Origin of the sequence: Sphingomonas sanguinis NBRC 13937, assembly GCF_001591005.1 — a bacterium.
GTDB lineage: Bacteria > Pseudomonadota > Alphaproteobacteria > Sphingomonadales > Sphingomonadaceae > Sphingomonas > Sphingomonas sanguinis.
In genome coordinates, this window is sequence record NZ_BCTY01000007.1 from 1 (window position 1) to 57,671 (window position 57,671).

The window sequence follows — 57,671 nt, forward strand, 5'->3', positions numbered from 1 at the left end:
CCCCCCCCCCGAGGAACAAGGATCAGAAGTGGACGCGCACCGTCCCGAACACCTGCCGGGGCGCCGCGGTCTGCAAGGTCGTGTAGGTGCCATTCGGGTCGGAAGTCACGAACCCGGCCGTGCCGGTCGAAGCGATATAATGCTTGTCGAACAGGTTCATCACGTTGAGTTGAACCTCGAACATCGGACTGAGCCGATAGCCGGCCGACAGGTTGACGTTGACCGCGCCGGGAATGACCGCATCGTTGAGATAGCTGTAATAGCGTTTGCTGCGATAATGCGCATTCACACCGCCCCACAGCGTACCGTCGTCATAGTTCAGCTCGGCCGTGGCGACCTGTTTGGGCGAGGCGACGACCTGCTTACCCTTGGTCGGAACGACGGCGCCGCCCAGCGGCTGGACGTTGTCGTCATAAGTCGCGTCGTTGTACGCCCAACTGCCATAAGCCGACCAATGGGGTGCGAAGCCCCATGTTGCGGCGGCCTCGACACCACGTGACGATACGCTGCCGACATTCTGCAACACGTTCTGGTTGCCGACGATGGTCGCGCTGATCGACGAGGCGAGCAAGCGGTTGGTGAACTTCACATAATAGCCGGTCAGCGACAGCTGCACGTCGCGGTCGTGGAAGCGGTAACCCGCCTCGAACGTGTTGGTCATCTCCGGCTTCAGGTCGCCCCGAATATAGTTGAACCCGGCCTGCGAACTGCTGGAAAAGGGGCCTGCCGAGGTCGAGGCGACGAACGCGGCCATGTTGCGCGTATAGTCGCCGAACAGCTCGCTATGCGGATCGAGCGTGTAGAGAACGCCGATGGTCGGCAGGAACCAGTTTTTCGCCTGGATCGAACCGTCGATCGGCTTGCGGCTGACGATGCTGTGCGCGTTGTTGGTGGAGACCACGCCCTTCACCCCGGCATTGAGGCGCAGTGCTTCCGTTACCTGCCAGGTATCGCTGAGGTCGAGCTGTACCGTGTCGGTCCGATATTCGTTCTGATAATTGGTGAAGAAGGGGTTGGTGTAGAATTGCTGGAATTCCGCCGGCGCCTTGCCCGCCTGAAGACCGTAGAGGTAATTGGCCTGGTCGAAGGCGTTATGCTCGTACCAGATACCGCCCTCAATCTTGTGGCGACCAGCCTGGAAGGTCAGGCGGGAAATGACGCCCTTGCGGTCGATATTGTAGCGATTGGCCGACACCGAGATGGGCGAGCCGCCAAAGGCGGCAGGGGTCGGGTCGTAGGGATCGGCCCAGGTGCCGATGCCCTTGTCCAGATGGAGGTAGCCGGTGGTGAAACCCGAAAGCCGCGACCCCAGGCGATAGGCCAGCTTTTCATAGGCCAGCAGGTCGCGGCGCACGCCCCCACCCTGATACACCGCGTCATCGGCGTTGACATAAGGGGCGGGCGGGGTGCCGCCGTTCTGGACGATCGTCGCCAGCTGCTCGGCGAGCGCGAAGGTCGGGATATTGTCGAACCGCCACCCATAGGTCTTCAGACGACTGAGCGAGGTATCGTTATAGTCGTCCTCGCGCCGATCGATCAGGTCGAGAAAGGTGGTCGAGGTGACGTCGTCGCCCAAGGGCTGAATATATTTGGCGTTGATCTGATCCTGGACCTGCTGGCCCCAGCCGCGCCATTTGCCCTGCCGGTCATGTGCATAGGAGATGGCCAGCCGACCACCCCAGGGCAGATCGCCGGTGTTGATCCGGCCGAAGCTGCGCCAGGACTGGGCACTGCCATAGCTCTGCTCCAGGTCGACGCCGAACATGTGGGTCGGATCTATCGAGGTGAAGTCGACCGTGCCGCCGATGTTGCTGGTGGACGCGGTGCCCAGCGCGCCGCTCCCCTGCGACAGCGTCGCGGCGCCGTTATTCTCGGTCAGCAGCGCGCGGTTGATCGAGAGGCCGTTGTTGTTGCGATACTGCATGTTGCCAAGCGGCACGCCATCAAGCGTATAGCCCATCTGGTCCGTCAGGAAGCCGCGGATCGACAGCTGCGTTGCCGCCTCATAGGTGCCATGCGCGTCGGAGGAGTCGAAATTCACGCCGGGCAGCCGCCCCAGCGACCGAAGGGGCGAAGTGCCGGGCGTGGTCTTCTCCATCGCCTTGGCGGACACGGTCTGCACCTGCCGCGATTGGCCCCGGCCCAGGACAACAATATCCTGGTTCGCGCTGGCCTCTGCCGCGACGGCGGTGGCCGTCGACGTATCGACCAAGGCCTTTAGCGAGATCATCGACGGCGTCTCGCTCGCGATGGCCAGCCCCTGACCCGCGATCAACCGACGCAGCGCCTCGCTGCGCGTCAGCCGCCCGCGCAGGGCGGTCACATGCCGGTTCGCCACCGCATCATAGGGAAATATGACGTGGATGCCCGCCTGCCGCGCGAACTGGTTGAGCGCAGTGGCGGTGTCGCTGGCTGGTATGTCGAAGCGGATCGGCGTGCTGTCCCGCATCTGTGCGACAGCCGGCATCGCGACCGCCAGCATGGCGGTCGTTGTCATGAACTTGAACATGGTTGATCCCTGTTTGGATGCGATGGTCGGTGCAGGGATGGATGGCGGCGGAAAAACCGCTACTCGCCCGAAAATTTTTTTAGGTGCGGGACAGGACGATACCGCCATTGGCACCCGAAATTGCCTGCACGCCGAAGGAACTGTGGAGCGCTTGCAGAAATTCCTGCGGGTTGGTCGTCGCAAATGTACCGCCGATGCGCAGGCGCGACAGCGCCGGGTCGCCGATGACGATCTTGTTGGTAAGATAGCGGTTCATTTCCGCCAGTGCATAATCCAGGCTCTCGCCGTTGAGGACCAGCGTGCCGCGCTGCCACGCAGTCACCCGGGCCATATCGCTGCCGTCGCGCGAATGGACGGTCCATTGGCCTGCGGTCGCCACCGCGACCTCGCCCCGTTCCAGCTGTCTTTGCGCGCCGTCGAAAATCTGACCTTGAAGGACCGCCAGTTCGCATCCGGTCGGCCGCAGTCGCGCATTATACAGGCCCGGTACCAGCTCGAACCGGCCATCGGGTGCGATCAGCTCCAGCCGATGCGGCGAGCCGAGCTGGATCGCGACCTCGCCTCGTTCGAGCCAGAGGCGATCCGGCGTGCCATCCTTCCAATAGACGCAACTGTCGGTGTTGAGTTTCAGCGAAAGGCCGGGCCCTGCCGCTACCGTCGCCCGTTCGCCGACTTGGGTCACGGCCTTGTCGCGGGCATTGGCGCGATAGGCCCAGCCGCCGCCCACAACCATGACGGCGGCGACCGACGCGGCCGCGCGCAGCATGTGCCGCCGGTCAGACCGGTCGGGTCCGGCCGGCATCACCGTCTCGAGCTGGTGCTGCACATCTCCACGCGTCACCCGCAGGCGATCGAGGTCACGCCAGGCGCTGGCGACCTCGGCAAAGGCGACGGCGTGGCGCACGTCCGTATCGCGCCACGCCTCGAATGCCGCAAGGTCCGCCGAGCCCGCATCGAGCGCAGCGAGCCATGCCGCAGCTTCGTCGGTCAGGTCAGCGTCGCGCGGCTGGTCTGGGCAATGGCTGGACAAAATTCCTCCGCCAGGGACTCGCTTTCGCGACGCGCCTTCGTGATGAGGGCAAGACCCTTAGCGATATGCTTTTCAACGGTCGAGACGGATAAGGAAAGCGACTGGGCGATCGCGGTGGGGGATAGGCCTTGAACCTTGCGCATATGGACGACGCGCGCACATTGCGGGGGCAGGGCATCGATCCAGCCGGCCAGACGCTGCAATTCGGATCGTCCGGCGGCGACCGCAAAGGCATCCGGCGCGGGATCGGCGATGTCGGGCATCTCCAGCGACGCCAGCACGTCGATGCGGACCACATTGGCCCGCCGTATCCGCTCCAACGCCAGATGATGGACGATGGTCAGGACAAAGGCCCGTGGTGAGGATATCGAGCGATGATCCGCGGTGTTCAGGACACGGGCATAGGCTTCCTGCACCAAGTCGTCCGCTTCGTCCCGCCCGCAGAAATAGGCCGCCCTGGCCCGATAGGCGGCTGCGTGGGGCAGCACCTCGGCCATGAACCAACGGTCTATTTCGCGCAGCCAGCTCAACACATGCTCCGGTGATCGGAGCGGCGTGTAGGTCTGCTTCTTTACAGGAACGCGACACCGGGCATGGTTCGGCCGTCGATCAGGAAGCGGCGGTCTCAACGCAAGCGTCGTACGCGGCCGTCACTCGTTGAGGCGGTGGGCGGTCACATGCGGACGCGCTGGCAATGCGCAACGTATCAGAGGATGCGCCTTGGCGCGCTTTTCCCAAGCGTCATGCGTTTGGTAAGCGCGTTTTAGCGCAAACCCATGAGGAGCAAGCAGGATGACCTACGCCGTTTTCACCTTCGCCACTCTCCTGTTGCCCCTGACCCTTGGGGCAACCGAGGTACGAGCCCAAGCGCAGCCCGATTCCGGAAAGAAGGCCTGCGTCGCCGAGGCGCGGCGCCTATGCCCGATGGAGATGAAATCGATGAGCCGCAAGAAGGTGGAGGCTTGCATGATCCAAAAGATCGATCAGACCTCGCCGACCTGTCATGCCGCGATGTTGCGGATCAAGGCTGAGCGGGAGGCGGCGACGCCCCGCCGCTGATCCCCAGCGCGCGATTCTCCGCGCCGATACGGACGTACAGCATCGCCGCGTTCAGGACCGTGAACAGCGCGGCGATGCCGACCAATCCGAAGGTCAGGGGCAGCACGGCAATCTCCGCAGTGACCACGGCGTAATTGGGATGGCGCAGGAAGCGAAACGGCCCCTTGGCGACGAGCGATGCGCCGGGCAGGACGATGATCCGCGTCGTCCAACGCGGCCCCAAAGTCGCCAGCACCCAGACCCGCATCCCCTGCAACATGGCGAAGATCAGCAGCAGCGGCCAGGACACCGCGCGGTCGCCGACGCTGAACCACAGCGCGAGCAGCCATGCGGTGTGCATCGTCACCATCACGGGATAGTGGTTCGCACCATATTCCCGCGCACCCGCCGCCATCAGCCGGGCGGTGTTGCGTTTGGCGATGACCAACTCGCTGAGCCGCTGGAGCGTCACGAATGCCATAATGGCATAGGGCAGGTTCATCGGTCGCACTCCAGGACCAGCGAGGACGCAGTGAAGCCCGGTCCCAGCGCACTGAGCAGGGCGCGGGGCGGCAGGCCTTCTCGACGATATCGGTCCAGTACGAACAATACGGTTGGCGCGGACATATTGCCATGATCGCGTAGCACGGCGCGTTCCTGTGCCATCGCGCCGCGCTCCAGGCCAAGGGCGCTTTCCAGCGCATCCAGCACGCGGGCCCCGCCCGGGTGGCAGATGAAGCGGTCGATGTCGGACAGGGCCAAACCCTGCGTGGCGAGCATCTCGGTGACCGCCTGCCGCATCTCGCGTTCGACAAAGCTGGGGATCGCGCGATTGAGAACCACCGCGAGGCCCGTCTGCTCGGTCCGCCAGCCCATGATGTCGAGCGTGTCGCTCCACGTCTTTTCCGCGCTGCCGACAATGCGCGCGAAGCCAGATTGACCCGTGCGCAACAGGCACGCCGCCGCGCCGTCGCCGAAAAGGGCAGTAGAGATCAAGTCGGCCTTGTCCGCGCCGCTGGTCCGAAGCGCCAGGCTGCACAGCTCGACGGTCACGAACAGCACGGTCGAACCCGGTCGTGCCCGCGCCAGATCGGCGGCCAGTGCCAGGCCCGTGGCCCCACCCGCACAGCCCAGGCCGAAGACCGGCACCCGCCGTACGTCATTGCGAAACGCGAGTTGGGCCATCGCCCGCGCCTCCAGACTCGGCGTCGCGATTCCGGTCGAGGAAACGGTCACGATGGCGTCGACATCCCCAGCCTCCAGGCCTGCTTCCTTCAGCGCATCGCTGGCTGCCGCGACGAACAAGTCGAGCGCGACGTCGAGATAGGCGGCGCTGCGCTCCTCGAACGAGCGGGGGGTGCGATACCAGTCGAGTGGCATGGCCAGTTGACGCTCGGCGATACCCGCATGGTCGAAAACCGGGGCGAGCCGGTCGAAATCGGCGAAGCGGTCACCGATCAGCTCACGCGCGGTGGCGAGGGCTTGATCCTGGGACAGTCGATGGTGGGGCGTGCGCGTTGCAAGCGACAGAAGGGCAACCGAGGAAGACATGCACCGTCCGAGTAGCCGGCGAACCGGCGGAAATGATTCTGAGGCGCAACGATCGGCGTTGCGGCTGGTTCAACCTGTCGCGAAATAGAGAGCCGGGCAGAGCGATATCATGCAAAGCGACGATATGACACCAGCGAATGCGTCCCCCGGCCTTGTGACGCAGACGGCGGGTTTCGCCGCCTGGGCGGGGTTCACCTTCATGTGTCTGGGCATGTTTATGGCGATCCTGGACGTCCAGATCGTCGCGACCTCGCTGCCCACCATACAGGCGGCGCTGCGCATCGCGCCCGATCGGATGGTGTGGATACAGACCGCGTATCTGACCGCCGAGATCGTCGCGATCCCGCTGACAGGGTATCTGACCGATGTGCTGGGCATGCGGCGGCTGTTCGTCGGTGCGGTAGGACTGTTCACCCTGGCCTCCATCGGTTGCGCGATGAGCGGCAGTTTCGAAAGTCTGATCCTGTGGCGGATCGTGCAGGGATTTTCGGGCGGAACGCTGATCCCCATCGTTTTTTCCGCCGTCTTCCTGTTGTTCCCTTTGCGGGTTCAGGGGCTGGCGACCACGATCGCCGGGGTTGCGGCCGTGCTGGCGCCGACCATCGGACCGATTGTCGGCGGCTGGGTGACGCAATCCTTTTCCTGGCACTGGCTGTTCCGCATCAACATCGTGCCGGGTATCGTTGCCGCCCTGGGTGTCGGCTGGCTGTTACGCGGCGAGCCAGCGGTTGAGCGGTCAGGCGTTGCCCGTGCCATCGATCTGGTGGCTTTGGTTCTGCTCGCCGTCGCGCTCGTGGCGCTGCAGATCGGTTTGAAGGATGCGCCGACGCGCGGCTGGGGTGATGCTTGGGTGCTCGGTCTGCTGGCGCTGTTTGTCGCGTGCGGGATCGGCTTTGCCGTGCGGACGTGGCGTGCGGCAGTGCCACTGGTCGAGCTTCATTGTTTTGTCGACCGCAATTTCGCCATTGGATGCCTGTTCAGTTTTGTACTGGGGTTCGGCCTCTTCGGCTCGACCTATCTGATGCCCTTCTTCCTGGGGCTGGTGCGCGGGCACGGGGCGTTGCGCATCGGTGAGATCATGTTGGTCACCGGCATTGCCCAGCTGGTCACCGCGCCTATCGCAGTCTGGGCCGAGCGGCGCGTCGATCCGCGCTGGCTGACGGCCTTCGGCTTCGGGCTGTTCGCCATCGGCCTGCTGATGAGCATCGGACAGACCGCGCAGACCGATTTCCATGCGATGATCCTGCCCCAGATCGTGCGCGGGGCGGCGATCATGTTCTGCCTGTTGCCGCCGACCCGCATGGCGCTCGGTCGATTGCCCCGCCATTTGGTTGCGGATGGCAGCGGGCTGTTCAACCTGATGCGCAATCTGGGCGGGGCGGTCGGCCTGGCGCTGGTCGACACGACAATCTTCAGCCGCGCCGCGACCGAGGGGCGCCGCATCGCCAGCCGTCTGCAGGCGGGTGACCTCGACACGGCGCTGCGCATCGGCATTCCCCGGGATGCCTTTCTCGAACAACGTGGCAAGCCGCTCGACGATTTTGCGGTGGAGATGGTGCGGCCGCTGGTGGAAAAAGCCGCGCTCGTTCCTGCCGTCAACGCTGCCTGGGCGATATGCGGTGTGCTGACAGCCATCATCGTGATCGCCGTGCTCTGGGTACGGCGTACCCCATATGACGCCGGGAGTGGCGGACCAGGTCTTTAGGCCCGGCATATCGTGAATCGGGTCGATGTCGTGGCGGGGCTGGACCGGATACGCGCGTCGCAGGTCGCCGTCGCCTACAGGATCGCGCGGGGATCGGTCGCGGCTATTACCCCGGGGCGAACCATCTGATCGTGCTGGACGACCATGATGCGGAGAGCGGCGGCCCATCCTGGAAGTCGGTCCCGGTCGCCATGCGTAACGCCCGTCCCCGACGACGGCGAGCGAGAGTCCGCCGTCGTCCATCAGGTGGCAGACGCTATAGCCGGTATCCCAGCGACAGCATCACATTGCGCGGCGCCGATACGAAACAGTCGCCACGTGCCAGACAGGCGGCATAGGCGCGGTTGTCGAGCAGGTTGGTGGCGTTGAGGCGCAGGCGCCAGCGGTCGCGCTCCAGCTCGACCAGCGCATCGACCATGGTGCGCGCCGGGGTGACGATGGTCCAGGCGGCGTTGCCCGACACCTGAGGACCGAGATAGCGCACGCCCGCGCCCAGCCGCAGCGTCGCCCAGCTGCCCTCGAACGTCTTCGTCCCCCAGGCGGAGGCGGTATGGCGCGACAGATAGCCGACCTCGCCCGTATCGCCATCGACGTCGTTGAAACCATAGGCGAGCGACAGGTCGTAATGGCCGGGCAGGGTGCGCGTCGCCTCCAGCTCGAAGCCCTTGGTGGTCAGCTCTCCCGCCTGGATCTGGCCAAGCGGATTGCGGGGGTCGGGGATCGGGCGGTTGCGTTCCTTGATGTGGAAGCCGGTCAGCGTGACGAGCGTCGCGCGATCGGGTTGCCACTTCACGCCGCCCTCGAACTGCTTGCCGGTCTGCGGGCGCAGGGGCGTGCCGGACGTGGTCTGGCCGGCCAGTGGCTGGAAGCTTTCGGTATAGCTGAAGAACGGCGACAGGCCCGCCCCGACCTCGCCGATGATACCGGCGCGGAAGGTGGTCGCCGTGTCGGAGGTGCGGCTGGTCAGGCCGCTCGCCAGATCCAGACTGGTGCCGTGCACCCTGTCCCGGCGTGCGCCCAGCACCACCGAAATGCGGTCCCGAATGCGGATCTGGTCCTGCACATAGAGGCCGAGTTGCTTCTGCGTGTCGCGGGTGAAGGGGGCGGTGAGCGGCGGCTCGACGACCGAGGCATAGTCGATGTTGTACAGGTCGATGACCTGATAACCGTAATTGTTGCTCTTGCGGACCTGGTTCCAGCTATAGTCTATACCCGCGAGCAGCGTGTGCTCCATGGTCGCGCTGTCGCCGATACGCCATTGCACGTTGTTGTCGGTGGAAAAGACCTGGAGCTTCGCCACTGAAGAACCCGCGTACAGGCCGATGCGCCGCCCGTTGCTGCCCGGTATATAGGGGTCGGTCGGATTGCTGTAGCTGTCGGGATAATGGGTGAAATAATCGACGTTGCTGTCGATGTAACGCGCCTTCAGGCTGAGCTTCAGATCGTCGCTAAAGCGGTGGGTGACAAGCCCCGACCCCTGCAGCAGCCGTCCGTCGTAACGGTCGTATCCCGGCTTGCCGACGAACAGGTAACGCGGCAGGCGCGGGTTGCCCGGATTGTCGCGAAGCGTGCCGATGATCGGCAGGAAGTTCGCGGTCGATCCGGTGTGATCGTCCTGATATAGGCCGAGCAAGTTCACATCGGTGCGGGCATCCGGCCGCCAGGTAACGGACGGCGCGATCATCACCCGATCGTCGGGAACATGGTCGACATAGGTATCGGCATCGCGCACCCGCGCGACGATCCGTGCCGCCAGCGTGTCATGGACCACCCCGTTGACGTCGGCCATCGCTTCCTTGCGGTCATAGCTGCCATAAACGAGGTTCATATCGGCACTGTTAGTGAACAGTGGCGTCTTGGACACGAGGTTGATGATGCCGCCGATCGAACCCTGGCCGAACAGCACCGAAGCGGGTCCGCGCACCACCTCGACCCGCGAGAAATTATAGGGGTCGGAGGCGATGCTGGCATAATAGCTGAAGATGTCCCGCATCCCGTCGCGGAACTGCAGCGCATTGACGCCGCGGATGGTGAAGCTGTCGACGCGGGTGTCGCGGCCATAGGCATCGGAATTGACACCGGCGGCATAGCGGACCGTGTCGGAAATGTTGATCGCGCCCTGCGCCAGGTAGACATCGTCGGTGATGACGGAGATCGGCTGCGGCACCTCGATCAGCGGCGTATCGGTCTTGGTTCCCGCAAACACTTGGTCGCGACGCCCCTCCACCAGGATATCGCCATGCTGGTCCGTCGAGGCCTCCGCAGAAGGGCGGCGGTCGCTATCCTCCGGGGTGGCCGCGAGGGCGGGCGTTCCGGTCAGTGCGACGAGCGCGACGCCAGCCAGGATCGACGATTTCATGATGAGTCCCCTTATGATTTAGCTCGCTGCTAATGATACTGATAACGAATCGCAAGTGAGTCGCGCGGTCGGGTTCGGTCTGTGGTATGGTCCGCTCATCACGCGATGGGGATTTGGCTTTGCTTGGAGATCGTAATTCGCTTGCCAGGACTATCTTCGCCCCATGGCACACGGCGCATTACGGAATTAATGAATTTGACTCGCAATAACACGTAATCTAGCAGCCATGGTCCTTGCTATGCGGGCAGCGACGGGTGTCGCCAGAGGAGGCATGCAGAACCCTTGGGAACACCCTTGTGCCGACACCGGCAGCATCTTGTGGCGGGACGGGCCGTGCCATGGGCGCGTACCGGTGATGCGGCGATCCGCGCGCCTTCTGGCCCTGTTCTCTCATCAACGTTCGCGGCTGATTATCGAGGCGGCACGGATGACCGGTGACAGGGCGTCCGCAGAGGATGTGGTGCAGGATGCCTGGCTGCGTCTGTCGCAGAACGCCCGCGACACCCAGATTGCCGAACCGGTCGGCTATATCCGCCGGGTGGTGCGCAATCTAGCGCTCGACGAATACAGGCAGCGGCAGCGACGCGAGCGGGTGATGTCATCCGATGCAGGCGATGCCGCCGACACGCAGATGGCCGATACCGCAGGGGCCGATCGTGCCTTGATAGCCAGGCAGGAGCTGGCGCTCGTCGCCGCCGAACTGGCCCGTATGCCGCCACGCATGCGCCGCGCCGTCGAACTGCATCGCCTGTCGGGAGCGCCCTTGCGAGAGATTGCCGCAGAGTTGGGCGTATCCGTCACCAGTGCCCATGCCCTGGTGATCGAAGGCGTGGAGCGGTGTCGCAAATCCGTGCGCGGGAACCGACACTGATTGCCTTCCGAAAATGGGTCCGCTTCGTTCGTCCTCCCTGCAAGAAACAGAGGGGGCGGCGATAATGGAGGGCGGTGACGGCCGACGCGAGGCGCTGGATTGGATGATCCTGTTGCAGGAGCGGCCCGGTGACGAGGCGGTACAGGCGGCGTTCCGACGATGGCGGCACGCGCCCGCCTGCGATGCGGTTTGGCGCGAGCTCGACCATGTCGGTGACCTGATCCGGCAGGTCGATGCGCCGAACCGTGCGCCGCCGGTCGCCGCTCCGCGCCGCTGGAAAAGGGGCCTGCCCCTGGCGATGGCGGCCTGTCTTGCGGGCGTTTTTGTGGGGCGGGCCGTCCTGCCGCAGGCTCCGGCCAACCAAAGCACCGGGACCGGCGAGGTCCGGGTGATGCGTCTGGCCGATGGCAGCCGCATCACCTTGGCGCCGCAGAGCACCATCGCCGTGGATGGTCGCTCCGCCCGACAGGTGCGACTGTTGCGCGGCATCGGCTTTTTCGAGGTCCGCCATGATGCGAACCATCCGTTTCGCGTCGTCGCGGGGGAGGCGGTGGCGACCGATCTCGGCATCGCCTTTGAGGTGCGAAGCGACGATGATGGGGCGCGGATCGCGGTGCGCGAGGGGCGCGTACGAGCGGCCTGCCGTCATCCTGCCATCGTGCCGGTCGATTTGGGGCCGGGCGACCGGGTAGCGCTCGACTGTGTCGCTGGACGCTATCGCACATCCACAGTGCCACCTTCGGCCGTGGCGAGCTGGACGCAAGGAATACTGCGCGTAACCGACCGGCCGCTGGGCGAGGTGGTGGAGGCGCTGCGCCCCTGGCATCGCGGGCTGCTGGTGGCGCGGGGAGCCGGGATGGCGCGACATGTGACGGGGGTCTACGACCTGCGTTACCCGGACCGCGCTCTGGCCGCACTCTCTCGGGCGCATGGTGTGACCGTGCGGCGGATCACGCCGTGGCTAACGATCGTCAGCATCGACTGAAACGTCTCTTTTCCACCCGACCCCAAAAATTTTCGAAAAAACCGGAACGGTCAGCGTCTACCCTGTGAATGCGAACGATACGCAATAGCAGTTATTTTGTAGAATCACTGGGGGAACAGGGTGACGAACGAATCTGGGATCTTTCGCTGGAAGCGGATGGGATTGGCGATGTTGCTGAGCGCCTCGTCGCTTCCGGTTCTGGCAACGCCGCTGGCCGCACAGTCGCAGCAGGCGGCGGTCGAGGTGAACATTCCGGCGCAGCCGTTGGGCGACGCGCTGGCCCAGTTCGCGCAGCAGGCGAATGTGCAGCTCGGGGTCGATGCCGCGCTGGTGGCCGGGTTGCGGTCCGGCGGCGTGGCGGGGCGGATGGACCGCGCCAGGGCGTTGGACAGGCTGTTGTTGGGACCGGGGCTCGATTGGCGGTTGGCGGACGGTGTGCTGACGCTGCAAAAGCGACCCGAGCGCGCCATCAAGCCGGGCGCCCCCCTCGTCACCGATGCGCTTCAGGTGGACGGTGACGAGACCCCACGCGATGTCGCGGAGGTGCGGGCCGAGCGCGGCCATGACACGGTCTTCGACGCCGATTATTCCAGCGGGTACAAGGACCGAGCGGAGATCGAGCGCTACAAGGGCGTCACGACCTCGGACCTGCTGACCGGCATGGTCAATGTCCTCAGCGGCGATGCGCGCAACAGCGGCGCGCTCGATCCCAGCATTCGCGGCATTCAGGGACCGGGGCGCGTGCCCGTAGTGATCGACGGCACCGAACAGGCGCTGACCGTCTGGCGCGGATATAACGGCGCAAGCAACCGGGCCTATGTCGACCCCAACCTGATCTCGGGCCTCCAGGTGCTGCGCGGGCCGACCGACCGGGGCAATATCCGCAGCTCGACCGGCGGTACGGTCGTCATCAACACGCTGGACGCCGACGACGTGCTGCAGCCCGGCCGCACCTTCGGCCTCGACCTGCGGCTGGAGGGTGGCAACAACTCGACCGATCCACGCCTGCCGACGCTGCTGACGGGGCGCGACTATCGCACCGTGCCCGGCTTTCCCCGGACGTCGCCAAGCTTCGCGCTGAACGATCCCTATCTGCGGATCGTGCCGCGGACCGGATCGGATAACCATTTCCTGTCGTTCGGCGACCGTGCCGTGCGCGTGGCCAGCGCGGTGCGGATCGAGGGGCTGGACCTCTTCGCGGCCTATGCCTTTCGCGAGCGGGGCAATTACTTCTCTGGCACGACCGGAGCGGACTATTACGAGCAGTCGAGCCTGCCGTCCCAGAACCTCAATCGTATCCGCCGGATGGCGCTGGGCTTCGCGCCCGGCAACGAGGTGCCCAACACCTCCAGCGATCTGGAATCGGTGCTGCTGAAGGCCACCTGGCACATCGCCGACGACCAGTATCTGTTGGTCAGCCTGCGCGACAGCGTCACCCGCTATGGCGAGATCATGCCGTCGCGCATCCCGATCGACACGGGCAATGTCCAATGGCCGCTCAGCAAGGTCCATGCCCGCGCCTATAATGCGGAGTATAAGTGGCAGCCGGACAGCCGGTGGATTGACCTGAAGGCCAATCTCTGGGCCACCGATACTAGGAGCGATACCTATAACTCCGGCGGGATGCCCAATTTCGCGACCTTTGCCGATCCGATCATCATCGACAATGCCCGCGCCAATGCGATGAACGATCGCTATGGCTTCAACGCCAGCAACACCCTGCGCCTCGGCACGAAGCTCGACCTGACGCTGAGCGGTAACTGGCAGCATGAGAGGTTGGCATCGCAGGACATCTACGACCCTGCGAAGTTCCAGGGCTGGCGGCAATTCCCGCGCGCCGGGCGGCGCGAAGAGTTCCTGGTTCGGCTGGACGGCGAGTGGCGGCCCGCCAGCTTCCTGAAGCTGAACGCCGGGCTGAGCTATGCCGGATATTGGGCGGTGGATGATTTCACCCGCAGCCAGATCGCCAAGGGCAATACGAACCTGAAGACGACCTTTTACAAGGGCTATACGTCTTCATTCCAGGTCCGGGGCATTGGGGAGGCGTACTTCAGGCGATTCTACACGCAGAGCTTGTTCGCAGGTTTGCCCACCGCGGACGTCGAGGAATTTATCGCAATGGATTTGCCGGACTATCTGGCAAATCCTTATCCGATCTCATTCGATCAGGCTGGCCCGGCTTGGCTCCCTTATGCCCAGGGGCGCTACCGGCGGGCGGACAACCCCTGCGTGAACGGGACGATCAATACGATTCCGGGCAATACCGGCACCTGCATTCTGCAGAGTATCACGGAAACCGTACCCGTGACCGCGCCGCGTCGCTCCGCCCATCACTGGGCCCCGAGCCTGTCGGCCACCGTCTATGCCGACGAACATACCCGCGCCTATGCCCGCTATATCGAGACGTGGCGCTTTCCGAGCATGTTCGAAAGCACGCTGGGTTTTTCGGCGTCGTTCAACCCAGCCGCGCCGCTGCGGCCCGAACATGCCAAGCTCTACGAGGTCGGGCTGGTCCGCGATCTGCGCAGTCTGTTGCGGCTGAACCGGGAGGACCAGCGCGCCGACGTCAAGCTGACCTTCTATCGCAGTCACATCACCGATGTGGTCGAGCGGTCCACCCAACTGCAATTCAGCAATATCCGGGAACAGACGATCGCCGGGATCGAGGCGGAGGCGCGGATCGACACCGGCGGATTCTATACGCAGCTCGGCGCGGCCTTCATGACGACCAACCGGGTCTGTGACGAAAGCGCCGCCGCTCTGGCCGACCGCAAGAATGGCAGCATTCCCGATTGCGTCAAATATGGCTTCCCGGACGGCTTCCTGCTGACCCAGGCAACGCCCGAAGAGACGGTCAACTGGACGATCGGCGGGCGCTTCTTCGACAAGCGGCTCGAGATCGGCGGACGGCTGACCTATTATAGCCGCTACGACAATCCGCTGTTCCAGAAGATCGCCGACCTTCCGCGCGAGCAGCAGCTCGACGTCTATTCGCTCAATGTGCCGTTCAGCTGGGGCGAGATTGTCACCGCCGACGCCTATGTCCGATACCGGCTGAACGACCGCTTCTCGGCCGAGCTGGTCGGGACCAACCTCAACGATCGTTATTATGCGGACCCGCTGACCCGTTCGATGATGCCCGCCCCCGGGCGCACCGTCCGGCTGAGCCTGACGGGCCGCTTCTGACGATCCCGCCATTCGACCCCGCCGTCCATGTCCTTCCTGAAAGCCGGACAGGCACGGCGGGGCCGGATCGATGCGCCCGAAGCGATCGGGCGCACACAACCGCAGGAGTAATATCATGACCTCCATCACAATGAAGACCATTGTTCTCGCCGGCCTTGCCACGGTCCTGACCGCCGGTTCGGCGCAGGCCCAGTTCGCCGGTGGCTCCAGCGACACCAGCAAGGTGACGGTGGGCGAAAGCGACGTGCAGGGCGGTCCCCATGTGGCGGGGCGTGCCGGGATCGGCGTGCCGGGAACCAACGGACGCCGCGTCGATTTCCAGGGACTCAGCCTTTATGCTGCGGCCGACGTAAACGGCGTGCGCCATCTGAACATGGCGACCAGCGATACCGCCGATCACAGCAGCTATGGTGACTTCCGCTTCGCCCGCGTCGGCTCTGCCGATCTGTGGTTCGGCGAATGGTCGCAAACGGGCAACGCCACGGCGGGCGATCACACCGTCTATTATGTCGGCAACACCAGCGGCACGACGGTTCCGACCAGCGGCACCGCGACCTATTCGGTCAAGGGCATCAGCGACTATGCCAACAAGGGCGTGCTGACCGGCACACTGACCGCCAATTTCGCTTCCGGATCGACGGGCACGCTGCGTGGCAGCCTGTCCAACGCCTCGACCGGGGCGGGCGTCAATATCGGTACGGCGCGGATCAACGGGGCTGACTTCGCGGGCGGTAATGCCGTCGCCACCCAGTCGGGTGCCACCGTCGCGTCGGGCGGCGTGGTGAGCGGTCGCTTCTTCGGCGCCAGTGCCGCGGCGCTGGCCGGGACCGTCAAGTTCGACGGTGCGCGTCAGCACGACACCGCCTTCGGCGGCACGAAGAACTGACGCAAAGGGCCGGGGCTCCTGTCTCTCCCTTGCGGGAGCCCCGGCTTCGTGCCGATCCGATGCGCCACGCCGTCTCCCTCTATCTATTGACGCTCGCCACGCTGTGGCTGGCCGTGCCCGCTTCCGGCCAGAGTGCGCGGAGCGAGGATAACCGCCTGCGTCTCGACCCCGGCATCGATCGCCGGACCACGCCCCAGGAACGCGAGGCGATCGAGGGGGCCAAGCCGTCGGATCGCATCACCATCGACGGACAGGTCTATTCGGTCGGCCATAACCCGGACGATCTGGGCCGGGCGCTGTACCTGTCGGTGGCGCGCAAGAACTGGGCGGATGTCCGCCGTTTCCTGCCGCCATATCTAGCGCTGGCCCGCCATGATCCGATGCTGGTTGCCTGGGCGCGCGGTGGCCTCGCGCGCAGTGACGGGCGGATGGGCGAGGCCGAACGGCAGTACCGCGCCCTGCTGGCGATCCAGCCGGACTTCCTGCCGGGGCGGCTGGAACTCGGCCGCGTGTTGTTCGAGAACCGCAAGGACCGGGAGGCCCGCCATCGGTTCCGCGCGATCCGGGACCAACTGGCGGGGCAGGGTGAGCACGCCGCCGGGGTTCGCCGGACGGTCGACACCTTCCTCGCCGCGCTCGACCGGCGGGGCGGCTGGCAGGGCATGATCGCAGCGGGGCCGGGGTATAGCAGCAACCTCAATCAGACCTCCGCCAGCCAGACCTGCCTGCTGGTCGGGGTGGACGGCACCTGCCTGATCGACCGCACCCTGCCACCGGCGATCGCCTCCGTCGGCCTCAATGTCGAGGGGAGCATCAGCCGCCGGATCGCGCTGAAGGGGCAGGGCGGGCTGTTGGCCCGGGCCTTCGTCTATGGCGATCTCTGGCCTGGGCATGGCGCATTCGATCAAGCGACGTTGACCGCGCAGATCGGCTACGACCATCAGACTGCCCGGCGGAGCCTGACCCTGTCGCCCACCATCGACTTGGCGAGCCTGGGCGATCGGCTGCTCTATACCGCGCCCGGCCTTCGCGTTGAGGCGATGGTCACCCCGTCGCCCGACACCGCCCTCCGGCTGGAGGTCGCGCGCCGGGTCTTCGATTATCGGCGGAGCTTCGACGATCTCGACGGTGCGCTGACCGAGGCGTCTCTGACTGGCTGGTGGTCGCGCCCGCGCGGCTGGACGCTGTTTGCCGGTATCGAGGCGGGCGACAAGCAGGCGGGCGCACGCGCCAATGCCTATCGCCATGTCGGGGCGCGACTGGGGGGGGTGCACGGCTTTGCCGACTGGGCCGAACTGACGCTGATCGGGTCGGTGCGGCAGCGCGATTACGGGGCCTATAGCGAATTGCTGGAGGCCGTCCGCCACGACCGAGAGGCGAACCTGACCGCCGTCCTCCGCCTACCCAAGCTGCGCCTCGCCGGGCTGACGCCCAACATCCTTTTCCAGCACAATCGGGTGAAGAGCAATGTCGACTGGCTCTATTCCTTTCATCGTACCGCCGCGAGCATCAGGTTGGAACATGCCTTCTGAGGCCCAGTTCAACGGCTATCGCCAGCCGGTGCAGGCGCGGGCGTTCGGAACCGGGGCGATGGTGGCGACCGGGCTGCTGGGGATCGCGTTGCTCAGCGTCCGGGTGATCGCGCCGCCGACCCCGGTAGCTGACGCCGGGTCGATGGCGGTGTTCGTCGCGGAGGCGATCCCGCTCGATCGGCCTGTACTCGATCCAGCGGAGCCGCTGCCCGCGCCGCCGCCGCCCGATGCCACGCCGTCCCTGCCGACGGCGGCACTCCCGTCCACCATGGCTCCGGTGGTATCCGTGATCGCCGCCCCGTCATCGGTCGGACTGCCCTCCGCCGCGCCGCTGGCTCAGCCTGTGGATGTGGTTGCGCTCCCTTCCTTGCTCTTATCCGGCACGAAGCCGGTCGAAAGCCCGGCGACGACCGCCCCGGCCGCTTCGGCGGTGGCTGCAGCGGCGGACTGGCGTGCACGGCTACTCGGTCATCTCAAACACTATCGTCGCTATCCTCGTCAGGCGGAGGCCGCGCGGCAACAGGGCGTCGCCCGCATCGCCATCACTCTGCACCGTTCGGGCGAGGTGATCGCCGTCGAACTGGTCCATGGCAGCGGCTACCCGCTGCTCGACATGGAGGCGCGGACCACGGTGCGCCGTGCCGCGCCCTTGCCCGCAGTCGATGACGCCGTTCCCGGCGATCCGGTCACCGTCGAGGTGCCGATCGCATTCGCCCTGCACCGCTGACCCTTTCCCGTTCTTCCAGGAGTATCGCCATGACCCCGATCACGTCCCAATCCCAGCCGAGCGCCCCGATGGCCGCGCCCGCCCGGCCGATATCCCGTTCGCAGCGGTTGATGCAGGCCACACGGAGTGCGCATGACGGGCTGGACAACCGAATCATCTCGGCCGAGCCCTTTCAGGACCGCGATCATTATGTCCGGCTTTTGGAGATGCAGTATCGCTTTCATCGCGCCATCGAGGGGCTCTACTCGCGGTCGCTGCCACTCCCGGCGACGCTCGACCTGCCCGCCCGGCGGCGGCTGGACCGCGTGCGACAGGATCTGGAAGATCTGGGTCGGTCGCCGCCGGAGAATAAAGGGTCTCGGCCGTTCCACACTGCCCGGATCGACCCCTCCACGGCGATCGGCTGGCTATGGGTCGCTGAGGGATCGACGCTGGGCGCGGCGTCGCTGTTGAAGCGCGCGGCGGCCCTGGGGCTCGGCGAGACGTTCGGAGCGCGTCACCTGGCCGGGCACCCGGACGGGCGTGCCAAATCCTGGAAAAGCTTCACAGCGGCGGTCGATGCGCTGGACCTGGATCAGGTGGGTGACGCGCTGATGCTCAACGGCGCGCGCGACGCTTTCCTCTATGTGCGGAAACTGGCCGATGACAGCTTTGCGTGAAGGGAGCCGGGTGAGGCGGGCGATCCGGTTCGGCTGGCTGGCGCTGGGGGTATTCTGCGTAGGGTTGGGGATCGTCGGCGCGTTGTTGCCGCTGATGCCGACCACGATCTTCCTGATCCTGGCGGCGGGATGCTTTGCCCGTTCGTCGCCCCGGCTGGAGGCGTGGCTGCTCGATCATCCGCGCTTCGGCCCGACCTTGCGTGCGTGGCGGCGTGACGGAGCCATGAGCCGCCGGGCCAAGGGGATGGCCTGTGGCGGCATGGCGATCGGCTATGCGATCTTCCTCCTGACCGCCCGTTCGAATGCCATCCTGGCCGTCGTCGTGGCATTCGTGATGATCGGTTGTGCGACTTATATCGGCACACGCCCGAACGTTCCATAAAGTACCCCGGCCGCTGGGACGGACGGCTGCGATAAAGTCTGAGATCGGTTTTGAATTGGTCAGGCAAATTCGCTTTACAGCCTTATGTCGCTCGCTAAGCTGGCCGTCCGAAATGGGGAGCGGGCGAGCAGATGGATATCGGCGGTAGGGCATTGCACCATAGGACCTGTCGGCGGTCGTCCCTGATCGGTGCGGTCATGCTGATGGGGGTGGTTGTCGCGACGCCCGCTCACGCCGCGGATTGGGACCTGTCGCGCGCCGGAATCCTCGTTGTCGCCGATGGGCAGGGGACTAGCCGGGTTGCAGCCGAATTGCTGGCTCGCGATCTGGTCAGTCTGGGCGGCAAGCCGTCCGGCATCGTCGAGGACCAAGCGACGTGCGCGGCGACCTGTATCGTGATCGGCACGACGGACTCGCCCATCGTACAGCGGCTGGCCCGGGCGGGCGGTGTCGATCTGTCGCCGCTGCGAGGCGGCTGGGAACGCTATGTCCGTGCGGGGGTGAGCGTCGCGGGGCGGCGCTATCTGCTGATCGCCGGATCGGATGCGCGCGGCGCGGTGTACGGCGTGACCGACCTGTCGCGCGCGCTGGGCGTGTCCCCCTGGGAATGGTGGGCGGATGTCACGCCGCGTCGTCGCGACCGGATTGCCGTGTCCGACCGCACCTTCGTCTCGCGCGAGCCGTCGGTGAAGTATCGCGGGATCTTCCTGAACGACGAGGATTGGGGGCTGGAGCCTTGGGCGGCGAAGACCTTCGACCCGGACAAGGGCAATATCGGCCCCAAGACCTATCAGCGTGTCTTCGAGCTGATGTGGCGGTTGAAGGCCAATACGTTGTGGCCTGCGATGCACTCGGTTTCGACGCCGTTCTTCGGCGATCCGGGCAATGCGCCGCTCGCGAAACGCTATGCGATCGTCATCGGTAGCTCCCATGCCGAGCCGATGCTCCGCAACAATCTGCGCGAGTGGGACGAGGGGAAGCGCGGTGGTTTCGATTTCACGCGGCGGCCTCAGGCGATCCTGGATTACTGGCGCGAGCGGCTGGGCGAGACCAAGGGGCAGGAGGCCTTTTATACGGTCGGCCTGCGCGGGCTGCATGACGGGCCGATGCAGGGGGTGACCACCACGGCGGCGCGGCGCAGCATCCTGGAGGATGTGGTCGGGCGACAGCGTGGGCTTCTGGCCGACACGCTGGGCAAACCGGCGGCGCAGGTTCCGCAACTCTATGTCGCCTATCACGAATTGCAGGAGGCCTATGACGCCGGGCTGACCCTGCCGAGTGACGTCACGCTGATGTGGACCGACGACAATTACGGCTATCTGCGACGGCTCAGCACGCCCGAGGAGCAGAAGCGGCCGGGCGGGGCAGGGGTCTATTACCACCTGTCCTATTGGGGGCGGCCGCACGACTATCTGTGGCTGGGGACCACCCACCCGGCGCTGATCCGCGAGGAGATGGGGCGCGCCTGGGACACGGATGCGCGGCGCATCTGGATGGTCAATGTCGGCGACATCAAGCCGATCGAGTATCTCTCGCAATATTTCCTCGACTTGGCGTTCGACGCCAGGCTGCTGGACCAATCGCCGCGCGAGCATCTGCGCCGCTTCATGGCCGAGCAGTTCGGCGAGGCGGAGGCGGGCGAAATCGCCGATGTGATGATGCGTTTCTATGACCTGGCCTGGCCACGAAAGCCGGAGTTCATGGGGTTCGGCCAGACCGAATGGGTCACGCCCAACCGGCCGAGCGCCTATGTCCAGTCGGACGGCGAGGAAGCGCAGGCCCGGCTGGCGGCGTACCGGGCGCTGATGGATCAGGCATCGGCGATACAGGCGCGTCTGCCGAAGGACCGGCAGGACGCCTTTTACGAACTGGTGCTCTATCCCATACAGGGCGCGACGCTGCTCAACTGGCGCATCCTGTCTCTCGATCTCGGCGAACTCTATGCGCGCGATAACCGGGCAAGCGCGGAGACCTATGTCTTTGCCGCGCGCACGGCCTATATGCGGCTCGCCGAGGCGACCGCCCAGTATAACGCGGCCGCCGGGGGCAAGTGGCGCGAGATGATGGATGCCGCGCCGCGCCGCCTGCCGGTCTTCGACGAGCCCCTGTGGCCCAGTACGGGATGGGGGCTGCAAAGCGGTTGCGGCCTCGGCCTTTGGGGCTCCTGGATCGGGGACGAGAATGTCCTGACCTTCACCAAGGGGGTGCCCGCGACAAGGCGGGTGACGCTCTACACCCGTCAGCCGAAATTTGCCGGTTGGGCCGTCACGAAGCGGCCGGATGGGCTGACCCTGTCGGGGGAACGGGGGCGGCTGAACGTCGACAATGGGTATGAGCAGCGGCTGACCCTGTCCTATGACGGCAAGGGCGAGGTCGCGCCGGTGACGCTTCGCTGCAACGAACAGACGGTGACGATCCACGCGACCGCCTTGACCCCGCCCAAGCTCGATCCCGGCGAGGCGCTGGAGGATGAGCGGCGCGTCACCATGCCCGCGCTGGCGGCGACGTTCGACGCGGACTGGGAAGCGATCCCGGACCTGGGCAGCCAGCGGGGCGCGCTTCGCTCCAGGCTGGCCCTGCCCACCCGCCAATCGGCCGAACAGGGCACCCCTGCCACCTGGCGCTTCGCCACCATGACCGAGGCGGGGGCGAATTTGCGCGTCGTCGCCTTGCCGACGCATCCGCGCGATCCGGCGCACGGCCTGCGCGCGGCGGTGAAGCTGGACGATGGCGCGTGGCAAACCGTCGATTTCGCAACCATCGGCCGCAGCGACCAGTGGCGGCAGAATGTCCTGACCAACACCGCCGTCGCGACTCTGCCGCTCAAGAGCTTTGCCGCCGGGCATCACCGGGTAGCGATCGTGCCGCTCGATCCCGGCCTGATCCTGGATCGTGTTGAGCTGGTGCTCGATGGCGCCCGTCCACTTTACGCGCCTATGCCGGAGACTGCCCGATGACCGTAACCCGCCGCACCCTGCTTGCCAGCGCGGCAGCTGCCCCGGCGCTGGGCACGCCCGCCCTGGCGGCGAACCGCCCCGTGATACTTGATAGCGGCGATGCGCCCGCGCCCTTCGACGCGATGCCCGAGCCGCCTTTCATCTCCGATCCGAGCCTGCTTCGGCTCGATAGCGGCTGGCTGTTCCACAAGGGTGACATCGCCGTGCCGCCGATCCTGGGGCATGAGGAAAGCTATCAGAATGCCAAGGCCGGGATCGCGCAGGGCGCGGCGGCGGTCAGCTATGACGATAGCGACTGGCGTAGCGTCGAGCTGCCGCATGACTGGGCGATGGAGGAGGTGGTCGACCCGAACGCCAATGTCGCGCAAGGGTATCGGCGGCGCGGGATCGGCTGGTATCGCCGCACGCTGAAGCTGCCGAGCGAATGGCGCGGCCGCTATCTGGAGGTGCAGCTGGGCGCGGCGGCGACCAATGCCAAGGTCTGGTTCAACGGTGTCCTCGTGGCGCACAGCTTCAGCGGCTACACCGCGATCCTGATCGACATCACCCCCTATACCCGGTTCGGCGAGGAGGTGAACACGCTGGCCGTCCGCGTCGATGCCGAAACGATGGAGGGCTGGTGGTACGAAGGCGCGGGGCTCTATCGCCATAACTGGCTCGCGGTGCGGGACGGGGTGAGCATCGTTACCGATGGCCTTCACGCCGATCCGCGTCGCGAGGGTACGGGCTGGACGGTGCCGGTCGCGCTGACCGTCTCCAACATCCAGAAGACGGCGGCGACCGTCCGGGCCGAGGCGGTGCTGATCGACCCGGCGGGCCGCACCATCGGTCGGGCGGAGGTGGACGTGACCGTCGATCCGCTTAAGACCGCCGAGGCCAAGGTCACGATCCCGGTTACGTCGCCGCAGCTCTGGTCGGTCGACCAGCCGACGCTCTACCGGGTGGAGACGCGGCTGCTGCACGACGGCAAGGCGATCGACGCCCGCGCCACCCGGATTGGCTTTCGCGAAATCCGGTTCGATGCAGGCACCGGCTTCTACCTCAACGGCGTGGCGACCAAGATCAAGGGCGTATGCGTCCATCAGGACCATGCCGGGGTCGGCGTCGCCATGCCCGATGCGATGTGGGAGTGGCGCGTCCGGCGGTTGAAGGCGATGGGCTGCAACGCGCTGCGCTGCTCGCACCATGCGCCCGCGCCCGAACTGCTCGATGCCTGCGACCGGCTGGGGATGCTGGTCATGAACGAGAACCGCAACTTCAACCCCAGCCCCGACTATCTGCGCCAGCTGGAGTGGCTGGTCCGCCGTGACCGCAATCACCCGAGCGTCTTCCTCTGGTCGGTCTTCAACGAGGAACCGATGCAGGGTACCGAGCAGGGCTATGAGATGGTCCGCCGCATGGCCGAGGCGGTTAAGGAACTCGATACTTCACGCCCCGTCACGGCGGCGATGAACGACGGGATGTTCTCGCCCCTGAACGTCTCGGACGCGGTCGATGTGATGGGCTTCAACTACCAGCATCGCCGCTACGACACATTCCACGCGGCGCATCCGACCAAGCCGATGACCAGCTCGGAGGATACCAGCGCCTTCATGACTCGCGGTGTGTGGAAGACCGACATGGCCGCGCATGAAGTCAGCTCCTACGACACCGATGCCGCCGAATGGGGGCTGACCCATCACGAAAGCTGGCGGATGATCGACACGCGGCCTTTCGTCGCGGGGACGTTCGTGTGGACCGGCTTCGACTATCATGGCGAGCCGACGCCATTCGAATGGCCGACGACCAGCAGCGTGTTCGGCATCATGGACCTGTGCGGTTTCGCCAAGATGGCCTTCCACCTGCGCCGCGCGCAATGGGTGGACGATGCGCCAGCTCTCGCCATCGCGCCGCACTGGACTTGGCCGGGGCGCGAGGGGCAGGCGATCCGGGTAATGGCGCTGACCAATGCCGAGACGGTCGAGTTGCGCCTGAACGGCAGGAGCCTGGGGGTGAAGACGGTCGACCGGTTGGCGATGCCCGAATGGCAGGTGCCCTATAGCCCCGGACGGCTGGAGGCGGTCGGCTATCGCGCCGGGCGCGAGGTGTCGCGCACGGCCGTCGAAACGGCGGGGCAGGCGGTCGCGCTGAAGCTGGTGGCGGATCGGCGCGGGATGCTGGGTACGGGTAGCGACGTCCAGCCCTTCACAGTGATGGCGGTCGATGCGCGCGGGCGGGTGGTGCCGGATGCGGATGCGCCGGTAAGCTTCCGGGTGACGCGGGGTGCGGTGATCGGGGTCGGCAATGGCGATCCGAACGATCATGACTCGGAAGTCGTGCCTGCGCGTCGCCTGTTCCATGGCCTCGCCCAGGCGCTGGTTCGTGCCGAGGCGGGGGCGGGGACGCTGATCGTCGAGGCAACCGCGCCTGGCCTCAAACCAGCGCGCGCATCCGTCCGGGTGATCGCCGCCGAGCCTTTGCCCGCACTGCCTGCGACGCGGCCCGTCGCGATGCTGACCGACTGGAAGCGGAGCGACTTCACCGCGACCCGGCCCGATCCGCTGCGGCGTTATGCGGGCAATGACATGAACAGCCTGGTCTATGCGCGGCCCGGACGGCTGGAGGGGCCGGGCGAGGGCGTGTGGTCGACCTATCGTGCCAGCTTCAAGCCGCGTCGCCGGGTCGCGGAGCAGGGCGGCGCGGTGGTCTTCGCCGAAATCGTCGGCCGGGCCGAGGCCTGGGTCGACGGAGTGAAGCGCGCCGAGAAGACGGACTTTGCGGGCGCGCCGCTCTTGGTGCCGTTTCCGGCCGGGGCGGGCGAGCGGCAGGTGGTGCTGGTCGTGGAGGCGGCGCCGGGCAAGGCGTCCGGCCTGGGGCGGACGATTTCGGTTCGGGAGCGGTGACCCGGGGACGCCTCAGACTTTGAGGATGATCCCCTTGCGATCCAGCACCCAGCCGAAGGCGCAGCAGATCAGCGTATAGGCCAGCGCGCAGAGCAGCGACCCGACCGGCCCCGGCGCGATCGGCTGAAACGCGTTGAGGCCGACCCAGGTGTATAATCCCTTACCATCGACATGGACCAGCTCCAGCACGACGACGAGCAGCTCGGAGAACAGATAGATGGCGAGCGGATTGCGCCCCAGCATCTGGAGGAAAGACCGTCCCACTCTCACGCCGCGTATCTCGACCAGCCACAGCACCGCGCCCAGCAGGATCAGGTCGAGGCCGACGGTCAGCGCGACGAATGAGCCGGTCCACAATTTCTTGCCAATCGGCAGCATCGGCGACAGCAGCAGCGCCACGACGACCAGCCCGGCCCCGATCGCGGCCAGCCGCCCGACGGTCGCCGCGTGCTTGCCCCAACGCTGGATGGCCAGCCCCGTCAGATAGCCCGCGATGACATTGGCAGTGGCGGGCAGGGTGCCGAGCAGTCCCTCGGGATCGAAGCCGTGATCCTTCTTGTAGAGGTGGTTCAGTCCGATCACCCGCAGGTCGAGCAGCGTACCCGCATTCCTGTACCGCCCGAACGCCTCGCCCGCCGGGCTGAGGCCGACCAGGATCGCCCAGTGCGCGACGACCAGACCGATCGCGACCATCACCAACTGGCTGGGCTTCAGATAGCGCGCGCATAGCGCCCCCAGCAGATAGCAGAGCGCGATACGTTGCAGCACGCCGGTCAGCCTTGTGTCGGCAAAGGGCTTGGCGACCCAGCTGCCGTCCGTCTGATGGGTGACGAAGGGGAACCAGTACATCAGCACGCCGAGCAGGAAGATCAGCGCGGCCCGTTTGAACACCCGGCGCAGGAAGACATGCTCGGGCATCGGCCGGGTCAGCGCGAAGCTCATCGCGTTGCCGACCGCGAACAGGAAGCTCGGATAGATCAGGTCGGCCAGCGTGAAGCCGATCCACGGCGCATGCTGCAACTGGTTGAAGGCCCCGCCCGCGCCCGCCGTGTTGACCACGATCATCAGGAAGATGGTCGCGCCCCGGAACATGTCGAGCGAGGCGAAACGCTCGGGTCTGGCGGTCATGGTCGTCACCGGGCGGTCTCCTGCATCAGGGCGCGGGCCTCGGCCACCGGATCGGCGGGGGCGCTGGCCTTGTAGGGGCGGGGATCGGCGACCCAGGCCTTTTCCCAGTCGAGCAGTTTGGCCGTAAACGCCGCATCGTCCACCGGCCGCTTGGCGAGCGCGGCGGCGCGCGCCTCGGTCAGATAGGCGGTCCAGCGTGGCAGGTAATAATCGGCATACATGCCCGCCCAGGCCTTAGACGCATAATCGCCCAGATGGCCGCGGCCGCCCCAGATCGTCACCTGCGCCTTGGCATTCTGTTCATAGGCGATCTTTTCGGCAGGCGTATCGCCATAGGCCCGCGCATCGGCGATCCAGCTGGCGAGGCTTTCCTGCTGTCCGCCGATCAGATGGTCGATGGCAAGGGCCAGCGCCTTGACCCGCGCCGTCTGTCGGTCGCCGGTCGCGACATCGCCCTTGTGATAGGCGGCGACGGCGGCCTTTACGCGGTCGTCCAGCGACAGGCTGGCGGCGTGTCGGGTGAGGTCGACCAGATCATAGCGGTAGAGTGGACTCTTGCCGTAAGCGGGCGCGAGCTTGAGCATCGCCGCTATCCCGGCGCGCAGCTTCGCGCGGTCGCCCGGCTCGGCAGGATAGGTCGGCGCATCGGCGGCGGGGCGCTTGAAGAAGAGATACGCGCCCGCCCGCTCGTTCCACCAGCGCGGCGTCCAGTAGCGCACGTCATAGGCACCCGCGACCACGTCCTGCCACGCCGCGACCATCGCCGGATCGCTCCGGCCATAGCGGGCGGCGGTGTAGTGGCTCAGCCAGGGGCCGAGACCCATGTCGCCGCCCGGCCAGGCCGCGTCATAGGCATAGTCATAGACAAGGCTGTTATTGTGCAGCCCCTCCGGGAACATGCCGAAGCCGCGCACATTCCCGCGCCCCTTGTCGGCGAACATCGCAGCCACGTCGCGGCGATAGAAATCGGGCGCGCCATAGACCGGGTTGCTGCCGCCATAATTATGGACATAGCCATATACCCAGCTCTTGCCGTCGAAGCCGTTCGTCGTCTTCCAAATGCCGGGATAGCGGTCATTGCCGATGTCGAGGATCAGCATTTTCTCGTCCGGCACGTCGCGCAGGAAGGCGGCGATCGCGTCGGGCGTCCAGAATTTCTTGTCCGCCCCGAACAGCCAGCCCTGCATCACCCAGGTCGCCCCCGGCGCGGCGGCAGCGATCGAGGCGTAAAGCCGCTGGCCATAGGCCGCCAGCCGCGCGTCGCGTACCGCGCGGGGCAGCGCGGCCGCCTTGGTCGCGGCGTCGAGTGCGGGCGTATTGGCGGTCGCGTCGCCATATGTTGCGTGAGCGGTGTCGCTGCCATCCTCGGCGATGGGCGGCACCATCTCGTTGAAGGCGTCGGCGAGATAATATTGCCCCGGCCCGTATTCGGCGGTGTAGAGTTGCAGGAAACGCTTGGCGAGCGGGGCGAACAGCGGATCGGACGGGTCGAGCCAATAGGTGCCCTCGAACCCCTCCCAGGATCGCATCTTGTAGATGCGCGCATGTGGGTGCGCCTCGGCAAAGGCCTTGGGCACATACCCGGCGAAGGCGGGCAGGATCGGCGTCATGCCCAGGTCGCGCATCCGGGTCAGGATACGCTTTTGCAGCGCGTGCTTCTTGTCGATCCACCCCTGTGGCAGGGGCGCGCGATAGCCCTCGATATTGCCCATGCGCTGCCATGGCAGGAAGGCGGGGCCGGAGAAGTGCTGCGCCAGTTGCGCCTCGCTCAACCCCTGTTCGCGCCAGAGCTGGCGCCAGACATAATCCTGCCCCTCCATGGCCAGCGGCATGTCGACGCCGTGCACCGCCATCGCGTCGATCTCGCGTTCCCAGCGGGCCCAGTTCCACCAGGGCGTCGTATAGCCGAAGGTGCAGGTGTTGAGGTAAGCGCGGACGTTGAAGGGGGACGACACCCAGCCACTGTCGCCGGGTGCCAGTCGGGACATCGGGCCGACGCGATTGCCCTCCCAGCTGACCGCCAACCGTCCTTGCGCGTTCAGTATCGCCGCCGCCCCGCGTACAGCCGCGACGGGAGAGGAGGCTTCGACGTTCAGCCGGTCATGATCGACCCGCACCCGGTAGCGCGGGTCGGCGGCGGGGCGGATCGTCACCGCCACCTGCCGCTCGGGCACACCCAGACGTTGGAGCGCGGCCCGCGCCGCCTGCCCGCTATCGCCCTGAGCATGTACCGCCGGGGCGGCGAATAACAAGGTGCCGATCAGGCCGAGCGCTTTGGAAGAGGTCATCACGGACGGCATTGTCCCCGGCAAAATGGCAAAAGGGAAGGGCGGACCGGCCCGCACGGCCGTCCGCCCTCCAGGGGGGAGGTTTAAAAGCGCGTCGACGCCGACAGGTAGACGGTGCGACCCGTCCGGCTGGCGAGCTGGAAGGTGTTCGCGTTGGTCTGATAGGCGTCTTCGTGCGTGTTGTTCAGGTTGATGATCCCCGCCGTGAAGCTGAGATAGCTCAGCGGATTGAAGCCCAGCGCCAGGTCCATCTGGGTGCGCGGGCGTACGACATGGGTCAGGCCGCCATTGACGAAGAAGCTCGATGCCGCATCCTGCACGTACGAACTGCGGTGGTTGACCGACAGCCGCACGCTGAACATCTCGTTTTCCCAATAGGGCGTCAGGTTCCAGGTCAGCTTCGACAGGTCGCGCAGGTTGAAGCCGGTGCCGATCGCGCTGGCATCGGTGTCGACCACGGTGACGTTGCCGACCGCACCGAAACCCTTCACCGGCAGGATCATGTCGAAATTCTGCGATGCCGAGAGTTCCAGGCCCTTGATATGGATGACCCGGTTGTCGTTCAGCACCCGGCTGAAGCTGTAATCGGTCTTCAGATCGGCCGACTGGCAATCGCTGACCACGCCGTTCAACGCCACGCCGTCGAACGAGCTGGGGCAGTAGAATTGCGTGAAGGTGCCGTTCTTCACCGCCTTGTAGAAACCGGCGATGCTGATCGAGTTACCCTTGCCGTGATAATATTCCAGGCTGATGTCCAGCTGGTTGGCGGTCAGCGGCTTCAGGCGGCTCTCGCCTTGCGCCACCGAGACGCTGGGGCGCAGGCTGGTGGTAACGCGGGTGATGGTGTCGGCCATCTGCGTCTGGCTGTTGAGCAGCGGACGGACCAACACCTTGGCGGCGGCGATGCGCGCGACGAGCTGCGGCGTCAGGTCCAGCGCGAAGCTGGCGCTGGGCAGGACGTTGCCATAATCCTGCACGACATGCTGCTGGCCGAGCAGGATGGCGTCGCTGCCGGTGCCGTTGGTCAGGCTGCTGGTGACGTTCTGGTGCGTATGTTCGTAGCGGACGCCGACATTGCCGCGCACCGGCAGGTTGAAGATCGTGCCGTCGATATTCGCCATCGCGTAGACGGCCGGGATATAGCGGTCGACCTTATAGGTATTGGGCCAGTCGGGCGTGTCGGGCACGGAAATGCCCTTGTCGCGCAGGATCTGCTGCCACAGCGGCGCATTGACCGACAGGAACGAGCTGGGGATGCCCATCGACCCGCCCAGGAAGTTGTTCACCAGGACGCCGGTCTTCGACAGGTCGGGAATCCAGGCGAATTCTGGATAGGTCACGGGATCGCTGACATCGGCGTCGCGGTCGTGGCGATACGCCTTGGTGTCGAAGCTTTCGTGGTGATATTTCGCGCCGAAGACTAGCGCCTTGATCCCGTGCCAGTCGAGGTCCTGGGTTAGATCGGTCTGGATCGCACGGTCGCGGGCCGACTGGACATGCGTCGCGCCGTCGACAAAGGCGTACCAGGTTCGGTTCGCCATATTGTAGATCGACCCGTCGGTCAGGCTGGCGGTGTTCCAGCGGACATTGAACGGATCGGAAATGTCGAGCGTGCCGCCATTCGCGAAGCGCACCTCGTCGATCGTCGCCCATTCGTACAGCTTGGCATCGCCCTGGGTATAGTGGCCGATCGCGCGGATATGGGTGGTGTCGGTCGGGCTCCAGTTGACCGTGCCGGTATAGGCCTGGGTCTGGAGCTTGCGCAGTTCGGGCTGGTCGTTGTTGTCGACGTTGAAGTTGCTGATCGCGATCTTGTCGGCGATGCCGTTGGCGGTGTTGTTGACCGTCACCGCCGAGGCGGCCCAGCGGCCGAACACCATCTGGCGCGTGTCGTAACGGGTATGGTCGCGCGAATATTCGCCCTGCAGCAGGACCTCGAAATTGTCCTGCGGCTTCCACTGGATCGCGCCGCTGCCCATCAGCTGTTCGGTGTCGCGGTCGATCCGGCGATAGCGCAAATTGCCCGGCACCTGGACATCCGAAGCACCCGCCACCGCACCCGGCTGATACCAGTTCTTGATGAACAGATAGTCGCCGCGATCCTTCAGCTTCTGATAGCCCAGGTCGAGCATGACGCCGATCGTGTCGTCGGCGAAGCGCTTGATATAGGCGGCGTTGACCTTGGGCGTCACATCCTTGCGATAGTCGGAATAATAGCCCTTGATCCCGGCGATGAAGCTGGGGCCCTTATAGGCGAGCGGCTTGACCGTATCGATGTTGACGGTGCCCGCCAGGCCGCCTGTGTCCATGTCGGCGGTCGGCGACTTGATGACCTGGATCGCGCTCGCCAGATCGGTCTGGATGATGTCGTAGCGGAAGCCGTCCTTGAAGTCGGCACTGGCGAAGGTCTGGCCGTTGATCGTGGTGCGCGCATATTGCGGGCCCAGGCCCCGGATGCTGATCGTGGACCCGCGTCCGTTGATGTTGGACATCTGGACGCCCGCAATCCGCTGGATCGCCTCGGTCACGTTCTGAGCGGGAAACTTGCCGATATCCTCCGACGAGATGCCGTCGGTGATACGGATGTCGTTGCGCTTGGCGGCAAGGGCGGAGGCGATGCTCTGGCGATAGCCGGTGACGGTGATTTCGCTCTGGCCAGTATCGCCCGCCGTGTCGGCCTGCGGCGTCGTCTGCCCGGTGGTCGCCGCCCCCGTCACGCTCGCGGTCATGGTTTGGGCCAGGGCCGGCGCCGCGCCCATCGACATGGCCAGCCAGGCGGTGGTGAAGGCCGTCGTGTGAAGCAGGCTTTTGCGCCGAGGATTCGACGCGCCGCAACGCGGAGACTTGATCATGCTGTTTCCCTCCCTCTTATCCCGGCGCGGGCACATCGCACCGGGCTTCCCCGAGACTTGCCGGAAAGGGCCTGCGTGATCGGCGCGAAGGCCAAGCGGCACCGTTGGCCGGAACGGACAGGCCGTTCACGGACCGGGTTGGGGCCGGACCATTTGCTGCGCCGGTACGCGGAGCCTTTTCCTGATCCCTAGCCCACCTGACCGTCCGGGCTATGGCCCGTATTCGACAAAGGGGCGCAAAGGACCGAAAATGTCGTCCTGCATCGCCGTGTTGTAATCTTATGGTCTTATCGGTGACATGGAATGGTCATGCCTGTCAATGGATGCAAAAAGGGTTTCGTTGAAAAATTGGTCGGGCCTCTTGCTGCCCGAAAAAGGCGACGCAATTACAATGTGTTAGCGTGATGAACTTTATGTCACATTGTCGGAAGAACGCCTCGGTCCCCTCGACCAGAGGGCATACAAATATCCAAACTCGGCGGAATCGATCGCTGAAAGGACGAGTCCGAATTGGTATTGCGGGAATTGGCTAAGCCAATTCGCCAGCCGAGGCCGAGATTATCGGGTGCGCTTGGTCATTCCGTTTGGTCGCCCCAGCCAAATGGTCGTGCCATCATCGGCTACGGGCAGATCGAACAGCGCGCCAATGAGCGTCAGGCTTTCGACAGGGCGATCCAGTCGAAAACGCCCGTTGAAGCTTTGCTGTGCAAGGGCGGGGTCGGTCAACCGGATCGGTCGCGCACTGTAGCGGCCCAGTCGGGCTACGGCATCACCAAGACGAATGGAATCGCCGCTCAGCCAGCGGTCCTGCCATCCCTGATAGGAAGCGATATCGAAGGCATGTATGGAGATGGGTCCCGCACCCGCTTCCGCCCAATGCCCGGCGGTGACGACGGCGGCGGGCTGACCCGGAACGGTCAGGCTCACCCGGCCACGATAGACACGCAACTCGCTGTGGCCCGCGCCGCGATCGACGCTGAAATTGGTGCCGAGCGCGACCATCTGACCCTCCGGCGTCGACACGGCGAAGGGGCGGGTGGTGTCGTGCCGTACCTCGAACCGCGCGGCACCACTTTGGAGCGTCAAGTCGCGAGCGTGGCCTGAAAAGGCGATAGCGACGCGTGAGGCGGCGTCCAGCGTCATGGCCGACCCATCGGGCAGTGCGACTTGGCGCTGCTGGCCGGTGGTCGAGGCATAGACCCGCTCGACGGACGGCTCGCCGGTCGTGGCGAGGTGCCAGATGAATGGCGTCGTGACACCCGCTGCCAGCGCAGCCGCCAGACCCACCGCGATACGCCGCCGGGGCGGCCCGGCGATCGTACGCGTCCAATTACGCGATCGATGCCGTGGCAGAGCGACCGCAGGGGGCCGCTCCGCTTGCTCGACCGCTGCAAATAGCGCGGGGTCGCCGAGCAGTCGCACCATGCGCGACAACGCGTCCCGGTGCGCGGGCGAGCGGTTCAGCCATTCGCGCAACTCCTCGCGCGCTTCGGGCGACAGCGTGTCGAGGCGGTCGGCCCAGTCGGCGGCTTCTTCGAGCAACGCGGCGGGATCAGTCATGGCGACGCGCTCCGCGCACGGGCAAGTCGTCGATACATCCATCCAGGTCGATCATCGCGCGGACCAGATGCTTCTTCACCGCCTCGATGCTCAGGCCCATTTCCTCGGCGATTTGCTGGCGGGACTTGCCCTCTATATGCCGCTCGACAAAGACCGCGCGGCGCTGGGCGGGCAGGCGGGACAGGGCGGTCTGGAACCGGTCGAACCGCTGGCGATAGTCGAGGATCTGGTCGGCCAACGGCAGCGCGCAGGCGATCTCGGGATCGACCGGGCCGACCTCCTCGGCTGTCCGCCGCCCGCGATTGTGGATGACCGAGTCCGCCACGCGAAAGGCATAGGCGAGCGGTTGTTCGATCACCTGTCTGCCTTCCTGCTCGATCACTCGCATGATCGCCTCCTGCACGATATCCTCCGCCTGTTCGGGTTCGCGAATGCGTTTGCGGACATAGGTCAGCAGGCGCGTCCGCCCCTCGACCGCCCAGGCGATCGGATCGCTCATTCGGTGTCGTTCAGGAAGAGCCGGTTGCAGGGCATCCGGGGACAATCCTCAGTAAAAAAGATCCGCGCCGCACCCGGCGGGGTACGGCGCGGCAGACCCAGATACTCAGGCGGCACCAGGTATCAAGCTCATTCAGACGGTGCGGATCAGAAGGTGACCCGCACACCACCCAGCAGCGTCGTGCCCGAACGGGTCACGACATAGAGCCGCTTGGTGCTGTTCGAATATTGCTTCTCGCGCTGGTTGGTCAGGTTGATGCCGTTGAGCGTCAGCTGGACGTTCTTCGTGACCGAATAATGCGCCGACATGTCGACATAGACCGTGCCCTCGAACCCGGTCACGTCCTGGTCCGGGCCCAGCGCGGTCAGCACCGGCGAGGCGCTGAAGATATAGCCGCTGCGGTAATTGGCCGAGACGCGGGCGTCGAACGCCTTGTCCTGGTAATAGAGGGTGGCGTTGGCGTTGTACTTGCTCAGCCCCTCCAGCGTGGTCGGGATGCTGCCCTGGTAGATTTTCGAATAGTCCAGCCGCGAGTCGACATAGGTGAAGTTCACCGCCGTGCCCAGCCGGTCGAAGGGGGCGGGCAGGAACTTGAAGTCGGTCTGGCCGGACAGCTCGATGCCGAACAGATTGGTCTTGGCCAGGTTGACGGGGCGCGAATAGCTGTCGACCACGGTCGAACCGGTCACGCCCGGATAGACATTGTCGGGCAGGCCCGTCTGCGAATAGGGCGCGTTGTTGATCGTCTGGGTCGAGATATACCCGTCCAGCGTCTTGTAGAACAGTGCGCCCGCGACATAGCCGACCGAGCCGAAATAATATTCGGTCGAAATGTCGAAGTCGGTCGACTTGTAGGGGCGCAGGTTCGGGTTGCCGATCGACACGGTAACATTGCCATTGTCGTTGGTGACCGAGCCATTGACCGCGAGCGCGCCGAGAGCCGGGCGATTGATGTTCTTCGACGCGGCGAAGCGCACCATCAGGCCGGGGTTCAGCTCGAAGATGAAATTGGCGGCGGGCAGCACGCCTTCATATTCGCCGCGCACGGTGACGGGGCCGACATTGGCCGTGCCCTGCGACGTCACGGTCGTGCGGTAATAGCGTGCGCCGATATTGCCGCGGAACGGCACGCCGCCCAACATGTGGTTCCAGTCATATTGCGCAAAGGCCGCGCCGGTCCGTTCCTCGACCGCGAACACGCCGAGCGGGTTGGTCAGATATTGCGACCGGTTGATGCCCAGCGTCTGGAGCATCTTGGGGAAGTCGACGATCGTCCAGGACTGGCCGCTATAGCCGTTATAGGTCTTGGCATAGGCGCTGGGGTTGGCGTTGACCTTGCCCGACACGAAGCCGCTGGTCCCGATATTGTCGGCTTCGGCGTAATAACCGCTGTTCGCGAAACGCCGCCATTCGCCACCGACGCTGATCGTATCGTCGGACGAGACCTTATAGTCGAAGCGTCCCTTCACATTGTCGAACGCCGAATCCTGGTACGTGTTGTTCACGTACAGCCGCTTGGCGTGCCAGAAATTGGGGTCGGTCGTGTTGAACTTGTAGGTGTTGACCAGCGAATAGGTGCTGCCGCGATAGTCGGAGATGACGTCGCCGAACCCTTCCAGCGTGAACTTGTCGTTGACCGGCATGTCATAGCGCGACCGCTCGACCCCGCCCAGCCAGGTGAAGGTCAGCCCGTCGACGAGTTCCGCATCGCCGCTGAGGACGGCCTGCTTGAAGACGTTCTTGGTGTTCTGGATACGTGTCTCGGTCGAAGCCTTGCCGCCCGACACGTCGAGATAGGTCACTTCGTTACGGCCGTTCCACTGGATCGCGTTGACGCGCGAGTTCGGATAGACGGTGCCCGCAAAGGTCTCACCGCCGCCGAGCCAGGTCGAGCTGCCACCGCCGCGCGAGGCGAGGTGGGTCTCGAACCGGTCGCCCTTGAACTGGCCGTACAGCCCGTCGAGCGTCACATGGACCTTGTCGGTCGGTGCCCATTGCACCGAGGTCGTCAGGCCGATCCGCTCCTGTTTGCTGTCCCACACCGACAGGCGGTTGCCGCGCGCAAACAGCAGGTCGCCCGAATTGATCTTGGCCTGCTCGGCGGCGGTCAGCGCGCTGATGTTGCTGCCATTGGCCTTGTTGCGGCGCCAGCGATAGGTGTCGAAGCCCTCTTCGCGGGTGTTGCGGCGGCTATAGGCGCCCGACACCAAAATGCCGAAATTGCCCCAATTCTTGGAGATGAGGCCGGTCAGGCGCGGCTGGAAATCGCGGGTCAGCGTGTTAGTGCCGCCCTGCGCGGATAGCGCGATCTTGGTGCCCTTATAATCGAAGGGGCGCGCGGTGAAGAGGCCGACGGTGCCCGCCAGACCGCCTTCGGTCTGCTGCGCCTGGTACGACTTCTCGACATCGACATGGTTGAACAGTTCGGCGGCGAACAGGTTAAAGTCGAAGGCGCGGTCACGCGTCGTCTGGCCGCGGCTGTCCTGCGGCGAGTCGACATTGCCCAGCACTTCCATGCCGTTCAGCTGCACGCGGGTGAAATCGGGGCCCAGACCGCGCAGGGAGATGCGACGCCCCTCGCCAGCCTCGCGGTTGATCGCAACGCCGGGCAGGCGCTGCAGCGCTTCGGCCAGGTTCAAGTCGGGAAAGGCGGCGATGTCGGATGCGGCGATCGAGTCCTTGATGATCGTCGCATCCCGCTTGGAATTGCGCGCCTGCGCCAGGCTGGTGCGATAGCCCGTCACGACGACTTCGCCGCCCGTATTGGCCGCCGCGCTCGTGTCCTGTTCCTGCGCCCAAACCGGTTGCGCAACACACAGCGCGCTCGACGCCAGCAAGAGCGTCCGCTTGATACCCATCACGAAATTCCCCCACGACAAAAAGCATGTCACTCGCCCGGCCAAACGGACGATCGCGGGGAAGACGGGCGCGGCCGGCAAACGGGGACAAGGAAATTTGTAAAAGTTTTAAGACATTTATGGCGTTTTTGTTACTGTCTCCCCGATGTCGCTGCGGCGCCATAAATATCGCAGGACATTGTCCCCGAAAGCGGGCAGATGATGTCTTCGTTAAGAGCGATCGTTTCTTGGGTGGGATCAATAGGATGGCCGGGGTGATGCGGGGATGGGGGCTGGCGGCGGCGGTCGGCTTGATGGTGGTGTCGACTTCCGGGGTGATGGCCAAGGACAGGCAGGGCTATCTGGCCGCTGGCGAGGGCGTTAACCTCGCGACCATCCTGCCGGGTCCGCCGACGCCGGGTTCGCCGCGGGTGCTGGCCGATGCACGGGTATTTCGTGACAGCCGGGCGCTGCGCGGCATGGCGCGGTGGCAACAAGCGACGGCGGACGTGTCGAGCGACGTGGGCGCGCGCTTCGCCGATGCGCTGGGCTTCCGGCCCGACTGGACCAAGTTGCCGCTGACCCGAGCACTGCTGGCGCGGTTCGACGCGGATCGCTCGGCGGCGATCCGCATGGCCAAGGCACATTGGCAATCCCCGCGTCCCTTTATCGGCAGCGACCTGCCCATTTGCGAGCCGCGCACGCCGGGTCTGATTGCCAATGGCGACTATCCCTCGGGCCATACCGCCCATGGCTGGGGCTTTGCGCTGATCATGGCCGAGTTGCTGCCCGACCGGGCCAACGCACTTCTGGCGCGGGGCCGCGACTATGGCGACAGCCGCTGGATTTGCGGTTCGCACAGCCAGAGCGCAGTCGAGGGCGGCTATATGGCGGCCAGCGCGGTCTATGCGCGCGAACATGGTAATGCCGCCTTCCGTCGCGACATGGCCGCTGCGGCCGAGGAACTGGCGCGCTACCGCGCTCCTAAAACCGCCAGTCCGCGCTGAGGCTGGCGACGCGGCCCTGCTGCGCGCGGACGGTGACGATGCCGTCCGTGTTGCCCGCCCGGACCTCGCCTCCCACGGCATCGCCCTGCATGATGGCGATCCGGTCGAACAGGTTGGTCGCGCGCAACTGCACCGTCAGGGCCGGGCTCGCCGCCCAGCGCGCGCCCAGCCCGACTATCGCGAAGCCGGGAAAGGCCAGGCTGTTGGCGTCGTCGGCATAGCGTCGTCCCATCGCCGAGACATCGCCGTCAATCGTGATGCCGGTGCCGGGCAGGGCGGCGCTGGCCGACAGGCTTGCCATCAGCCGGGGCACGCGACGGGGCATGTTGCCGCTGAGATCGGTGACGACGGGCAGGCCGCCGCTGAGGCTGGTCACGCGATAGGATTGCAGCCTGGGGTCCTGCACGGTCACCGTCCCGCGCAGCGATACGCCGGATATGGGCGCGGCATGGGCGCTGAGCTCCAGGCCCAGCGTGCGTGCGACGGGATTGCGCTCACCCACCCGCACCGCACCGGTGACGGGATCGAGCGACAGATCGGGCAGCGCGATATCGGGAAAGCGGCTGGCGAAGAGGGTTGCGTCCAAGCCCCATCGATCCCGTCGCCAGATCAGGCCCAGCTCGGCCTGCTCGATGGTCAGCGCGCGCGCCGGGTCGCCGCCGCCGACGCGGAACACACCCGGATCGGGCAGCCGCATCGCGCGGGTGATGCGCGCGAACAACCCGGTCTCCGAGCTGGCGCGCCAGTGGAGCGCCAGCGTGGCAGCGGTTCGGGCGATCGGCTGGCGATAGGCGTCCCACTGCCTGGACCCGACCATGATCCGATCGTCGGCCAGTGTCGTCGGGTCGCCGCCATCGCGCGTCGCCGGCCGCTCGACTTGCGCCGACAGAAGCGCGCGTTCGTCACGCAGGCCCCAGTCGATCCGCCAATCCCTTGCCACTTGCCACTCATCGGCAACGTAAAGCGCGACCAGATGCTGATGCCCGACCATCGCCTCATAGGTCGATCCGCCGTTGATCAGGCCTTGATCGGTCAGTCGTCCCAGCACTCGCCCGGCGGCGTCCAGCGCCGACAGGTCCAGCCGCCGCCCCTGCTCGCGCGCTTCGACCAGCACGCGCGCCACGGCCCGGTAAAAGTCCCAGCGATAGCCGACTGCATACATGCCAAGCGTCAGGTCATGGCGCCCCGCCGACTCCAGCTGCCGTGCATAGGACAGATCGACAATACCCTCCGCCAGGCGTGTGTCCGCGGTGACCGGGTTGAGCGCGATGACCAAGCTATTTCCGGGAAAGGCCGCAAAAGCGCTGCCGTCGCTCGCATGGGTGAGGGCGACTTGCGCCGTGTCCGGATAGGCGGCGGTCAGGCGGGGCATCGCGTCCGCCAGTGCCTGCGCGGCGGGGACGGCATTGCCCGAGGAGGACAGGGCATAACGCTCGGTCCGCGAGGTCCGGACATGGGCGCGCACCGTCAGCAGGCCGTCCGCGATCGGCTGGCTCAAAGCCAGCGACGGCATGACCATCCGATTATGGTTGTTGCGCCCCAGCGGTCGCTCGCCCAACGCGGCAAAGCGCAGGCTGGTCAGTTCCGGCCCGAAAAAGCTGCCGCGCCGGGGATCGAAGCCGGGCAGCGGCATGATCCGGCCATGCGCGACCCGCATCGGCACCGACGAGACGTTGAGCGTGTCGTCGGCCAACGCGTGGATGGCCAGCGTCAGCAGACCGCCACCGGGCAGATCATGGTCGAGCCGGACCCGCATCTGCCCGCCCCCCAGCGTCGAGGCGATGCGCCGCACCGTCGGGTCCCGCACGACCGCGCCGCCCGCGATCAGCCGCCAGCCAGGAGCAACGGGTCCGGTCGCATAGCCCTCCCACCGCGCCAGGCCATAGTCGGTGGTCGTCATCCGCATCGCCCCGCCAGACCGGCCGCCGGGAGCTCGCGTGCGCAGGTTGAGCACACCACCGGGCGCATTGCTCGCAAAGATGGCGGAGGGGCCGCCGCGCACATAATCGGCGCTCTCGATCATCAGGTCGGGGCGGACGAACTGGTCGATATCGGTCCAGGCCAGCGTGTCATGCTGCACCGGCAGCCCGTCCTCCTGCACGGCGATCGCCTGATACCCGTCCAGTGGAATACCGCGCACCCGGATGGTATTGGCCGACGCCCCGGCCGAACTGTCGACCCACAGGCCGGGCAGGCCGGACAGCAGCTCCGCCAGGCTTTGCGGCGGTCGCCGGGCAAGTTCGACGCTATCGAGATGCGAGGCGGAATAGCTGCGCTCCAACTCGCCCTGTATGGTCGTGCCCCGGCGGCCGGTGACGATCACGTCCGGGCCGGTGACGGGATCGACCGGCGGGGCGGGCGCAAGCCGGTGCACCGGAGGCGGGTCTCGACGCGGTATCGGCCCGGCGGCGCGCACCACGATTCCGCCCGCCATCCGACGACAGGAAAGACCGGCCGGACGGCACCAGCGAGCGAGGGCGCTCGACAGGCGCATCCGTCCCTTCAGCGCGGGCGCGGTTCGTCCCGCCAGATCGCCGGGACGCGCGACCACGGCCTGGCCCGCCTGCCGCGCCAGCCGGTCCAGCCCCGCAGCGATGGGCCCGGGGGGAAGATCGATGGACAGGAGGGGATCGGCCTGCGTCGTCATCAGCGCCCCCATCAGCGCCGTTGCCACCAGCATCGTCATGACCACCCGCCCGGTGGGCCGAAAATCATTCGCTCGCTGCTGCCCCCGCCATCACCAAAGTCTGTCCGCGCCGCGCCGATAGGTGGCAATTATGTAGGGCGCATGTCAGTGGCAAAGATCGTTTCCGATGGTACCAACGGCGGCGACGGAGGAATGACATGCAGGAACCGGCGGCGCAGTGGCAATTCTGGATCGACCGTGGCGGCACCTTCACCGATGTCGTCGCGCGGCGGCCGGATGGCACGCTCGTCACGACGAAGCTGCTCTCCGAAGATCCCGAGCGCCGTCATGACGCGGCTGAGGCGGCGATCCGGCAGTTGACCGGCGTGGGCGACGGGCCGCTTCCTCCCTGCGCGATCCGCATCGGCACGACCATCGCGACCAATGCCCTGCTGGAGCGGCAGGGCGAGCCGGTGCTGCTGGCGATCACGCGCGGGTTCGGCGATGCGCTGACCATCGGCTATCAGGACCGGCCCGATATCTTCGCACGCGACATCCGCCGCCCCGCACCGCTGTTCGCCGGGGTGGTCGAGATCGACGAGCGGGTGGCGGAGGACGGCAGCGTCCGGACCCCGCTCGACCGCGACGGCGCAGCGGCGGCCTTTGCCCAGGCCTATGCCCGGGGTTTGCGCTCCATCGCGATCGTCCTGATGCACGGGTGGAAGCATCAGGCGCACGAACTGGCCCTGGTCGAACTGGCGGAGGCGGCGGGCTTTACCCAGATTTCGGTCAGCCACCGCACCGCGCCGCTGATCCGCCTGGTCGCGCGTGGCGACACCACGCTGGCGGACGCCTATCTGTCGCCGGTGTTGCGACGTTATGTCCGGGGGCTGGAGGCTGGGTTGGGCAGTGCGGCGGACGGCGGCCTGCTGTTCATGCAGTCGAGCGGCGGGCTGGTCGCGGGCGAGCATTTCCATGGCAAGGATGCGCTGCTGTCTGGCCCGGCAGGCGGGATCGTCGGCATGGCCCGGACGGCGCGAGGAGCCGGTTTCGACCGGATCATCGGGTTCGACATGGGCGGCACCTCGACCGACGTCTCGCTCTATGCCGGGCAGTATGACCGGCGATCCGACGCGGTGCTGGCGGGGGTGCGTGTCGCGGTGCCGATGATGCGGATCGATACGGTGGCGGCGGGCGGCGGATCGATCTGTCACTTCGATGGCGGGCGGTTGCTGGTCGGCCCGGCCTCGGCGGGGGCGGAGCCGGGCCCGGCCTGCTATCGGCGTGGCGGGCCGCTGACCGTCACTGACTGCAACATGATCCTGGGCAAGATCCAGCCCGAGCATTTCCCCGCGCTGTTCGGCCCCAACCGCGACCTGCCGCCCGACCGTGCGGCGGCCGATCGGGCGCTGGACGCCTTGCTGGACGAGGTGGCGGCGGCGGGCGGAGAGCGGCTGGACCCGATGGCGGCGGCCGAGGGGCTGGTCGCCATCGCGGTCGCCAATATGGCGCGGGCGATCCGTGCGGTGTCGGTCGCGCGGGGTGAGGACCCGGCCTCTTATGCGCTGGCCTGTTTCGGCGGGGCGGGCGGGCAGCATGCCTGCTTGGTCGCCGATGCGCTGGGCATGGAGCGGGTGCTGATCCATCCGCTGGCGGGGGTGCTGTCGGCGGTCGGCATCGGCCTGGCGGATCGCAGCGTGGTGCGCGACGCGACGGTCGCGCTGCCGCTGGGTGATGACGCGTTGGTGTCCGCGCTGGCGGCGTTGCGGGAGGAGGCGAAGGACGGGCTGGCCGCGCAGGGCGTCGACCCGACCACGATCCGCTTCGCCGTGCTGGCGCAGCTGCGCTATGCCCGCAACGACCAGACGATCGGCGTCGCCTGGGGCAGCCCGGAGTCGATGGCGCAGGATTTCGCGGCCGCGCATCACCAGCGCTTCGGCTTTGTCGGCGACGACAGGCTGGTGGTCGAGCAGCTTCGCGTCGAGGCGATCGCCGGGGATGCTGCACAGGCGCTTCCCACGCCCGCTCTGCCCGATCGATCCGCCGAGCCGATCGACCGGGTCGCCATGTATCTGGCGAGCGAGCGGCACGATGTTCCGGTGTACCGGCGGGAGGGGCTGGCGGCGGCGGCTGTCCTGGCGGGGCCGGCGCTGATCATCGATCCGGTGTCGACCGTGGTGGTCGAGCCCGGCTGGCAGGCGCGGGTGCTGGCGGAGGGGACGTTGTTGCTCGAACGCGTCGGTGCGCGGTGCGAGCAGGCGGCGGAGGAAGCGGTCGATCCCGTCCGGCTGGAGATTTTCGCCGGTCTGTTCATGGGCATCGCCGAGGAAATGGGCGCGGCGCTGCAACGCAGTGCTGCCTCGGTCAACATCCGCGAGCGACTGGATTTCTCCTGCGCGCTGTTCGACGCGGACGGGGGGCTGGTCGCCAATGCGCCGCATATCCCGGTGCATCTCGGATCGATGGGCGAGAGTATCCGCACCGTCATCCGCGCGCGGAGCGGCGCGATGCGCGAGGGGCAGGTCTATGCCCTGAACGATCCCTATCGCGGCGGCACGCACCTGCCCGACATCACCGTCATCATGCCGGTCTTTGCAGGGGGTGAGACGCCCGCCTTCTTTGTGGCGGCGCGGGGCCATCATGCCGATGTCGGCGGGACCACGCCCGGATCGATGCCGCCCGACAGCCGAACGCTGGCGGAGGAGGGTGTGGTGTTCGACGACGTGTTGATCGTCGAGAACGGCGCGATGCGCGAGCAGGCGATCCGCGACCTGCTTGCCAGCGGCCCCTATCCGGCGCGCAACATAGACCAGAATATCGCCGATCTGGCGGCCCAGGTCGCGGCGTGCGCGCGCGGCGCGGAGGGGCTTCGCCAGCTGGCGGCGCAACAGGGGCAGGGCGTCGTCACGCGGTACATGGCGCATGTCCAGGCCCATGCCGAGGCGATGGCGCGGCGGATGATTGCCACCCTGTCGGACGGCACCTTCCGCTATGCGCTAGACGACGGCGCGGTGGTCGCGGTGCGGGTGACGATCGATGCGGTGCAGGGCCATGCGACCATCGACTTTACTGGCACCAGCGAACAGCGGCCGACTAACTTCAACGCGCCGCTGGCGGTGACGCGCGCCGCCGTCCTCTATGTCCTGCGGCTGCTGGTCGACGAGGCGGTGCCGCTGAACGAAGGGTTCCTGCGCCCCGTCACGCTGATCGTGCCCGAAGGCTCGATGCTCAACCCGCATTTCCCCGCCGCCGTGGTGGCGGGCAATGTCGAGGTGAGCCAGGTCGTCACCGACGCGCTGCTGGGCGCGCTGGGCGCGATGGCGGGGAGCCAGGGAACGATGAACAATCTGACCTTCGGCGACGACAGTTATCAATATTATGAGACGATCGCGGGCGGCGCGGGGGCGGGTCCGGACCATCACGGCGCCGACGCGATCCAGACGCACATGACCAACAGCCGGTTGACCGACCCCGAAGTGCTGGAGACCCGCTATCCGGTGCTGGTCGAACAGTTCGCGATCCGGCGCGGCTCGGGCGGGGTGGGCCGCCACCGCGGCGGCGACGGGACCCACCGCCGGATACGCTTCCTGCAACCTTTGCGCGCCGCGATCCTCAGCAATCGCCGCGTTGTGCCGCCCTTTGGCCTGAACGGCGGGGGTGCCGGACAGGCTGGGCGCAACCGGATCGAGCGGGCGGATGGCACGTCGCAGGATCTCGCGTCCACCGCCGGGATCGAGATGAAGAGCGGCGACGTGCTGGTGATCGAGACGCCGGGCGGCGGCGGTTACGGCGCGGAGGAACGCTGATGTGGATGCTCGCCGGGATCGTCGTCATCGCGGGCGGGTTCCTGCTCCGCTTCAACCCGTTGCTGGTGATCATCGCCTCCGCGCTCGTCACTGGGCTGGCGGCGGGGCTCGACCCGGTGAGGATCCTGGCGACCTTCGGCCATGCGTTTAACGAGACGCGCTACGTCACCGCCATCTACATGGTCCTGCCGGTCATCGGGCTACTGGAGCGGCGGGGGCTTCAGGCTCGCGCTCGCGCGCTGGTGGCGAGGTTGCAGGGCGCGACGGCGGGGCGGCTGCTCACCGGCTATCTGCTGTTCCGGCAGGTGACGGCGGCGCTGGGCCTGACGTCGGTCGCCGGACCCGCGCAGACCGTGCGCCCCCTGCTCGCGCCGATGGCGGAGGCGGCCGCCGAGCGGCAGGGCGGGGCGGTCGAGGATGCGGAGCGGGTCAAGGCGATGGCGGCGGCAACCGACACGGTCGGCCTGTTCTTTGGCGAGGACATCTTCCTCGCGGTCGGGTCGATCCTGCTGATGAAGGGCGTGCTGGAGGGCTATGGCATCATGCTGGAGCCGTTCCAGCTGTCGGTCTGGGCGATCCCGACCGCCATCGCGGCCTTCATGATCCATGGCTTCCGGCTGTGGCTTCTCGACCGGCGACTGTCGGCGCGGAGGACAGAGCGATGATCGGGCTGAACCTGGTCTATGCGGTTGCGGGACTGGTCTTTGCCGCCTTCGCGCTGTTGTCGCTCAAGGGCCGGCGCTGGGCCAATGGCGTCTTCTTCGCGCTGATCGCACTGTCCTTTTTCGCCGGGGACCGGCTGGGCGATGTCGGCAACGGTGTGCTGGTGCTAGCCCTGGTCGGCATTGCCGCCTCGGGGCGGATGCGCCGCGCCGCGCCGGTCGAACCGGCGGGGGAGCGCTATGGGGCCAAGGTCTTCGTGCCCGCGCTCATCATCCCGGTGGTCGCGCTGGTCGGGACGCTGGCGTTCAAGCAGGTGCCGACCTGGGTCGATCCCAAACAGGCGACGCTCGTCGCGCTGACGCTGGGGACGATCGTGGCGCTGCTGCTGTGCGGGGTGCTGCTGCGGGCAAGGGCGGACGAGCCCTTTGCGGCGGGACGCGGGTTGATCGACGATATCGGCTGGGTCTTGGTGATGCCACAGATGCTGGCGAGCCTGGGCGCAGTGTTTGCGCTGGCGGGGGTCGGCGCGGTCGTCGGTGGGCTGATCGGCGCGGTTATCCCTATGGGCAGCGTCATCGGCGCGGTGCTGGCCTATGCGCTGGGCATGGCGTTGTTCACCATCGTCATGGGCAATGCCTTTGCCGCCTTTCCGGTGATGGCGGCGGCGGTCGGCGTGCCGATCCTGATCCGCCAGATGGGCGCCGACCCCGCCATCGTCGCGGCGGTGGGCATGCTGGCGGGGTTTTGTGGGACGCTGATGACGCCGATGGCGGCGAATTTCAATTTGCTGCCCGCCGCGCTTCTTGGCCTGAGGGACAAATATGGCGTCATCCGCGCGCAGGTGCCGACCGCCCTGCCGCTCCTCGCCTTCAACATCCTGCTGCTTTACGGAATGATCGCATGACCCGACTGGACCGCGCCACCGCGCAGCGTTTTGCCGCCATGACCCTGGGCCATGTCGGGCGCGAATATCCCAACTGCCTGATCCATGTCCTGAACGGGCCGGAGGATGCGCGCACCCCGTCCGAGCTGCATCCGATCTTTTATGGCAGCTTCGACTGGCATAGCTGTGTCCATGGCTGGTGGCAGTTGCTGCGCCTGATCCGCCTCTATCCCGATCTCGACGCCGCCGCCGCCATCCGCGCGCAGGCGGACGCGATGTTCACGGCCGAGAAGGTCGCGGGCGAAATGGCCTATCTGGAGCGGCCGAGCGCGAGCGGTTTCGAGCGGCCCTATGGCTGGGCCTGGATGCTGGCGCTGCAGGACGAGGCGAGCCGTCATGACGCCGATTGGGCAAAGACGCTGGAGCCGATTGCGCGGTTCTTTGCTGGCCGCCTGCACGCGTTCCTGCCGCGCCTGACCTATCCCTTGCGCGTGGGGACGCATTTCAACACCAGCTTCGCGTTGACCCTGGCCTGGGACTGGGCGGAGACGCGCGACACGGCACTGCGCGCGCTGATCGCGGAGTCGGTGCAAGGCTGGTTCGCGCACGATCGGGACTGCCAGGCCTGGGAGCCGGGCGGCGACGAGTTCCTGTCGCCCGCCCTGACCGAGGCGCTGGTGATGAGCCGTGTGCTCGACGCGCCCGACTTTCACGCCTGGTTCGACGGGTTCCTCCCGCGCGTCGCGACCGGCGAGCCCGTGACGCTCTTCACCCCCGCTACCGTGTCGGACCGAAGCGACGGCAAGATCGCGCATCTCGACGGCTTGAACCTCAGCCGCGCCTGGTGCTGGCGGGTGATCGCGGCGAAGCTGGGACCGAACCACCCGGTCGCCGCCCGCGCCGAAGCGGCGGTGGAGGCGCATCTCGCCGCCAGCCTGCCGCATCTGGGGGACGACTATATGGGCGAGCACTGGCTCGCCACCTTCGCGCTGTTGGCGCTGGCGGGTTAAATCTTCAGATGCGCGGTCCGGTCGCGCTTGGCGGCAAGCGCCTGGCGGACTTCCGCCACGGCGCGGGCCTCGCTGGCGATCAGCAGACCCTCCAGCGCGGCGGTCAAGTGACGTTGCATCGCGACACGCGCCGCCACCGCATCGCCGGAGCGCAGCGCCTCCAGGATCGCGGCGTGATGCTCGACGATCGGGCGCACGTCGATCTCGCGCACCTTGGCGTCCAGCAGCACGCTCTCGGCCGAGCGCAGCCGCTGTTCCCATAGCCGGTCGATCGTCTCCAGGATCGCACTGTTGCGGGTCGAGCGCGCGATCAGCGTGTGGAAGGCGCGGTCCGCGCGGAAGGCGCCGCCGACCGTGTTATTCTCTTCCTCGATCGCATCGACCAGCGTCGCCAGTTCGTCCAGTTCCGCCTCGGTGATCTGGGTCGCGGCCAGCGCTGCCGCTTCGGGCTCGAACAGCAGGCGGGCTTCGGCCACTTCCATCGCCGACACGCCGAAATCGGGTGTCTCGCCCTGGCCGGGCAGCGCCACGACATGCGCGCCCGATCCGATGCGGACTTCGATAAAGCCCTGGACTTCCAGTGCGATCAGCGCCTCGCGGATGACCGGGCGGCTGACGTCGAACCGGGTCGCCAGCTCACGCTCGGCAGGCATGCGCGTGCCGATCGGGTAGCGGCCCTCCTGCAACTCGGCGATCAGCGTGCGGGCGAGTTCCCGGTAAAGCCGGTCCTGGGTCGTATTGTTGTCCATCACAACCCTTATAGGGGCCGAGGCGGGATGCTGGTCAAGCGCCAGTGTCAGACCAATGTGTGTCAGGCCAATTACGACATTCCGTTGCGATCGGTTTCCACGACGGTCGTACCGGCGGCGCGGGCGGCCTGCGCCAGCCGGGCATCGGCGCTGTCGGTGACCAGGAAGTCGACATCGCCCATGTCGCCGACGCGGACCGGTGCGGCGCGCTCCAGCTTCGATCCGTCCAGGGCGAGCAGCACCTGGCGGGCGTGGCGGATGATCGTCTGCGACACCCGTACCTCGTCCACGTCGAAGTCGAGAAAGGTCCCGTGGGTGTCGATCGCCGACGCCCCGATCAGGGCCATGTCGACCTTGAACCCCCGGATGAAGTCCATTGCCAGCGCCCCCACCACGGCGCGGTCGCTGGCGCGCACCCGGCCGCCCGCCGCGATGACCTCGATCGAAGGACGCCCGCCGAGGATGTCGACAACGTTCAGATTGTTGGTGATGACCATCAGGTCGCGGTGGTCGACCAGCGCCCTGGCGATCGCTTCGGTGGTTGAACCGATATTGATGAACAGGCTCGCCCCGTTGGGCACCAGCGCGGCGGCGGCGGCCCCGATGGCGGACTTGGCCGGGGCGGCGACCATGCGCCGTTCGCCATAGGCCAGATTGTCGGTGCCCGAGGTGACGACCGCGCCGCCATGAACACGCGCCAACATCGACTGGCCTGCCAGGATGTTCAGGTCCTTGCGGATCGTCTGCGGCGTGACGCCCAGCTTTGCGGCGAGTTCGTCGACCCCGACGCTGCCCGTTCGCCGCGCGATGTCGAGGATCGCGGCATGACGCGCGGCGACGATGTCGGGCGCGGCAGGCTTCACGCGATGCCCCGCTCTGCCAGATAGCGCACCAGCCGTTCGGGGGTCTCGAGGGGGACGTGCAGGCCCAGCTTGCTGCGGCGATAGAGAATGTCCTCTGCCGTGCGCGCCCATTCGGCCTTCACCAGATAATCCACCTCAGCCGTGTGCAGCCCGCCGCCCAGGTCCGGGCCGAGGTCACCGGCCGCCAGCAGCTCGTCGACACGCGTGCCGTAAGCGCGGGCCAGGCGACGCAGCAGCTGGGGCGGCAGGGCCGGGTGCCGGGCGGTCAGCTCGTGCAGGAACCGCTCGAAATCGGCATCCGCGATGTCGCCGCCGGGCAGTGTCGCACCCGCCGTCCAGGCCGATCCCGCCTGCGGGAAGAACCGCGCCAGTTCGCGCATCGCGTGCTCGGCGAGCTTGCGGTATGTGGTGATCTTGCCGCCGAAGATGTTCAGCATCGGCGCCTGCGCCTCGCCCTCCGCACCCGTATCCAGGTCGAGCACATAGTCGCGCGTCACCGCCGAGGCATTGGCGGAATGGTCGTCATAAAGGGGGCGGATGCCCGCATAGCTCCACACGATATCCGCCTCCCCGACCTTGCGCGCGAAATAGCGATTGGCGGTGTCGAGCAGATAGCTGGTCTCCGCTGCGCTGATCGATGCCTTGGCGGGGGCATCGGTCCAGGGTTCGTCGGTGGTGCCGACCAGCGTGAACGCGCCCTCATAGGGGATGGCGAAGACGATGCGACGGTCGTCATTCTGCAGCATGAAGGCATGATCGCCGTCATAGAGACGGGGCACGACGATATGGCTGCCCTTGATCAGGCGCACCCCGCGATCGCGCCGCGCGCCATGCGTCCGCCCAATCACATCGGCGACCCAGGGCCCCGCCGCATTGACCAGCACGCGCGCCTGGACGGTATGGCTCTGGCCGTCCGCCTCGACGGTCGCGGTCCAGCCTTCGCCGTCGCGCCTGGCGTTGATCAGCCGGGTGCGGGTTTCGATCCGCGCGCCTCGCTCGCGCGCGTCCATGGCGTTCAGCACGACCAGGCGGCTGTCCTCCACCCAGCAGTCCGAATAGACGAAAGCCTTGCCCTTTCGCGGCGAAAGTCCCGCGCCCAGCGCCGACTTTTCCAGCGCGACGGTGCGCGTGCCCGGCAGCTTCTCGCGACCGCCCAGATGGTCGTAAAGGAACAGGCCCAGCCGCACCATCCAGGCGGGGCGCGGCGACTGGGTTTGCGGCAATACGAAGGACAGCGGCCAGATGATGTGCGGCGCCATGTTCAGCAGCCGCTCGCGCTCGATCAGCGCCTCTCGCACCAGACGAAACTCGCCATACTCCAGATAGCGCAGGCCGCCATGGATCAGCTTGGTCGAGGCGGAGGAGGTATGGCTGGCCAGGTCGTCCTGCTCGACCAGCATCACCGACAGGCCACGTCCGGCCGCATCGCGCGCGATGCCGGCGCCGTTGATGCCGCCGCCGACGATCAGCAGGTCGATCCTCTCCATGTCCCGGTTCGTCATCTGGCTTGTCCCTGTTCTCGAACGCCACCCCTGCTATACCATTTCCCGGAAAAACGAAAGCATTGACGTTCGTTTGAAAGCGTGTGACCTTTCGTAGCGAAAATAAGGAGAGGGTGAGCGATGGCGTCGCACATTCTGGTGATCGATCAGGGGACGACCTCGACGCGCAGCATCGTCTTCGATGCGCAGGCCCGGCGGGTCGCCATCGCGCAGGCCGAGTTCGCGCAGCATTACCCCGCGCTGGGCTGGGTCGAGCATGACCCGGAGGATATCTGGCGCGATGCGCTGGCGACCGCGCGCAAGGCGATCGACGAAAGCGGTGTCGCGCCTGCTCAGATCGCCGCGATCGGCATCACCAACCAGCGCGAGACGGCGGTCGTCTGGGACCGCGCGACCGGCGAGCCGATCCACCGCGCCATCGTGTGGCAGGACCGGCGCGGGACCGAGCTTTGCCAGACGTTGAAGGCCGACGGTGCCGAGGATCTGGTGCGCGAGCGGACCGGTCTGCTGATCGACCCCTATTTCTCCGCGACCAAGCTTGCCTGGCTGCTCGATCACGTCGACGGCACACGGGCGCGGGCCGAGCGCGGCGAATTGGCCTTCGGGACGATCGACAGCTTCCTGCTCTGGCGGCTGACCGGTGGGGCGGTGCACGCGACCGACATCACGAATGCGGCGCGCACGATGCTGTTCGATATCCATCGCGGGGTGTGGGACGAGGAATTGTGCCGCCTGCTGCGCGTGCCGATGGCGATGCTGCCGCAGGTGCACGACAATGCGCATGTCTTCGGCACCACCGCCCCCGACCTGTTCGGCGCGGCGATCCCGATCGCGGGGATGGCGGGGGACCAGCAGGCGGCTTTGTTCGGTCAGGCCTGTTTCCGTCACGGCATGGCCAAGTCGACCTATGGCACGGGCTGTTTCATGCTGCTCAACACCGGTACGACGGCGGTCGCCTCCAAGCATCGGTTGCTGACCACGCCCGCGTACCGGCTGAACGGCAATATGACCTATGCGCTGGAGGGATCGATCTTCGTGGCGGGGGCGGCGGTGAAGTGGTTGCGCGACGGCTTGGGCGTCATCACCCATGCCAGCCAGACCGACGATCTCGCGACCCAGGTGCCCGACAGCCACGGCGTGTATATGGTTCCGGCCTTTGTCGGCATGGGCGCACCCTATTGGGAGCCGGATGCGCGCGGGGCGATCTATGGCCTGACGCTGGGGGCGAGTGCGGCGCATCTGGCGCGCGCGGCGCTGGAGTCGGTCGCGTACCAGACGATGGACCTGGCCGAGGCGATGAAGGCCGATGCGGGCGAGGGGGCCGCGATCCTGCGCGTGGATGGCGGCATGGCGGCGAATGACTGGCTGTGCCGGTTCCTGTCCAACATGATCCGGACGCCGGTCGAGCGGCCCGCCGATCTGGAGACGACGGCGCGTGGTGCGGCCTTCCACGCCGGGCTGGCGACCGGGGTGTGGTCCGGCCTCGACGCGCTGGAAAAGCTCTGGTCGCGCGAGGAATGTTTTGAGCCGTCGATGACCGAGGAGGCGCGTGCGCCGCTGGTCGCCGGGTGGCGTGACGCGGTGGCGCGGACGCTCGCCAAGCCGGGGGCGACGCCCGCGTGATGCGGCCGATGCTGGTGGGCAATTGGAAGATGAACGGCGACGGCACCTGCCTGCCGTTGATCGCCGCCATTGCGGATGCGGCGGCGCGCTATCCGGGCGTGGAGGTGACGCTGTGCCCGCCCGCAACGCTCCTCGACCGGGCGCGGTCGATCGCCCCTGCGCTGGGCTTGGGGGCGCAGGATTGCCATGCCGAGCGGGACGGCGCGCATACCGGCGATCTGTCGGCGGCGATGCTGCGCGAGGCTGGCGCGGACCTTGTGCTGCTCGGCCATAGCGAGCGGCGGCACGATCATGGCGAGGATGACGCGCTGATCGCCGCCAAGCTCCGCACGGCCCGCGCGGCGGGGCTGCGCGTATTGCTTTGTGTCGGCGAAACGGCGGCGGATCATGCCGCCGGGCGGTCGGTAGCGGTGGTGCGCGAGCAACTGACCCGCTCGCTCGGCGGCGCGGACGGGGAGGGGCTCGCCATTGCCTACGAACCCGTCTGGGCGATCGGCAGCGACCGCGTGCCGGAGGGCGCAGAGGTGGCGGCCATCGCCGATGCGATCCGCGATAGTTTTCCTGGTGAGGCCCCCCGCGTCCTCTACGGCGGATCGGTGACCGCCGAGAATGGTGCGGCCCTGTTCGCGCAAGGCGGGATTGACGGTTTTCTGGTGGGGCGCCAGAGCCTGGATGCCGACGCCTTCACCGCGATCCTCAAGGCTATGCTACCGGCCAGCACCGTCCGGCACCGCCATCCGGAAGGTGGTCACTGCGATCGGTAGTAGCGCGATGTCGCCGCCATGCGCCCGCGCGATGCGTCTGGCGAGCGTCAGGCCGACGCCCGATCCTTCGGGCTTGGTGGTGTGAAACGGGCGGAAGATGCGCGCCCGTTCCGGTGCCGGGACGCCGGAGCCGGTATCGGCGACCGACAGGATCAGGCGATCCTCTTCGCGCTCTACCGTCAGCGTGACCACGGGCGACACCGCGCCCGCCAGCGCCGCCTCGGCGGCGTTGTGGAGCAGTGCCCAGATCGCCTGGGTCATCTGGTCCCGGTCGCACCGGCCCGTCATGCCCTGGGGCACGATGGTGGACAGCTGGACCCGCCCCTCGAACCGCTGGTCGAACAGCCGGGATAGATCGCCGACCAGCTCGTCCATGGCGACGGGCGTTGGAACAGGGTCGGGCAGCCGCGCGAGCATCCGATAGGCGCGGGTAAAGCGCTCCAGACCCTCGATCCGCCGGGTCAACGTCGCCAAGATGCTTGGCAGCCGCGCATCGCCGCGCTCCGCCGCGACCTGTGCGCTGTCGGCCAGCGAGACGATCGGCGACAGGCCATTGAGCAGTTCATGCCCCAGGATATCGATCATCTCATTATCGGCATGAACCTCGGCGGCGCGGCGTTCTGCCTCGATATCGATCAGCAGGACCAGCGATTGGTCGCCCCCCGCGACGCGTTCGATCCGCCAGCTTCGTCCTTCGTGGCGCAGGCGCGTTTTGCGCGGATCGTTCAGCGTGGGCGGCGTCGGGCTGAGCCGGTCGTCGGTGGCGAACAGCGTCCGGCTGGCCCGGTTGAGCGCTCGGGCACCGCCGCCGGTGATGCGCAGCAACGGCAAGGGGATCTGGTCCAGCAAGGCCGCCAGCGGCGGGCCGTCGGTCGTCGGATCGCGCTCTTCCGACCTCCGACGAACCGACAGGTTGCGCGATGCAGCCCAGCAACCGCCGAGCACCAGCCATGCGACACACAGCGTCAGCCCGAGCAGCGTTGCGAACATTCCCCTTTGCCACGCCAGCACCAGCAGCGCGCCGCTGGCCGTCAGCGCGATGCCCGACAGCGCCGCTGCAAGAACCCGGCGAGCGGAGACTTCAAAGCCCATGCCGCGCCATCCGCCGATACAGCGCACCCCGGCTGAGCCCCAGTGCCTGCGCCGCCTGGGTGACATTGTGGTGATGCTCGATCAGCGCGGCCTCGATCATGCCGCGCTCGCTTTCGTCCAGGTCAAAGCTGGCGCGGGCGGGCCCCGTGCCCGTCATGGCCGCCATGGGTGCAGGCGCGAGCAGCGCCGCGTCGATCACGCCATCCTCGCCCAGGAGCAGCGCCCGCTCGATCGCGGCGGCCAGCCCGCGGGCTTCGTCGGGCCACAGTGCATGGGCGAACAGCGCTTCGGCGGCGGGGGTGAAGCGGGGCGGGGGGCGGCCGTGCCGTTGCGCTGCGATCCGGGCGAAGTGCCGCGCGAGCAGGGGAATGTCGGCCCGCCGTTCGGCCAGCGCGGGGGCCGCGATCTCGACCATGGCGATGCGCCGGGCCAGCGCGGGGCTGATCGCGCGGGGCGTGTCGGCGATGGCAATAAAGCGATCCTCGGGCCTCAACCGGTCGAGCAGTCGGGCTTGGGCCACCTCGTCGAGCCGGTCGGGATGGCGCAGCAGATATGTCGCGCCCGGTGTGCCCTGGTCCAGCCGGTCCCAGGCCAGCAGATCGCGCAGGTCGATGCGGCCCATCGCCCGCGCTGATCCGGTCGAGGCGGCGTGGATCGCGGCGGCGATCAGGCTGCGCCCCGCGCCGGACGGACCGGTTACCACGACGCCCGCCATGGTGGGCCCGATCCGGCGGACCAGGCTGCGCACCCGCTCGATCGCGTCGCTCTCGCCCAACAGACGGGCGGGCTCGGCGGCCATGGCGGCCTCAGATATGGTGGGATGGACGGGACGACGCCGGGCCGCGACCTCGATCTTGGCGATCAGCTCGGCATTGCGCCAAGGCTTCATCACGAAGTCGCGCGCCCCAGCCTGCATCGCCGCGACGGCCAGCTTGATGCCGCTATGCGCGGTGATGACGATGATGCACGCCCCCGGATCGTCGGCCAGCAGCCGCTCCAGCATCGCCAGTCCCTCCGCCCCGTCGGTCCGCCCGGCGGCATAGTTCAGGTCGAGCAGGATCGCGTCGTAACGCTGTGCCGCCAACAACGAGAGACCTTCTTCCGGCCCGCTCGCTACGTCCAGCCGGTGCCCGGCCAGATCGATCGCGATGGCGAGCGATTCGGCGATACGCGGATTGTCGTCGACCAACAGGATCGCCAAGCGGTTGGAGGGGCTTGACCCGTCCGCCGACCGTCCATTTTCGGACGGTGCGTCCGAACGCGAACGGTCGGATTCGACGGATGATACGGAAAATGGCGTGTTCATAGGGCTTTAGGTTTTTCGGCTGTCCTGGGTGAGACTGTGTCCATGATGACCGAACACAGCACAGGCGCAAACACTTCCGGCATGCCCGCTCCCGGTGCGGCGATGGACCGCCGGATCGAGCGCAAGGCGACGCCCTGGTGGCGGCGTCGCGCGGTCGTGGTCGCAGGCCTGGTCTTATTGGCCGCCATCGCGCTCTGGCGCATCCTGCCCGCCGCGGGATCGACCGACATCACCGCCGCCAATATCGAGACGGGCGAGGTGACGCGCGCTGCGTTCGACGATTACCTGCCGGTGCGCGCCACCGTGACGCCGCGCGTCACCACGCTGGTCGGCGTGCTGTCGGGCGGACAGGTCGAGAAGCTGCTGGTCCAGGATGGCGAGATGGTCCGGGAAGGCCAACCGCTGGCGACGCTCGCCAATCCGCAGCTGAAGCTCGACGTCCTCACCCGCGAGGCGCAGATCGCCAGCCAGCTGGGCGGCGTCGCCAGCGAGGGGCTAGGCATCGAGCGCAACAAGCTCGACCGCGCCAGCCAGGTCGCGCAGGCCGAATATGACCTGATCAAGGCGCGCCGCGACTTGGGCATTCGCCGCCAGCTGCACGATCAGGGCTTCCTGTCGGACGCGGGCGTCAAGAGCTTCGAGGAAGAGGCCGCCTATCAGGAAAAGCGCCTCGCCCAACTGAAATCGGGTCGCGCGACCGAGGCGCGCATCACGTCCACCCAGTCGGCGCGGCTGAACGATACGCAGACGCGGCTGGCGGGCAATATGGCGGCGGTGCGCGCAGGACTGGAGGGCCTGACCATCCGCGCGCCCGCAGGCGGACGGCTGACGAACTTCGTCATCCAGCCCGGCCAGACGCTGAAGCCAGGCGACCCCGCCGGGCAGGTCGATAGCGAAGGCTCGTGGAAGCTCGTCGCGCAGGTCGACGAATATTATCTCGGCCGCGTCGCGGTGGGACAGAAGGCGACGACCTCGGACGGCGCAGGGCTCACCGTGTCGAAGGTGCTTCCGGCCGTGAAGGACGGGCGCTTCCAGGTCGAGCTGACTTTCGACAAGGCACCGGCCGGGCTCAATCGCGGGCAGACGATCGACATCCGAATCACGCTGGGCGCGGCGAGCCGCGCAGTGGTCGCCCCGGTCGGCGGCTGGCTGGAGGCGGGCGGCAGCTCGGCCTTCGTCCTCGACGCCGATGGTGCCCATGCCCGTCGCCGCAGCGTGAAGGCGGGCCGTCGTAATCCCGAACAGGTCGAAATCCTCTCCGGCCTCAATCCCGGCGAGCGCATCGTCATCAGCAACACCGCGTCCGTGAAGGGCGACATCCTGAACATCCGATAAAGGGGGACTGACATCATGATCCGACTGGAAAGCATTCAGCGCCGCTACGTCTCCGACGAGGTGGAGACGACCGCGCTGCACGATATCGACCTGCATGTGGCGGCGGGCGAGTTCCTGGCCATCATGGGGCCGTCTGGGTGCGGCAAGTCGACCCTGCTCAACACGCTGGGCACCGTCGATCGGCCGACCGGCGGGCGGTACATGTTCGGCGACCGCGACCTGGCCGCGATGGGCGAAAAGGAGCTGGCGAAGTTCCGCGCCGAGACGCTGGGCTTCGTGTTCCAGAGCTTTAACCTGATCGACGAGCTGACCATCGAAGAGAATGTCGCGCTGGGCCTGGCCTATCGTAGCGATGTCGGGGACCGGCGCGGCCGGGTCGCGGCTGCGATGGACAAGGTCGGCATCGCTCACCGCGCCCGCCACTTCCCGCACCAGCTGTCGGGCGGTCAGCAGCAGCGCGCCGCCATCGCCCGCGCCATTGTAGGCGACCCCAAGCTGATCCTGGCGGACGAGCCGACCGGCAATCTCGATACCGCCAATGGCGAGCAGGTGATGAACATCCTGACCGGCCTCAACGATGCGGGGGCGACGATCGTGATGGTGACCCACTCGCCCAGCCACGCCGACCTCGCCAAGCGCCGCATCGACATGCTCGACGGCCGCATCGTCGCCAGCGCCATGCGCGCGATCTGAAAGGACATTCCGATGAAGAAGATGATCCCTGCCATCGCCCTGTTTTCGCTCACCGCCGCTGCCGCGCCCGCGCAGGACAGTGCGCAGACGACGCACGGCTACGACCTTCGCGGCTTCGACCGGATCGATGTCGGCGGGTGCGATATCGTGACTGTCTCGCTCGGCTCAGGCTATGCCGTGTCGGCGCGGGGGCGGGCGGCCAATATCGATACGCTGCGCATCGACACCAGCGGCGGCGCACTGCGCATCCGCCGCAAGAACAGCAGCTGCAACGGCCATGACCGCCGTGTCGCGATCGCCGTCACGCTGCCCGCGATCAAGGCGGTCAAGCTCAGCGGTGCGGTAGAGATGAACCTGCCCGCCCTCGATACACCGGCGTTCGCGGCGGATACCAGCGGCGCCAGCGTGCTGCGCCTGTCGGCGCTGCGTAGCGGCATGGCCAATTTCGGTCTGTCGGGGGCGAGCGAGGTGACGGTACGGAGCCTGCGCGCCGAACGTGCGAAGCTGGACACGTCGGGGGCGAGCGTCCTTCGCGCGGATGGCGATGTGCGGCAACTGACCATCGACAGCAGCGGCGCCAGTGAGGTGAATGCACGCGCCCTTTCCGCACCCCAGGTCACGATCGGTGCCAGCGGCACGGCCCATGTTCGCGCCGGGGCCTCCGAACAGGCGAATGTAAGCGCCAGCGGCATGACCAATGTCAGCGTGGAGGGAAACCCCCGCTGTACTGTCGCCAAGAGCGGCCTCGCCCGCATCGCGTGCGGTCGATGACCGTCTTGTCCGGGGGCATGTAACCATGAACCGCTTCGCACTTCTGTCGCTCTATCGCTCGCTTGTGCGCCACAAGCTCTATGCCGCGCTTAATATCGGCGGCTTGGCGGTCGGTATCGCCGTCTTCCTGGTGCTGGGCCTCTATGTCCGGTTCGAGACGGGGTATGAGAAATGGTTGCCGGATTATGATAAGTTGTATCTGGTGCAAGAGCATTGGGACATGCCGGGCAGTATTGCCGATGGTTACTCCACCGCGACCCTGGGCGGTCTTATTGACCAGTTGCGGGAAGATTTTCCAGCCGTTGTCGGCACACGTTTTCAGGCGACGTATGCGGACGTCGTGCGTCGGGGCAGCGCGACAAGTGTGGCGTTCGCCTATGTCGATCCAAATTTTCTGGACGTCGTACGATTGCCGATGCTGGAAGGGGATGGCCGCCGAGCACTCGGCGCGCCTGGCAATGTTCTGATCAATCAGACGACCGCAAAGCGCTACTATCCCGCCGGTAATGCCATTGGTCAAATGATCACCCTGACCGTTATGGGTAAGACGGCCAA

The 57,671-nt window shown here is 66.6% G+C and carries 41 protein-coding genes (1 of these 41 running past the window's edge); 23 read left to right on the forward strand and 18 right to left on the reverse strand.

Annotated features, from left to right (window positions below; all coding sequences use genetic code 11):
• Window positions 1-22 precede the first annotated feature (22 nt).
• The 3 genes from SSA01S_RS05455 to SSA01S_RS05465 all read right to left on the reverse strand — a co-directional run bounded on the left by SSA01S_RS05455 (window position 23) and on the right by SSA01S_RS05465 (window position 4,069).
• On the reverse strand, window positions 23-2,497 hold the full coding sequence (locus tag SSA01S_RS05455) for a TonB-dependent receptor (RefSeq protein WP_244885574.1): 2,475 nt from the start codon (window positions 2,495-2,497) through the stop codon (window positions 23-25).
• A gap of 91 nt (window positions 2,498-2,588) precedes the next feature.
• Window positions 2,589-3,539 (reverse strand): DUF4880 domain-containing protein, encoded by a 951-nt coding sequence (locus tag SSA01S_RS05460; protein ID WP_061779552.1) that lies wholly within the window; start codon window positions 3,537-3,539, stop codon window positions 2,589-2,591.
• Window positions 3,497-4,069 (reverse strand): RNA polymerase sigma factor, encoded by a 573-nt coding sequence (locus SSA01S_RS05465; protein WP_153002997.1) that lies wholly within the window; start codon window positions 4,067-4,069, stop codon window positions 3,497-3,499. Before SSA01S_RS05465 ends, SSA01S_RS05460 begins: the two co-directional genes overlap by 43 nt.
• A 262-nt stretch (window positions 4,070-4,331) precedes the next feature.
• Between SSA01S_RS05465 and SSA01S_RS05470 the strand changes: the two genes are divergently transcribed.
• Window positions 4,332-4,598, forward strand: coding sequence for a hypothetical protein (locus tag SSA01S_RS05470; RefSeq protein ID WP_240954722.1), 267 nt, complete (start codon window positions 4,332-4,334; stop codon window positions 4,596-4,598).
• Here SSA01S_RS05470 and SSA01S_RS05475 read toward each other — a convergent pair.
• Together SSA01S_RS05475 and SSA01S_RS05480 are read right to left on the reverse strand one after the other, a co-directional pair.
• Window positions 4,561-5,079: an isoprenylcysteine carboxyl methyltransferase family protein gene (locus SSA01S_RS05475; protein WP_061779553.1), complete on the reverse strand. Its 519-nt coding sequence runs from the start codon at window positions 5,077-5,079 to the stop codon at window positions 4,561-4,563. The genes SSA01S_RS05470 and SSA01S_RS05475 overlap by 38 nt on opposite strands.
• The gene (locus SSA01S_RS05480) at window positions 5,076-6,128 is read right to left on the reverse strand and encodes a type III polyketide synthase (RefSeq protein WP_061779554.1); all 1,053 of its coding nucleotides are present in this window, start codon (window positions 6,126-6,128) and stop codon (window positions 5,076-5,078) included. Before SSA01S_RS05480 ends, SSA01S_RS05475 begins: the two co-directional genes overlap by 4 nt.
• Before the next feature lie 124 nt (window positions 6,129-6,252).
• Here SSA01S_RS05480 and SSA01S_RS05485 point away from each other — a divergent pair, with 124 nt between their 5' ends.
• A complete protein-coding gene (locus SSA01S_RS05485) occupies window positions 6,253-7,833 on the forward strand; it encodes a DHA2 family efflux MFS transporter permease subunit (protein ID WP_156477683.1) in 1,581 nt (526 codons plus the stop codon).
• A gap of 256 nt (window positions 7,834-8,089) precedes the next feature.
• Here the strand turns inward: SSA01S_RS05485 and SSA01S_RS05490 are convergent, their stop codons facing one another.
• On the reverse strand, window positions 8,090-10,192 hold the full coding sequence (locus SSA01S_RS05490) for a TonB-dependent siderophore receptor (protein WP_061779556.1): 2,103 nt from the start codon (window positions 10,190-10,192) through the stop codon (window positions 8,090-8,092).
• Between the two features lie 355 nt (window positions 10,193-10,547).
• On the opposite strand from SSA01S_RS05490, the gene SSA01S_RS05495 reads away from it, so the two are divergent.
• The 10 genes from SSA01S_RS05495 (at window position 10,548) to galA (ending at window position 25,259) form a co-directional block, all read left to right on the forward strand.
• Window positions 10,548-11,063, forward strand: a complete 516-nt coding sequence (locus SSA01S_RS05495) for a sigma-70 family RNA polymerase sigma factor (protein ID WP_061779557.1) — start codon at window positions 10,548-10,550, stop codon at window positions 11,061-11,063.
• A gap of 64 nt (window positions 11,064-11,127) precedes the next feature.
• Window positions 11,128-12,048 carry a FecR family protein gene (locus tag SSA01S_RS05500; RefSeq protein WP_061779558.1) on the forward strand — a complete coding sequence of 307 codons (921 nt, stop codon included), beginning with the start codon at window positions 11,128-11,130 and terminating at the stop codon, window positions 12,046-12,048.
• A 120-nt stretch (window positions 12,049-12,168) separates the two neighbouring features.
• Window positions 12,169-15,234 (forward strand): TonB-dependent receptor, encoded by a 3,066-nt coding sequence (locus SSA01S_RS05505; protein ID WP_244885577.1) that lies wholly within the window; start codon window positions 12,169-12,171, stop codon window positions 15,232-15,234.
• 115 nt (window positions 15,235-15,349) lie between these two features.
• The gene (locus SSA01S_RS05510) at window positions 15,350-16,120 is read left to right on the forward strand and encodes a Slam-dependent surface lipoprotein (RefSeq protein ID WP_240954724.1); all 771 of its coding nucleotides are present in this window, start codon (window positions 15,350-15,352) and stop codon (window positions 16,118-16,120) included.
• Between the two features lie 59 nt (window positions 16,121-16,179).
• Window positions 16,180-17,652 (forward strand): surface lipoprotein assembly modifier, encoded by a 1,473-nt coding sequence (locus SSA01S_RS05515; RefSeq protein ID WP_061779561.1) that lies wholly within the window; start codon window positions 16,180-16,182, stop codon window positions 17,650-17,652.
• Complete coding sequence (locus tag SSA01S_RS05520) at window positions 17,642-18,379, forward strand: energy transducer TonB (protein WP_061779562.1); 738 nt, start codon at window positions 17,642-17,644, stop codon at window positions 18,377-18,379. Before SSA01S_RS05515 ends, SSA01S_RS05520 begins: the two co-directional genes overlap by 11 nt.
• Window positions 18,380-18,408: 29 nt before the next feature.
• The gene (locus SSA01S_RS05525; protein ID WP_240954725.1) at window positions 18,409-19,038 is read left to right on the forward strand and encodes a biliverdin-producing heme oxygenase; all 630 of its coding nucleotides are present in this window, start codon (window positions 18,409-18,411) and stop codon (window positions 19,036-19,038) included.
• Window positions 19,022-19,420 (forward strand): YbaN family protein, encoded by a 399-nt coding sequence (locus SSA01S_RS05530; protein WP_082794943.1) that lies wholly within the window; start codon window positions 19,022-19,024, stop codon window positions 19,418-19,420. Before SSA01S_RS05525 ends, SSA01S_RS05530 begins: the two co-directional genes overlap by 17 nt.
• Before the next feature lie 197 nt (window positions 19,421-19,617).
• Window positions 19,618-22,377 (forward strand): glycosyl hydrolase 115 family protein, encoded by a 2,760-nt coding sequence (locus SSA01S_RS05535; protein WP_206378963.1) that lies wholly within the window; start codon window positions 19,618-19,620, stop codon window positions 22,375-22,377.
• Window positions 22,374-25,259, forward strand: coding sequence for a beta-galactosidase GalA (gene galA, locus SSA01S_RS05540; RefSeq protein ID WP_061779564.1), 2,886 nt, complete (start codon window positions 22,374-22,376; stop codon window positions 25,257-25,259). The genes SSA01S_RS05535 and galA overlap by 4 nt, the downstream gene beginning before the upstream one ends.
• Window positions 25,260-25,271: 12 nt before the next feature.
• On the opposite strand, the gene SSA01S_RS05545 is transcribed toward galA, so the two are convergent.
• The 6 genes from SSA01S_RS05545 to SSA01S_RS05570 all read right to left on the reverse strand — a co-directional run bounded on the left by SSA01S_RS05545 (window position 25,272) and on the right by SSA01S_RS05570 (window position 36,444).
• Entirely contained in the window at window positions 25,272-26,387 is a 1,116-nt protein-coding gene (locus SSA01S_RS05545; RefSeq protein WP_061779617.1) for an acyltransferase family protein, read from the reverse strand.
• A 5-nt stretch (window positions 26,388-26,392) separates the two neighbouring features.
• Window positions 26,393-28,675 (reverse strand): alpha-N-acetylglucosaminidase, encoded by a 2,283-nt coding sequence (locus SSA01S_RS05550; RefSeq protein ID WP_240954726.1) that lies wholly within the window; start codon window positions 28,673-28,675, stop codon window positions 26,393-26,395.
• A gap of 83 nt (window positions 28,676-28,758) precedes the next feature.
• The gene (locus SSA01S_RS05555) at window positions 28,759-31,527 is read right to left on the reverse strand and encodes a TonB-dependent receptor (protein WP_061779566.1); all 2,769 of its coding nucleotides are present in this window, start codon (window positions 31,525-31,527) and stop codon (window positions 28,759-28,761) included.
• A gap of 558 nt (window positions 31,528-32,085) precedes the next feature.
• Window positions 32,086-33,087 carry a FecR family protein gene (locus SSA01S_RS05560; protein WP_061779567.1) on the reverse strand — a complete coding sequence of 334 codons (1,002 nt, stop codon included), beginning with the start codon at window positions 33,085-33,087 and terminating at the stop codon, window positions 32,086-32,088.
• Window positions 33,080-33,586, reverse strand: a complete 507-nt coding sequence (locus SSA01S_RS05565; protein WP_058733278.1) for a sigma-70 family RNA polymerase sigma factor — start codon at window positions 33,584-33,586, stop codon at window positions 33,080-33,082. The genes SSA01S_RS05560 and SSA01S_RS05565 overlap by 8 nt, the downstream gene beginning before the upstream one ends.
• Before the next feature lie 146 nt (window positions 33,587-33,732).
• Window positions 33,733-36,444, reverse strand: a complete 2,712-nt coding sequence (locus SSA01S_RS05570) for a TonB-dependent receptor (protein WP_156477673.1) — start codon at window positions 36,442-36,444, stop codon at window positions 33,733-33,735.
• A gap of 245 nt (window positions 36,445-36,689) precedes the next feature.
• On the opposite strand from SSA01S_RS05570, the gene SSA01S_RS05575 reads away from it, so the two are divergent.
• Window positions 36,690-37,430 carry an acid phosphatase gene (locus SSA01S_RS05575; protein ID WP_061779569.1) on the forward strand — a complete coding sequence of 247 codons (741 nt, stop codon included), beginning with the start codon at window positions 36,690-36,692 and terminating at the stop codon, window positions 37,428-37,430.
• On the opposite strand, the gene SSA01S_RS05580 is transcribed toward SSA01S_RS05575, so the two are convergent.
• Window positions 37,408-40,116 (reverse strand): TonB-dependent receptor, encoded by a 2,709-nt coding sequence (locus SSA01S_RS05580; RefSeq protein WP_061779570.1) that lies wholly within the window; start codon window positions 40,114-40,116, stop codon window positions 37,408-37,410. The two genes, SSA01S_RS05575 and SSA01S_RS05580, sit on opposite strands and share 23 nt — an antisense overlap.
• 158 nt (window positions 40,117-40,274) lie before the next feature.
• Between SSA01S_RS05580 and SSA01S_RS05585 the strand changes: the two genes are divergently transcribed.
• From SSA01S_RS05585 to SSA01S_RS05600, 4 genes are read left to right on the forward strand one after another with little or no spacing between them, the layout of a single operon-like run.
• The gene (locus SSA01S_RS05585; protein WP_061779571.1) at window positions 40,275-43,862 is read left to right on the forward strand and encodes a hydantoinase B/oxoprolinase family protein; all 3,588 of its coding nucleotides are present in this window, start codon (window positions 40,275-40,277) and stop codon (window positions 43,860-43,862) included.
• A complete protein-coding gene (locus tag SSA01S_RS05590) occupies window positions 43,862-44,527 on the forward strand; it encodes a DUF969 domain-containing protein (RefSeq protein WP_061779572.1) in 666 nt (221 codons plus the stop codon). The genes SSA01S_RS05585 and SSA01S_RS05590 overlap by 1 nt, the downstream gene beginning before the upstream one ends.
• Entirely contained in the window at window positions 44,524-45,429 is a 906-nt protein-coding gene (locus SSA01S_RS05595; RefSeq protein ID WP_061779573.1) for a DUF979 domain-containing protein, read from the forward strand. The genes SSA01S_RS05590 and SSA01S_RS05595 overlap by 4 nt, the downstream gene beginning before the upstream one ends.
• Window positions 45,426-46,418 (forward strand): DUF2891 domain-containing protein, encoded by a 993-nt coding sequence (locus SSA01S_RS05600; protein WP_061779574.1) that lies wholly within the window; start codon window positions 45,426-45,428, stop codon window positions 46,416-46,418. Before SSA01S_RS05595 ends, SSA01S_RS05600 begins: the two co-directional genes overlap by 4 nt.
• Here SSA01S_RS05600 and SSA01S_RS05605 read toward each other — a convergent pair.
• The 3 genes from SSA01S_RS05605 to SSA01S_RS05615 form a co-directional block, all read right to left on the reverse strand.
• Window positions 46,415-47,167: a FadR/GntR family transcriptional regulator gene (locus SSA01S_RS05605; RefSeq protein WP_058733286.1), complete on the reverse strand. Its 753-nt coding sequence runs from the start codon at window positions 47,165-47,167 to the stop codon at window positions 46,415-46,417. The two genes, SSA01S_RS05600 and SSA01S_RS05605, sit on opposite strands and share 4 nt — an antisense overlap.
• A gap of 71 nt (window positions 47,168-47,238) precedes the next feature.
• Complete coding sequence (locus tag SSA01S_RS05610) at window positions 47,239-48,030, reverse strand: DeoR/GlpR family DNA-binding transcription regulator (protein ID WP_061779575.1); 792 nt, start codon at window positions 48,028-48,030, stop codon at window positions 47,239-47,241.
• Entirely contained in the window at window positions 48,027-49,532 is a 1,506-nt protein-coding gene (locus tag SSA01S_RS05615) for a glycerol-3-phosphate dehydrogenase (protein ID WP_061779576.1), read from the reverse strand. Before SSA01S_RS05615 ends, SSA01S_RS05610 begins: the two co-directional genes overlap by 4 nt.
• Window positions 49,533-49,652: 120 nt before the next feature.
• On the opposite strand from SSA01S_RS05615, the gene glpK reads away from it, so the two are divergent.
• Window positions 49,653-51,155 (forward strand): glycerol kinase GlpK, encoded by a 1,503-nt coding sequence (glpK, locus tag SSA01S_RS05620; RefSeq protein WP_061779577.1) that lies wholly within the window; start codon window positions 49,653-49,655, stop codon window positions 51,153-51,155.
• Window positions 51,155-51,919: a triose-phosphate isomerase gene (tpiA, locus tag SSA01S_RS05625; protein ID WP_061779578.1), complete on the forward strand. Its 765-nt coding sequence runs from the start codon at window positions 51,155-51,157 to the stop codon at window positions 51,917-51,919. The genes glpK and tpiA overlap by 1 nt, the downstream gene beginning before the upstream one ends.
• On the opposite strand, the gene SSA01S_RS05630 is transcribed toward tpiA, so the two are convergent.
• Both SSA01S_RS05630 and SSA01S_RS05635 read right to left on the reverse strand, forming a co-directional pair.
• Window positions 51,863-53,011 carry a sensor histidine kinase gene (locus SSA01S_RS05630; protein ID WP_061779579.1) on the reverse strand — a complete coding sequence of 383 codons (1,149 nt, stop codon included), beginning with the start codon at window positions 53,009-53,011 and terminating at the stop codon, window positions 51,863-51,865. The genes tpiA and SSA01S_RS05630 overlap by 57 nt on opposite strands.
• A complete protein-coding gene (locus SSA01S_RS05635) occupies window positions 53,001-54,212 on the reverse strand; it encodes a sigma-54-dependent transcriptional regulator (protein WP_061779580.1) in 1,212 nt (403 codons plus the stop codon). The genes SSA01S_RS05630 and SSA01S_RS05635 overlap by 11 nt, the downstream gene beginning before the upstream one ends.
• A 186-nt stretch (window positions 54,213-54,398) precedes the next feature.
• Between SSA01S_RS05635 and SSA01S_RS05640 the strand changes: the two genes are divergently transcribed.
• The 4 genes in view from SSA01S_RS05640 to SSA01S_RS05655 are tightly spaced (at most 25 nt apart) and all read left to right on the forward strand, a layout consistent with a single transcriptional unit that may run on beyond the window.
• A complete protein-coding gene (locus SSA01S_RS05640; RefSeq protein WP_240954727.1) occupies window positions 54,399-55,652 on the forward strand; it encodes an efflux RND transporter periplasmic adaptor subunit in 1,254 nt (417 codons plus the stop codon).
• A gap of 15 nt (window positions 55,653-55,667) precedes the next feature.
• Window positions 55,668-56,345 (forward strand): ABC transporter ATP-binding protein, encoded by a 678-nt coding sequence (locus tag SSA01S_RS05645; RefSeq protein ID WP_058716923.1) that lies wholly within the window; start codon window positions 55,668-55,670, stop codon window positions 56,343-56,345.
• Between the two features lie 12 nt (window positions 56,346-56,357).
• The gene (locus SSA01S_RS05650) at window positions 56,358-57,116 is read left to right on the forward strand and encodes a GIN domain-containing protein (protein ID WP_061779582.1); all 759 of its coding nucleotides are present in this window, start codon (window positions 56,358-56,360) and stop codon (window positions 57,114-57,116) included.
• A gap of 25 nt (window positions 57,117-57,141) precedes the next feature.
• Window positions 57,142-57,671, forward strand: partial view of an ABC transporter permease gene (locus tag SSA01S_RS05655; protein WP_061779583.1) — the 5' portion only. Its footprint extends 1,894 nt past the window's final position; the window shows 530 of its 2,424 coding nt (coding positions 1-530); it begins with the start codon at window positions 57,142-57,144; its stop codon lies off the right edge, out of view.

Excerpts from the sequence above, each read along its gene's own strand:
- SSA01S_RS05455 (WP_244885574.1), bottom strand. The coding sequence starts at position 2,497 with ATGACAACGACCGCCATGCTGGCGGTCGCGATGCCGGCTGTCGCACAG.
- SSA01S_RS05470 (WP_240954722.1), top strand. The coding sequence starts at position 4,332 with ATGACCTACGCCGTTTTCACCTTCGCCACTCTCCTGTTGCCCCTGACC.
- SSA01S_RS05475 (WP_061779553.1), bottom strand. The coding sequence starts at position 5,079 with ATGAACCTGCCCTATGCCATTATGGCATTCGTGACGCTCCAGCGGCTC.
- SSA01S_RS05480 (WP_061779554.1), bottom strand. The coding sequence starts at position 6,128 with ATGTCTTCCTCGGTTGCCCTTCTGTCGCTTGCAACGCGCACGCCCCAC.
- SSA01S_RS05485 (WP_156477683.1), top strand. The coding sequence starts at position 6,253 with ATGACACCAGCGAATGCGTCCCCCGGCCTTGTGACGCAGACGGCGGGT.
- SSA01S_RS05490 (WP_061779556.1), bottom strand. The coding sequence starts at position 10,192 with ATGAAATCGTCGATCCTGGCTGGCGTCGCGCTCGTCGCACTGACCGGA.
- SSA01S_RS05495 (WP_061779557.1), top strand. The coding sequence starts at position 10,548 with ATGCGGCGATCCGCGCGCCTTCTGGCCCTGTTCTCTCATCAACGTTCG.
- SSA01S_RS05500 (WP_061779558.1), top strand. The coding sequence starts at position 11,128 with ATGGAGGGCGGTGACGGCCGACGCGAGGCGCTGGATTGGATGATCCTG.
- SSA01S_RS05510 (WP_240954724.1), top strand. The coding sequence starts at position 15,350 with ATGACCTCCATCACAATGAAGACCATTGTTCTCGCCGGCCTTGCCACG.
- SSA01S_RS05515 (WP_061779561.1), top strand. The coding sequence starts at position 16,180 with ATGCGCCACGCCGTCTCCCTCTATCTATTGACGCTCGCCACGCTGTGG.
- SSA01S_RS05520 (WP_061779562.1), top strand. The coding sequence starts at position 17,642 with ATGCCTTCTGAGGCCCAGTTCAACGGCTATCGCCAGCCGGTGCAGGCG.
- SSA01S_RS05525 (WP_240954725.1), top strand. The coding sequence starts at position 18,409 with ATGACCCCGATCACGTCCCAATCCCAGCCGAGCGCCCCGATGGCCGCG.
- SSA01S_RS05530 (WP_082794943.1), top strand. The coding sequence starts at position 19,022 with ATGACAGCTTTGCGTGAAGGGAGCCGGGTGAGGCGGGCGATCCGGTTC.
- SSA01S_RS05535 (WP_206378963.1), top strand. The coding sequence starts at position 19,618 with ATGCTGATGGGGGTGGTTGTCGCGACGCCCGCTCACGCCGCGGATTGG.
- galA (WP_061779564.1), top strand. The coding sequence starts at position 22,374 with ATGACCGTAACCCGCCGCACCCTGCTTGCCAGCGCGGCAGCTGCCCCG.
- SSA01S_RS05545 (WP_061779617.1), bottom strand. The coding sequence starts at position 26,387 with ATGACCGCCAGACCCGAGCGTTTCGCCTCGCTCGACATGTTCCGGGGC.
- SSA01S_RS05550 (WP_240954726.1), bottom strand. The coding sequence starts at position 28,675 with ATGACCTCTTCCAAAGCGCTCGGCCTGATCGGCACCTTGTTATTCGCC.
- SSA01S_RS05555 (WP_061779566.1), bottom strand. The coding sequence starts at position 31,527 with ATGATCAAGTCTCCGCGTTGCGGCGCGTCGAATCCTCGGCGCAAAAGC.
- SSA01S_RS05560 (WP_061779567.1), bottom strand. The coding sequence starts at position 33,087 with ATGACTGATCCCGCCGCGTTGCTCGAAGAAGCCGCCGACTGGGCCGAC.
- SSA01S_RS05565 (WP_058733278.1), bottom strand. The coding sequence starts at position 33,586 with ATGAGCGATCCGATCGCCTGGGCGGTCGAGGGGCGGACGCGCCTGCTG.
- SSA01S_RS05570 (WP_156477673.1), bottom strand. The coding sequence starts at position 36,444 with ATGGGTATCAAGCGGACGCTCTTGCTGGCGTCGAGCGCGCTGTGTGTT.
- SSA01S_RS05575 (WP_061779569.1), top strand. The coding sequence starts at position 36,690 with ATGGCCGGGGTGATGCGGGGATGGGGGCTGGCGGCGGCGGTCGGCTTG.
- SSA01S_RS05580 (WP_061779570.1), bottom strand. The coding sequence starts at position 40,116 with ATGACGATGCTGGTGGCAACGGCGCTGATGGGGGCGCTGATGACGACG.
- SSA01S_RS05585 (WP_061779571.1), top strand. The coding sequence starts at position 40,275 with ATGCAGGAACCGGCGGCGCAGTGGCAATTCTGGATCGACCGTGGCGGC.
- SSA01S_RS05590 (WP_061779572.1), top strand. The coding sequence starts at position 43,862 with ATGTGGATGCTCGCCGGGATCGTCGTCATCGCGGGCGGGTTCCTGCTC.
- SSA01S_RS05595 (WP_061779573.1), top strand. The coding sequence starts at position 44,524 with ATGATCGGGCTGAACCTGGTCTATGCGGTTGCGGGACTGGTCTTTGCC.
- SSA01S_RS05600 (WP_061779574.1), top strand. The coding sequence starts at position 45,426 with ATGACCCGACTGGACCGCGCCACCGCGCAGCGTTTTGCCGCCATGACC.
- SSA01S_RS05605 (WP_058733286.1), bottom strand. The coding sequence starts at position 47,167 with ATGGACAACAATACGACCCAGGACCGGCTTTACCGGGAACTCGCCCGC.
- SSA01S_RS05615 (WP_061779576.1), bottom strand. The coding sequence starts at position 49,532 with ATGACGAACCGGGACATGGAGAGGATCGACCTGCTGATCGTCGGCGGC.
- glpK (WP_061779577.1), top strand. The coding sequence starts at position 49,653 with ATGGCGTCGCACATTCTGGTGATCGATCAGGGGACGACCTCGACGCGC.
- tpiA (WP_061779578.1), top strand. The coding sequence starts at position 51,155 with ATGCGGCCGATGCTGGTGGGCAATTGGAAGATGAACGGCGACGGCACC.
- SSA01S_RS05630 (WP_061779579.1), bottom strand. The coding sequence starts at position 53,011 with ATGGGCTTTGAAGTCTCCGCTCGCCGGGTTCTTGCAGCGGCGCTGTCG.
- SSA01S_RS05640 (WP_240954727.1), top strand. The coding sequence starts at position 54,399 with ATGCCCGCTCCCGGTGCGGCGATGGACCGCCGGATCGAGCGCAAGGCG.
- SSA01S_RS05645 (WP_058716923.1), top strand. The coding sequence starts at position 55,668 with ATGATCCGACTGGAAAGCATTCAGCGCCGCTACGTCTCCGACGAGGTG.
- SSA01S_RS05650 (WP_061779582.1), top strand. The coding sequence starts at position 56,358 with ATGAAGAAGATGATCCCTGCCATCGCCCTGTTTTCGCTCACCGCCGCT.